The organism is Ruminococcus sp. 5_1_39BFAA, assembly GCF_964240875.1.
In the GTDB taxonomy this organism is placed as follows: Bacteria; Bacillota; Clostridia; order Lachnospirales; family Lachnospiraceae; genus Blautia_A.
In genome coordinates, this window is sequence record NZ_CAXSVO010000008.1 from 1 (window position 1) to 57,671 (window position 57,671).

A 57,671-nucleotide genomic window follows, 5' to 3' on the forward strand; every position below is an offset into this window, starting at 1 on the left:
AGAGAACGGCTGCGAGGTTATCTGCTGGTAAGTGCGAAAAAAGAAAAAAATCCTTGCATTGTGCAGGTTTCTATAGTATAATCACCAGTGTTGTAAAAAAGATGGTCCTCTGTTACCGACATGGGTATTAAGAACATCCAGTAGAATAAGGAGAGAAATAACATGAACGAAATTATCAAAAACATCGAAGCTGAGCAGTTAAAAGCAGAGGTGCCGCAGTTTAATGTAGGTGACACCGTAAGAGTACACGCTCTGATCAAAGAGGGAAACCGTGAGAGAATCCAGATCTTCGAGGGAACTGTTTTGAAGAGACAGGGCGGAAGCACAAGAGAGACTTTCACAGTAAGAAAGACCTCCAACGGCATTGGCGTTGAGAAGACCTGGCCGTTACATTCCCCACACGTAAAGACTGTTGAAGTTATCCGCCGCGGTAAAGTACGTCGTGCGAAACTGAACTATTTAAGAGACCGTGTAGGTAAATCTGCTAAGGTTAAAGAGCGCGTGAAATAATCATAATTTCATAAGTGTTACGAAGGGAAGGGACAATAGCTTTTAGGGTATTGTCCCTCTTTTTAACCGCATCAAAGCAGAAGAGGGCTTTGTGACAGGGGAGATGAAGGATGAAGGGTAAAAAGAACAAATTGAAAAAGCCGGAGCTGAACTGGATGGACAGCAGTGCTATTCTGGATGCGAAGGACAAGCTGGAGAATAAAAAAGTCAGAGGTGTGGTAAGGTGGGTATTTGAGATTGCTGTGACTCTGGCTTTTGCGGCATTGGTGGCGATCATGCTGTTTCAATCCGTGACCATGCAGGAGAGCTCCATGGAACCGACTCTTGCCGTAGGGGACCGTTTTTTCGTAAATCGTATTGTATATAAGGTTTCTTCTCCGAAACGAGGGGATATTATCGTATTCCGGACAAATGCCAGCGATGATGCGGCACTGCATATCAGGCGAGTGATCGGACTGCCGGGAGAAACCATTCAGATCGTGGATGGGCAGATCCTGATCAACGGGGAAACCTATAAGGAGGGAAAAGATTTCCCCACGATCAGCAATCCCGGAATGGCGGCAAATGCCATTACCCTGAATTCGGGGGAGTATTTTGTGCTGGGTGACAACAGAAACAACAGTGAGGACAGCCGTTACGGGGATATCGGCAAGGTAAGCAAGAAATATATTACAGGAAAACTGTGGTTCAGGATTTCCCCGGTGAAGGAAATCGGGCCGTTGAAAGGTTAGGTTAAAATATGAATGTACAATGGTACCCTGGTCATATGACCAAGGCAAAGAGACAGATGCAGGAGGATATAAAGCTCATCGACCTGATCATAGAGCTGGTGGATGCCCGTGTCCCGTTATCCAGCCGGAACCCGGATATTGATGAGCTGGGAAAAAACAAGGCAAGGCTGATCCTTTTGAATAAAGCGGATCTGGCGGATGAGAGCCAGAATGAAGCATGGAAAAAATATTTTCAGGAAAAAGGAATTTTTGTGGTAAAGGTTGACTCCCGAAGCGGTGCCGGAATGAAGACGATCCAGAATACCATTCAGGAGGCCTGCCGGGAAAAGACAGAGCGGGACAGAAAAAGGGGAATTAAGAACCGCCCCATACGTGCTATGGTAGTAGGAATACCAAACGTGGGAAAATCTACTTTTATCAATACTTTTGCAGGGAAAGCCTGTGCAAAAACCGGAAACAGGCCCGGTGTTACAAAAGGAAAGCAGTGGATCAAGCTGAATAAGAGTGTGGAGCTTCTTGATACACCAGGTATTCTGTGGCCCAAATTTGAGGATCAGGAAGTAGGGATGAAGCTCGCCTATGTGGGCTCTATCAAGGATGATATCCTGAATATGGAGGAACTATCCTTAAAACTGATCGATTACCTGCGCCAATATTATCCGGGATATTTGGAGGAACGGTACCAGATCAGGACAGAAGGAAAAGCCGTTGAGGTTTTAGAAGCCATAGCAAGAGTGCGGGGATGCCTGAAAAAAGGGGAAGAGCTGGATTATGCAAAAGCCTCAGGTATCCTTTTTGACGACTTCCGCAGCGGAAAAATAGGCCGGATCACACTGGAATGGGTTGAAAAATGAAAACAATCGGAGAAATCAAGGCAGAAATCGCAGAGACAGATTTAAAGGATTATCCTGCCTTATATGAAAAGTACAGCAAAGATTCCAGAAGCGGAGTGATAAAGCTTTTGGAACAGTGCAGAAAAAAAGAGGCTGCCCTGATGCGGGAGATCGCAAGGACAGAGGAAATGAAGGCTTACGAGCACAAGTATGAGCATTTGGGCTATCTGTGCGGAATCGATGAGGTAGGCAGAGGACCGCTTGCAGGTCCGGTGGTTGCCTGCGCTGTGATTCTGCCCAGAGACTGTGATATTTTATATCTCAATGATTCCAAGCAGCTCAGCGCAAAAAAGCGCGAGGAGCTTTATGATGTGATCATGGAAAAAGCAGTGTCCGTAGGCCTTGGAATGGTGGGCCCGGCGAGGATTGACGAAATTAACATCCTTCAGGCTACTTATGAGGCCATGCGTCAGGCAATCAGCAACCTGAGCGTGACGCCTCAGGTACTTCTGAATGATGCCGTTACCATTCCGGAGGTGACGATTCCTCAGGTACCCATTATAAAGGGCGATGCAAAAAGCGTATCCATTGCCGCAGCAAGCATCGTGGCTAAGGTAACCAGGGACCGCATGATGGAGGAATATGATAAGGTGATGCCGCAATATGGTTTTTCCTCCAATAAAGGATACGGCGCGGCGGCACATATAGAGGCTTTGAAAAAATATGGCCCTACACCGATTCACCGGGCTACCTTTATTAAAAATTTTATCTGACAAAAGATACCGACACGGAAATAAAAAAGAGGAAGCTTTGAATAGCTATAGGAGAAATAATCGGCGCATCGGCAGCTTTTATGAAGAGAAGGCGGCAGAATACCTTGAGCGCCATGGAATGCATATCGTGGAGCGCAATTACCGCTGCAGGGCAGGGGAGATCGATTTGATCGCAAAGGATGGAGCATATGTGGTGTTTGTGGAGGTTAAGTACAGAAGCACAGAAGGCTCAGGAAATCCCCTGGATGCAGTAGATATAGGAAAGCAGCGGACGATCAGTAAGGTGGCAAAAAGATATCTGCTGAGCCGGTATCATTCTCTGGATATTCCCTGTCGTTTCGATGTGGTGGGATTTGAGGGAAATGACATTTGCTGGATCAAGGATGCGTTTGACGACAGATAGAGCCGCAGAGACGGCGGATTGGAGTGTTTGCATGGAGATTAAATGGCATAACAGTGCCCTTAAGGGGATGAATGTAAAAGAAAGAGAGGGCGTTACATACCTTACATATCCTGCCTTTGAAGCGCTTCCCGGGATCGTGCACGGATTCAGCACAAGGCTTGGAGGGGTGAGCAGCGGGATTTATTCTTCCATGAATCTGAGCTTTACAAGAGGAGATGAGGAGGAAGCGGTGCGGGAAAACTACCGCAGGCTTGCCGCAGCCATGGGCTTTGCCCCGGAGGATATCGTGACCTCCGATCAGACCCATACTACAAATGTCCGTGTTGTGACAGAAGAGGACAGGGGGAACGGGATTACCCGTCCAAGGCCCTATACGGATGTGGACGGCATGATCACAAATGTTCCGGGGCTTGTTCTTGCTACTTTTTACGCGGACTGCGTACCCCTTTATTTTGTGGATCCTGTCCATAGGGCTGTTGGTCTGTCCCATTCCGGATGGAGAGGGACTGTCGGAAAAATAGGGGAGGTGACAATCCGGAAAATGGAGGCGGAATTCGGCTCCTGTCCGGAGGATATTTATGCTGCTGTTGGCCCATCCATATGTCAGGATTGTTATGAAGTGAGTGAGGATGTGATCGACCAGTTTCGGGCTGCATTTGATAAAAAACACTGGAATTCCCTGTTTTATGCCAAGCCTGACGGAAAATACCAGCTAAACCTTTGGGAGGCAAACCGCAGGATTCTTATAGACTCCGGAATCCGAGAGGAACACATTTCCATGCCGAATCTGTGTACCTGCTGCAATCCGGAATTTCTCTTTTCCCACCGGGCGTCAAAGGGAAAACGGGGAAATCTGGGAGCCTTTCTGGGTCTTCTGGATGTATAGATATAACATAGCAAAACAGCCGCGTGAACATCAGATGTCCGCGCGGCTGTTTTGCTATCTTGAATTTACTTTTTTCATCAGTTCCATGATCTTGTCATTGCTGGAACGAACCTTTTCCACAGAGACATCATGGTTGATGATATCCATAATGCTTGCCAGATACTTACTCATGTTGGCTTCTACATAGTAAGGTCTGTCGAGAAGCTCCGGGATTCTGTAATTCAGGTTGGTAGTGATAACCTTATCAATCCATCCTTTTTCATAATAAGCATCAAATTTTGCCATGCCATCTGTGAAAAGGCCATAGGTGGTACAGATGAATACACGGTTCGCATGACGCTCTTTGATCTGTTTGGCAACATCCAGCATACTCTCGCCAGAGGAAATCATATCGTCAATGATCACAACGTCCTTGCCTTCTACGGAGTCGCCCAGGAATTCGTGGGCAACAATAGGATTCTTTCCGTTTACAATGGTGGAATAATCTCTTCTCTTGTAGAACATACCCATGTCAACACCCAGAATATTAGAGAAATATACAGCTCTGGACATAGCGCCTTCATCCGGGCTGATGATCATCAGATGGTCATTATCAACCTTGAAATCCGGAACATTTTTCACAAGGGCTTTCAAAAACTGATAGGTAGGGAAAAAGTTATCAAAGCCATTGAGCGGAATGGAATTCTGTACACGGGGATCGTGTGCGTCAAAAGTAATAATATTGGAAACGCCCATCTCGCTTAATTCGCGAAGCGCCAGTGCACAGTCAAGGGACTCGCGCTTTGAACGTCTGTGCTGGCGGCCTTCGTAAAGGAAGGGCATGATAACATTGATTCTATGGGCTTTTCCGGTAGCGGCAGAAATAATTCTTTTTAAATCCTGATAGTGATTATCGGGAGACATATGGTTCTCATGACCGCATACCGTATAAGTAAGACTGTAGTTGGTGATATCCACCATGATAAAAAGGTCAGTTCCACGAACGGATTCCTTGATATAGCCCTTTCCTTCGCCTGTTCCGAAACGCGGGCACTCACAGTCTACAAGAAATGACTTTTCGCTGTATCCCTGAGGGATAACCGCGATTTTCTTTTTTTCAACCAGTTCCTTACGGAATCTCACCAGTTTTCTGTCCACCTCTTCAGCCAGCTCGCGGCATCCTTCCAGTGCGGCGATCCGAATCGGTGCAACAGGCATAGATTTTTCAAGTAATTCTATGTTCGGCATAATATTCCTCCTGAGTATTCATGATAAAAAGCTCACTACTTCTTTATTTATAACATTTGCCCTAAATGCAGTCAAGGAATTTATTGATTTTTACTTCGGAAATTGGTATGATAGTAACCATAATCATGGGTCTTAAGGCCCATTTGAAAACAAATGGAGCTAAAAAGAATGAAAAAAAAGAAAAAACATGTGATTTCAAAGGTTCTTCCCGGGAGCATAGCCGAGGAGCTTGAACTTGAGCCGGGGGACGTGCTGATCTCCGTAAACGGTCAGCCTGTGGAGGATGTTTTTGATTACCGTTATCTGATGAATGAAGAATATGTGACCCTTCTGATAGAAAAAACCGGCGGAGAAATGTGGGAGCTGGAGGTGGAAAAGGAGTTTGAAGAAGACCTGGGCGTTGAATTTGAAAACGGGGGTCTGATGGATGACTACCGTTCCTGCTCCAACAAATGTATTTTCTGCTTTATTGACCAGATGCCGCCGGGAATGCGGGAAACCCTGTACTTTAAGGACGATGATTCCAGGCTTTCCTTTTTGCAGGGGAATTACGTCACCCTTACCAATATGAGCGACCACGATATCGACAGGATCATCCGGTATCGCCTGGAGCCTATTAATATTTCCTTTCAAACCATGAATCCGGAGCTGCGCTGCAGAATGCTTCATAACCGCTTTGCGGGGAAAGCACTGGCAAAGGTGGACAGGCTTTTTGAGGCCGGTATCACCATGAATGGTCAGATCGTGCTGTGCAAAGGCGTAAACGATGGAGCGGAGCTGTCAAACAGCATCGAAAAGCTGGCTGCGTATGCGCCCGTCCTCCAGAGTGTTTCGGTGGTTCCAGTGGGATTGACAAAATTCCGCAAGGGACTTTATCCCCTGGAGCTTTTTACGAAGGAGGATGCGCTGGAGGTCCTGGAGATGATCCATGGCTGGCAGCAGAGGATGATGAAAAAACACGGCATCCATTTTATACATGCTTCCGATGAATGGTATATTCTGGCGGAAAAAGAACTTCCCAGGGAGGATCGGTATGACGGATACCTTCAACTGGAAAATGGCGTGGGAATGCTGAGGCTTCTGGATACGGAGGTCAGGGAGGCACTCGGACGGCTGGAAGGTGACAGCAGGGAGATCCGGGCTACAGCGGCTACGGGAGCGCTTGCTGCTCCTTATATCAGCCGATACATGAAATTGATCCGGGAGAAATTTCCGAATGCCCGGGTTGAGGTCCGGCAGATCACAAACCATTTTTTCGGAGAGACGATCACGGTTTCCGGTCTGATCACAGGAGAGGATCTGATCGGGCAGCTTTCCGGCACTGAGCTGGGCGAAAAGCTTCTGATTCCCTGCAGTATGCTTAGGGACCAGGAGAAAGTATTTCTTGATGATGTAACTGTGGATGAGGTACAGAATGCCCTTCACACAGAAGTTGTAATTGTAGAGGAGGGCGGAGCTGACCTGGTGTCGGCAGTGATCAATCCGCCTGCGCAGAAAAAATTGAGAAGGAGACAAATGTATGAGCAAACCAGTAGTAGCAATAGTGGGACGGCCTAATGTGGGCAAATCCACCCTGTTTAACGCACTGGCAGGAGGCAAGATTTCCATAGTAAAAGATACGCCGGGAGTGACAAGGGACCGTATTTACGCTGATGTAACCTGGCTGGACAAAACCTTTACCATGATCGATACGGGCGGTATTGAGCCGGACAGCAGCGATGTGATCCTTTCACAGATGAGAGAGCAGGCGCAGATCGCCATTGATACGGCAGATGTGATCGTGTTTATCACAGACGTTCGCCAGGGCCTTGTGGATGCAGACGCAAAGGTGGCGGATATGCTCCGCCGAAGCGGGAAGCCGGTTGTCCTTGTAGTCAACAAGGTGGACAGCGTCCAGAAGTACATGATGGATGTGTATGAGTTTTATAATCTGGGAATCGGAGATCCAATGCCGATTTCTGCCGCAAACAGACAGGGGCTGGGGGACATGCTGGATGAAGTGGTCCGCCATTTTCCAGAGGGCGCGGGAGAGGATGAAGAGTCCGATATCCCGAGAATCGCTATAGTAGGAAAACCGAATGTAGGAAAATCCTCTCTGGTGAACAAGCTTCTTGGTGAGGAGCGTGTGATCGTATCTGACATCGCAGGAACCACAAGGGATGCGGTAGATACAAGGGTGACATGGGAAGGGCGGGATTACATTTTTATTGATACCGCCGGACTCAGGAGAAAAGGTAAGGTAAAAGAGGACATTGAGCGTTACAGCGTGATCCGCACGGTTACTGCCGTGGAGCGGGCTGATATTGTGGTGGTCATGATCGATGCTTCTGAGGGCGTTACGGAGCAGGATGCAAAGATTGCGGGAATTGCCCATGAAAATGGCAAGGGTGTGATCATTGCTGTGAATAAGTGGGATGCTATTGAGAAAAATGACAAAACCATTTACAAGCATACAAACCGCATCCGCGAGGTGCTTTCCTTTATGCCTTATGCGGAAATCGTATTTATTTCCGCAAAAACAGGACTGCGTATCGCGCGGCTTTTTGAAACGCTGGATGCAGTTATTGAAAACCAGACTATGCGGATTCAGACCGGTGTTCTCAATGAAATCCTGTCAGAGGCCGTTGCCATGCAGCAGCCTCCGTCGGACAGAGGCAAACGGCTTAAGATCTTTTATATGACACAGGTGGCTGTGAAACCGCCTACATTTGTGATCTTTGTGAATGACAAAGAGCTGATGCACTTTTCCTATACAAGATATCTGGAAAATAAAATCCGGGATGCCTTTGACTTCGGCGGAACACCGCTTAAGTTTATTGTGCGTGAGCGGGGAGAGAAGGAATAGTCATTATGGAGAGAATTATTTGTCTGGCGATCGGTTATGTGTTTGGAATGTTTCAGACATCCTACTTTATCGGAAAAATGCATCATCAGGATATCCGAAACTGTGGAAGCGGGAATGCAGGAACCACGAATGCACTTAGAACATTCGGCAAAAAGGCTGGAGCCATGACGCTGGTGTGCGATATTTTGAAATGCGTGATCGCAATTCTTATTGTGGACGCTGTTTTCAAAAAGAACTGTCAGGAAATCCTGCCTCTTCTGGGAATGTACACGGCAGCCGGCTGCGTGCTGGGACACAATTTTCCGTTCTATCTGAATTTCAGAGGAGGAAAAGGGATTGCTGTGTCTGTGGGAATGCTGATGGCTCTTGACTGGCGGGTTTTCCTGATCTGCGCAGCAGTATTTTTTGCGATTTTCTTTACTACGCATTATGTGTCGCTGTGCTCCGTAACAGCTTATGTGACAGCACTTGTGGCTTTTGTCGCATTTGGGGCTGCGGGCAGCTATGGGATGAGCCGGGCGCTGACCATTGAAATGGATGTGGTTATGGTGTGTTTGACCGGACTTGCGGTTTATCGGCACAGGTCTAATATTTCCCGTCTGATAAAGGGAACTGAGAACAAAACTTACCTGGGAAAATCCAGGAAAAAGAAAGGATAAAAGGTGAACGGTATGGCAAAAGTCAGTGTGATGGGAGCGGGAAGCTGGGGAACAGCTCTTGCAGTTCTTCTGCACAACAATGGGCATGAGGTGATTTTGTGGTCTGCCCTTGGAGATGAGGTGGCGCTTCTCCGGGAGAAGAGAGAGAATCCGGGAAAGCTTCCCGGAGTAAAGCTTCCTGAGGAGATCGTGATTACGGATGACGCAGAAAGCGCTATGGAGAATCCGGATGTGGCTGTGCTTGCAGTTCCGTCCCCATTTACCAGAAGTACATCCAAAAATCTTGCTCCATTTGTGAAAGAGGGGCAGATCATCGTAAATGTAGCAAAGGGTATTGAAGAAAAAACGCTTATGACCCTCAGCGAGATCATTGAGCAGGAGATCCCGCAGGCAAATGTGTGCGTTCTTTCCGGGCCGAGCCATGCAGAGGAAGTGGGAAGAGGACTTCCGACTACCTGCGTGGTCAGCTCAAAGAAAAAAGAAACAGCAGAGTATCTGCAGGAGATTTTTATGAGTCCGGTATTCCGTGTTTACACAACACCTGACATATTGGGTGTGGAACTGGGCGGCGCCCTGAAGAACGTGATCGCGCTGGCAGCAGGTACGGCTGACGGTCTGGGCTATGGGGACAATACAAAAGCCGCGCTGATCACCAGAGGAATTGCGGAGATCGCGAGACTTGGAGTGAAGATGGGCGCGAAGACAGAAACCTTTGCAGGATTGTCGGGAATCGGCGATCTGATCGTAACCTGTGCAAGCGTACACAGCCGCAATCGTAAGGCTGGTTATCTCATGGGAAAGGGCTACACCATGAAAGAAGCCATGGATGAGGTGAAAATGGTTGTGGAAGGCGTTTATTCTGCCAAGGCCGCCAAGGCACTTGCTGAGAAATATCAGGTAGAAATGCCCATCGTGGATGAGGTGAACAAACTGTTGTTTGAGGATAAGCCGGCATCTGAGGCGGTGACGGATCTGATGCAGAGGGATAGGAAAGGGGAGATTTCGGAGATTCCATGGTAAGGATGCGAGGGGGAAAGCTCAGAGAGCGAAGGCCGCATTCCCCCTCGCGCTCCCCCTTTTGGCCCGCTTTGCACACGGGTGGCGTGTGAGATATTCTTGAGGGATTTCACACGGGAGGTATGAGTGATAAAAGAACCTGCGTTCCGGGGAGGAGGGCAGGTTCTAATGATTCTTATAGGATTACGTCTCTCAGGTCTTCGGGGACGTGGGAGCTGTGGTAGTCTTGGTTTTGGGTTTCAATGATGTCCATGTCTTCTTCATCGATGTTGAAACTGAAGATGTCAGCGTTTGCGGCGATGCGGTCGGGATGGACAGATTTTGGGATTACGGAAATGCCTTTCTGGATGGCCCAGCGGAGACCTACCTGGGCGGGGGTGCGGGCGTATTTTGTGCCCAGGACGCACATGACGTCATTGTCGAAATAGGCGCCTCTTGCCAGGGGAGCATATGCCTGAACCTGGATGCCTTCGGTTTGGCAGTATTCGATAAGGTCCTTGGGGTAGCATAGTGGATGGCATTCGATCTGGTTGACTGCGGGGACGATGCCGGAAATTTTTTTCAGTTCTTCCAGGTGATGGATCTGGAAATTACTTACCCCGATGGAGAGGGCGCGGCCGGAATCCAGGATCTTTTCAAGACCCTTCCAGGTGCTGAGATAGCAGCCGGGTACAGGCCAGTGGATGAGATACAGATCCACATAATCCAGCTTCAGGCGGTCAAGGCTCCTGTAAAATGCCCCTTCAATGTCGCCCATACGCTGGGCTGTGTTCCAGATCTTGCTGGTGATGAACAAATCCTTGCGGGGAACGCCGCATTTCGCAATGGCCTTGCCAATGCTTTCTTCGTTTTTGTAAACGGAGGCAGTGTCGATCATGCGGTAGCCGGAATTAACGGCTGCTGTGACTGCAGTTTCCGCTTCACTGTCCGCTGTCTTATATACGCCGAGCCCCAATAGAGGCATTTCTCTGTCGTTGTTCAGGAAAACGGTTTTTCTCAAAGCTCATTCCTCCTCGAATTATGTTTCGAAACTAAAATCACATTCAGTATACCATAAAAATGTGAAAGAGTCACATCATTTGTGTTACAAATTTTATACATAAGAGATTGTTAAAAACAAAACAATTCCGTTAAGCGGATGACATAAATGTTAATAATTGGATGGAGATTTTCACAAAAAAGTTATGGATTTTGGCGGATTTTTATAAGAATATTCTTGCGAAACGAAAGGATTGGTTGTATAATAAAAGAAATTGACAAATTCTTGTCATAAGTCTGCCCTTTTGAGGGTAACAGCAGAAAGGAGTATTTTTCCATGCATTTGATTAAAGACGAAAATGGTAATCTTGTTCAGCATGGTCATGAGCATGTACATGAGCACACTCATTCAGACGGAATGACACATAGCCATGCTCATACCCATGAGAATAACGAGGGCCATGAACATACACACACAGACGGTACAGCCTGCGGGACAACTCACTGCGGCTCCTGTCAGGGCGGCGACTGTAAAAATGAGACAGTTGCACTTCTGACTTATATGCTGCAGCATAATGAGCACCATGCAGCAGAACTCGACCAGATGGCAGATAATCTGGCGAAGATGGGAATGGATGCCGCTGCAAAGACCATTAAGGAGAGCGTTGCAGACTTCCAGAAGGGCAATATGCGTCTTGGTCTTGCACTGACACTGGTAAAAGAAGAAATGAAATAAGTGCGGCAACCGGGATATGTGAAACACAGCTTGATTTAAGGAGGCATGACTATGTGTTTGGCAACTGTATATAAGCAGAGTGATGATTCTGTGATCTTTAGAAATGTCAGCCGTATTGATGTGGACGGAGATAAGCTGATCCTTCGTGACATTATGGGCGATGAGAGAATTGTGGAGGGCAGCATCCTTATGGTGGATCTTGCCAACAGTATTGTGAAAGTAAAGTGCGACTGAGGCTTTGGTCGGCAGAGGAGTTCGGATTGAACACGGAAATATATTACATTCTAGGAGGCGCTTTGGTTTATGGCACATGTAATTGCCGTCGCAGGTAAAGGCGGCGTTGGTAAGACTACATTATGCGGAATGCTGATCCAGTATCTTTGCGAAAAAGGCAAAGGGCCGGTTTTGGCAGTGGATGCAGATGCAAATTCAAATCTGAACGAGGTTCTGGGCGTGAAAGTGGAAACGACCCTGGGTGATGTGCGGGAAGAGATCGCCCGTGCTGAGCTTGCGAAGGATAATCCCATTCCGGCAGGCGTTTCCAAGGCTGATTATGCCGAGATGCGTTTCGAAGATGCTTTGATCGAGGACGATGATTTTGATCTTCTTGTAATGGGAAGGACGCAGGGAAAGGGCTGCTACTGTTACGTAAACGGGCTGCTGCAGAACCGTCTGGCAAAATACCAGAATAATTATCCTTATTTTGTGGTTGACAATGAAGCTGGCATGGAACACATCAGCAGAGGGGTTCTTCCATCCATGCAGACAGCGATTCTGGTAAGTGACTGTTCCAGAAGAGGTGTACAGGCAGTGGGACGTATAGCACAGCTCATAAAAGAATGTGAGATGCATCCTGATACGGTTGGACTGATCATTAACCGTGCGCCGGGCGGTCAGCTCAATGATGGCATTAAAGAGGAGATCGAAAAACAGGGACTTACCCTTTTGGGCGTAGTTCCGCAGGATGAAGCGGTATATGAGTATGACTGCGAGGGACGTCCGACGGCAGGATTGCCGGAAGATAATCCGGTCAAGGTTGCTCTGCGCTCGATCGTTGACAAGCTGAATTTATAGGAAAATACCCTTGCACGCGGGAACTTCCGGCGGCAGGGGATATTTGTTGCATAGAGGAATTTCATAAATTCCTGTTTTTTACAGGGAAAATAACCCATGGGAGGGGATGGGTTCCCAAACATGCGGGTTATTAAAATAAAAGAAAGACAAAGTACATTCAAAAATAGATGTACAATAAAAGGAGGTCTACAATGAGTGAATTCAAATTAACTACAGTGGAAGAATTTGAAGCTGCCACCAACAGACTGTTGGAGAACGGTGCTAAGGTTGGCGCAGATTCCTGGCAGATGCGTGTTAAGAATCAAACTCCACACTGTAAATTCGGTGAGACCGGCGTTTGCTGCCGTATCTGTTCCATGGGTCCGTGCCGCGTAACACCGAAAGCACCGAGAGGCATCTGCGGCTGTGATGTACACGGCATCGTAGGAAGAAACTTCCTTCGTTTCACCGCAGGCGGAGCTGCAACCCATTCTGACCACGGACGTGAGATCGCCCATACTCTTTACGAGGCATCCGCAGATGGCTGCTATCATGTAAAGGATGAGGAAAAACTTCTTCGTCTTGCAAAGGAATTCGGTGTTGAGACAGAAGGCAGAGATATCTATGATATCGCTCACGATGTCGCTGAGACAGGTCTTCTGGAGTATGGTAAGCCATTCGGACATCAGGTGTTTACAAAACGTGCTCCTGAGCATACCCAGGAAATCTGGAAGAGAGAAGAAATCCTTCCGCGTGCTATTGACCGTGAGGTTTCCTGTGCAATGCACATGACCCATATGGGATGTTCTTCCAAGGCAGAAGCACTGGTTCGCCAGTCCCTGAGAAACGGTTTGTCTGATGGATGGGGAGGTTCCATGATGGGTACTGAGTTCTCTGATGTACTTTTTGGAACTCCTAAGGAAGTGGAGACAGAGGCTAACCTTGGCGTTATGGTTGAGGAAAACGTAAACATCGTTGTTCACGGACATGATCCGTCACTTTCCGAAATGATCTGTGAGTATGCAGACAGCAAGGAAATGATCGATTACGCAAAATCCATGGGAGCAAAAGGAATCACCGTTTCCGGTGTATGCTGTACCTCCAATGAGGTTGCTATGCGCCGCGGAATCCCGATGGCAGGTAACTTCCTGCAGCAGGAAAACGTTGTACTGACAGGCGCTTGCGAGGCAATTGTTGTAGACGTACAGTGTATTTTCCCGGCATTAGGACCTTTGAGCAAATGTTTCCATACAAAATTCATCACAACTTCTCCGATTGCACAGATGCCGGATTCTGACTTCATCAGATTCAATGCTCACACAGCAGCAGAAAATGCAAAAGCAATCGTTAAAACTGCAATCGAAAACTTTAAGAACAGAAACAAAGACCTGGTATACATCCCGCAGTTGAAACAGAAGGCTGTTGTTGGTTTTTCCGTAGAGCAGATCGAGAAGAAGCTTGACGGCGTAACCAATTCCCAGGTTGACGAGACAGGAACCATGAAGCCGCTCATCGAGTGTATTACCTCCGGTGTTCTTCGCGGAGCTGTTGCAATGGTTGGATGTAACAATCCTAAGATCCGTCCTGACGCTGCTCATGTAGAGCTGATGAAGAAGCTGATCGCAAACGACATCATCCTGGTTGTTTCCGGATGCTCCGCACAGGCTGCTGCAAAAGCCGGTCTGATGGACAAGAGAGCAAAAGATCTCTGCGGCGCAGGTCTGAAACGTGTCTGTGAACTTGCTGACATTCCTCCTGTATTACATATGGGCTCCTGTGTTGATATCAGCCGTATGATGGTTCTGGCTGCAAGACTTTCTAAGGATTCCGGCCTGAATATCTCCCAGCTTCCGCTGGTTGGATGTGCTCCTGAGTGGATGTCTGAGAAGGCTGTTTCCATCGGTAACTATGTTGTTGCTACCGGTATTGATACATATCTTGGAGTTGAGCCATATGCTACCGGTTCCAGCGAAGTTGACGGTCTGTTAAAGGGCGGCATCAGAGACTGGGTTGAGGCTGCATACACAGTAGAGAAGGATATTGACAAATTAGGCGATCTGATGATTGAAAGAATCGAAGAAAAGAGAGCAGCACTTGGCATCTAAGGAGAAACGTGCAGCTTGATAAGGAAAGGCGCGATTAATTTATGAAAATAGCAGTAACCGGTAAAGGCGGCGTGGGAAAGACAACTTTTGCGGCAACACTTGCCAGATTATATGCAGACGAAGGGAAAAAGGTACTTGCAGCGGATGTGGATCCGGATGCAAACCTGGGATTGGCTCTTGGCTTTGACGAGGAGACATTAGATTCCATTATACCGATATCCCGGATGCGTAAACTGGTTGAGGAGCGTACCGGAGCCAACAGCCAGAATCAGTTTTATAAACTGAATCCCAAGGTGGACGATATTCCGGACACATATGGAAAAAGCTGCAATGGCGTAAAGCTGCTTGTCCTGGGAACCGTGGAAACAGGCGGCGGCGGATGTGTCTGCCCGGAGCATGTCATGTTGAAGCGTATCATCAATAATCTGGTCCTGCACAGGGACGATGTTGTGATCCTTGACATGGAGGCGGGGCTGGAGCACCTGGGCCGCGGCACTACGGAGAGTATGGACGAATTCATTGTTGTAATAGAACCGGGAGCAAGAAGCGTACAGACATATAAAAATGTTAAGCGTCTTGCAAAGGATCTGGGAGTTTCCCAGGTAAAGGTCGTGGCAAACAAAGTCAGAAACCAGGACGATGAGGACTTTATTCGGTCCAGAATCCCGGAGGAGGATCTACTTGGCATGATTCATTACAACACAGAAGTGATCGATGCTGACCGTCAGGGAAAATCGCCTTATGATTTCAGTGAAACCGTAACTACTGAGATAAGAAAAATCAAAGAAAAGATAGATCAAAACTAAGGTCTGTAAATATAGGAGGTATGACAGTGACTTTATTTGATAGAGTATTCAGCGGAAATGATGCTGTTTATGGATTAACAGAGGGTGCTATTGACGGTGCCATCGCACAGTATGGCGAAGACAAAGCCGTAAGCTTTCCGAACACCGCTTACAGCCTTCCATGCTACTATTCTGTAACTGGTACCAAGGTTACCACTCTGAAAGAGTTAAAAGAAGCACTTGGAGTTGTTAAGACTCTGATGACAAGAGAGAAAAGACTGAATGACGCATTTATGTCTGGTGTTGCAACCGCTCTCTGCGCTGAGTTTATCGAGGTATTAAAATATATTGACGGTGCTGCTCCGTATGAAGAGCCATGCTATGGACATCTTGCAGATGCAGTGATCCGTGAGCTTGGTGTACCGCTTGTAACCGGAGATATCCCGGGCGTAGCTGTTATTCTCGGCGCTGCTCCTTCCGTAGAGGAAGGCGTTGCTCTTGTAAAGAGCTACCAGGCACAGGGTATTCTTGTTACACTTGTTGGCGGAATCATTGACCAGGTTAAAGAAGCCGGCATGAACACCGGAGCAAACGTACGTGTTATTCCTCTGGGATACGATGTAACGGCAGTTATCCATGTTGTATCTGTTGCACTTCGTGCAGCACTGATCTTTGGTAACGTAACACCAGGTGATGCCGGAACACTGATGAAGTACACCTTTGAGCGTGTACCTGCATTCGTAAACGCATTCAAACCTCTGGATGACGTGATCGTTGCATGCGGCGCTGGTGCAATTGCACTTGGCTTCCCGGTTGTAACAAACGAGACAGAGAATATCTTCCGCGTACCGAAGAGCCTGATCGTTCAGGAGGATGTAAGCAAATTCAATGCTACTTCTCTTGAGGCACGTGACATTAAGATCAAAATCACAAATATTGATATTCCGGTTGCATTTGCATCTGCTTTTGAGGGTGAGATCATCCGCCGTAAGGACATGCGCGTAGAGTTTGACGGTTCCCGTGTGGACTGTGCAGAGCTTGTTCAGACCTGCGAGGCTTCTGAGGTTGAGGACCACAAGATCACCGTTATCGGACCGGAAGTTGACGATATGCCAGACGGCAGCAAGAACAGCATCGTTTACGTTGTTAAGGTTGCTGGTAAGAACATGCAGTCTGACTTTGAGCCGGTTATCGAGCGTAAGTTCCATAACTACATCAACTGCATCGAGGGTGTATACCACACCGGTCAGAGAGATATGCAGCGTATCCGTATCAGCCATGCAGCATATGATGCAGGCTTCCGCATCAAACACATCGGTGAGGTTCTGTACGCACAGGTTAAGAACGAGTTTGACGCCGTTGTTGATAAATGTGAGGTTGTAATTTACACAGATCCGGCTGAGTGTACAAGAATGCGTCATGAGGTTGCTATCCCGATCTTCGAAAAACGTGATGACCGTCTTGCAAACCTGACTGACGAGTCTGTAGACGTATACTATAGCTGTATTCTTTGCCAGGCATTCTCCCCGTCTCACGTATGCGTGGTAACACCTGAGAGACTTGGACTTTGCGGTGCCGTTTCATGGCTGGATGCAAAGGCTACCAACGAGCTTGATCCGAACGGAGCTTGCCAGGTTATCACAAAAGAGCGTCCGATCGATGAGAATCTTGGAGCTTACGAAGATGTTGATGAGGCTGTACAGAAATACTCCCAGGGTGCTCTGGAGCATGTAACTCTGTACTCCATCATGCAGGATCCGATGACCTCCTGTGGATGCTTTGAGTGTATCTGCGGTATTGAGCCGTTCTCCAACGGTGTTGTTATTGCAAACCGTGAGTATGCAGGCATGACACCTCTTGGAATGACCTTCCCGGAGATGGCTTCCATGACAGGCGGCGGTGTTCAGACACCTGGCTTTATGGGACATGGTAAACACTTTATCGCTTCCAAGAAGTTCATGAAGGCAGAGGGCGGTATTGAGCGTATCGTTTGGATGCCGAAGGAACTGAAGGAATTTATTGCAGATAAGCTGAATGCTTCTGCAAAAGATCTGTACGGAATCGAAAACTTTACCGATATGATCGGTGATGAGACTGTTGCTACCGATCCGGAGGCACTGGTTGAGTTCCTGACAGAAAAAGGACATCCGGCTCTTGGACTGGATCCGATGATGTAATACATTAAAATAATGCCAGGGCAGCAGAAATCTGCCCTGGCTTGTAGTACATATATTTGTTTTATGTACATTGCCGTCTGGTGAGTTGGAGTGTGGAATTTGACGGTTCCCGTGAAATTGGACAGGATGGAGATATCACCGAATATGAAAGGATGCATATCTGGTTTATGAGGTAGATGTAGCAGATAAAAGCTGCAGCCTGACTAAGATCGGTTATCCAGCGCAAATTCCACAATTATATTATCTGCATCAGGGGCAGGTGGCATGCAGGATATCAATATGCTGCCGGATACGAGATGGTTGCGGAACATCCGGGCAACTTCAGGAAGCTCTGCAGGCACAGGTCTCAATATCCAAGTCGGGAGATCAAAAAATGGCTGCAGTTCCGGAAGCTTTCGCGTTGCTGGTTACAGTAATAGAGGAGTTGCATTTTTGGCAGAACATATTTATCCAGCCTTGTCAATAAACCTAATGATGTAGTATAATAACCATGAATATTGTGGGCGTATCAGGCATGATGCGTCTGCGGAAATTAATATTTAAGGAGGCTAACGAGAAATGCCGTTTAATCAGAAACCACAAAAGTTCAATGCAAAGATTAACACCGTCACAATCGGAAGCGGAGATAAAACAATTGAGATAGGAGGAAATTCCACATTCCCTTTCTATACTTTTGATGCTCCCACTGTGACTACACCGAAGATTGGTGTGGAAATCACCGATATGGGCCTGGAAGAGTTTGCACCTGGAATCCGTGCATACTACGAAGGTGCTACAACCATGGCTGAGATTGCAAAGAAAGCTGCAGCTATGGAAGGTGCAGATTTTGTTGCCCTCATTCTGGATGGCGGAGATCCGAATGGTGAAAACAAATCTGTTGACGAGTTGATCGCTGTTGTAAAAGAGGTTGCAGATGCAATTGATTGTCCGTTAGTTGTAGAAGGCTGCAAGAACGTTGAGAAGGATGCGGAACTTCTTCCGAAGGTTGCAGAGGCTCTTCAGGGCAGAAACGTAGTTATCATGTCTGAGAAAGAGGAAAACTACAAAGCAATCGGTGCTGCAGCAGGACTTGCTTATAATCAGATCGTAGGTGCAGAGTCTGCTGACGATATCAACCTTGCAAAACAGTTGAACGTTGTGACAACACAGTTAGGTGTTGACCCGAAAAAGATCGTAATGAACATTGGTACCGCATCTGTTGGATACGGATATGAGTACGTTGTATCCACTATGGACCGTATCAGAGGAGCAGCTTTATCCCAGAACGATAACATGCTGCAGATGCCTATTATTACACCGGTTTCCTCCGAGACATGGGGCGTTAAGGAGTCTGTTGCTTCAGAGGCTGACATGCCTGAGTGGGGACCAGAAGATGAGCGTGGAATTGACATGGAAGTTATGACTGCAGCAGCAGACCTGGTATCCGGTTCTGACGCTGTTATCTTAAGACATCCTCAGTCTGTTGCAGCTATCGCCAGAATGATCAAAGCACTTGTGTAATAAGTTTAGGAGGAAGAAGATATGGCACTGAATGGTATTCAGATCTTTAAATTAACACCAAAGAAAAACTGTAAGGAATGTGGATGCCCGACATGTATGGCTTTCTCTATGAAAGTTGCACAGGGCGCATTAAAAATTGAGCAATGTCCTCATATGTCTGAAGAAGCATTAGCTTCTCTTTCCGAGGCAACTGCTCCGCCAATGAAGACGATCAAAGTCGGAACCGGTGCAGAGGAATTAACTCTGGGCGGTGAGACTGTATTGTTCAGACATGAGAAGACATTTGTAAACAAGACCAGATATGCGGTAGAGCTGTGCACCTGCATGGACGATGCAACTGTAGAGGCAAAGCTGGCTGAAATCCCGAAGGTTGATTATGAGCGTATCGGTGAGAGAATGTATGCTGAGCTGGTATATGTAAACTGTGCAGAAGGCGCTGACGCTGCAAAATTCACAGAACTGGTTCAGAAAGCTGCTGGTCTTGGAAGAACTCTGATCTTAGGATGTACAGATCCGGAGATCGCAAAAGCTGCTCTTGAAGTCTGCAAAGACAGCAAACCGGTATTAAACGGAGCAAACGCTTCCAACTACGAGGCAATGAACGCTGTTGCTACAGCGGCTGGCGTTGTTCTGGGCGTATCCGGTAAAGACTTAAATGAGTTGTATGACACAACTGCAGCTCTTGAAAAGCTTGGCAACAAAAACCTTGTATTAGATGTGACAGGTGCTGATGTAAAAGAAACCTTCGGCAACGCCGTTCAGGTTCGTCGTGCAGCTCTGAAGGATCAGGACAGAACCTTCGGATATCCATCCATCGTAAATCTTGTAAAAGTTGCAAAAGGTGATCTTCACCTCCAGGCAGCTCTTGCAGCAGTATTCACTATGAAATATGGTTCCATCGTTGTTATGGAGCGTATGACATATGCTGAAGCACTTCCGTTATACGGACTGCGTCAGAATGTATTTACCGATCCTCAGAAGCCAATGAGAGTGGAGCCGGGTATCTACCCGATGAACGGTGCAGACGAGAATTCTCCAGTTGTAACAACCGTAGACTTCGCCCTTACATACTTCCTGGTAACAGGAGAGCTGGAACGTTCCGGCGTTCCGCTGAACCTTGTTATCAATGATGCTGGCGGACTTTCCGTTTTGACTTCCTGGGCTGCTGGTAAATTCTCCGGCAATACCATTTCCGCATTCTTCAAAGAAAATGTTGAGCCGAAGGTAAAGAGCAGAAAGCTGATCATTCCTGGTAAAGTTGCAGTTCTCAAGGGCGACCTGGAAGCAAAACTTCCCGGATGGGAAATTATCGTAGGACCAAGAGAAGCAGTACAGCTTGTGAAATTCTTGAAAGATCTTGAGGCATAAGCTTACATTTTAAAACGACGATGGACGAAAAGGTTCATAAAGTTGTCAGGAATCCCTGAGGGAAGTCTTGTTCGGGACTTCCCCGGGGTACACAATTTATACATGTAAAGGAGAACACGAGCATGGCAAAATTTATAACTATTGGGGAAAGACTTTCCACCACAGCACCCACAGTAAACAAAGCTTTTACTGAGAGAGATCCTGAGCCGATTTTAAAAAGAGCAAAACAGCAGTTGGATGCAGGTGCTGTATATCTTGATGTAAACATCGGACCGGCTGAGAACGATGGTGAAGATTTAATGAAATGGGCTGTAAAGCTTCTTCAGGAAAACTTTGACAATGTTCCGCTGGCACTGGATACCGCTAACAAAAAAGCAATCGAGGCTGGTATTTCCGTATACAACAGAAGCAAAGGAAAACCAATCGTAAACTCCGCAGACGCAGGCGGAAGAATCGAAAATATTGACCTTGCAGCAGCTAACGATGCAATCGTTATCGCTCTTTGCTCTGCTGACGGTATCGCAGCAGACAATGACGAGCGTATGATGCACTGCCAGAACATGCTGGAAAGAGGTATGGGTCTTGGTATGGATCCGTCAGATCTTTGGTTTGACCCGTTATTCCTGGTTGTAAAGGGAATGCAGGACAAGCAGATGGAAGTTCTGGAAGCTATCAAAATGTTCTCCGATATGGGACTGAACTCCACTGGCGGTCTTTCCAATAACAGTAACGGTATGCCGAAAAACATCCGTCCGATCATGGACTCTGCACTTGTTGCAATGGCTATGATGAATGGTCTTACTTCTGCTATCGTTAATCCTAATGACCTTCGTCTGATGGAGACAATTAAGTCCTGTGATGTATTCAAGGGCAACACCCTGTACGCAGATTCCTATCTGGAGCTTTAATCCTTTACCGCAGGGTATGAGAGTTAAGTGACGAGACACAAGGGGCTGGGGCTTTGGCCGCAGCCCTTTTGTTAAATATTGGGTTTTACAATATGAGAAGGCTAAAAGAAAGGTGGTTGCCGGATGTTTAAGGTAACATTTGCATTCGAAGATGGCAGTGTGGTAGAGACATTTGCCAATGCGGGGGATAATTTACTGGAAATCGCCAGAGAGGCCAACGTGGCTATTGACGCACCCTGTTCAGGAAATGCTTCCTGCGGAAAATGCCGGGTGCAGCTAAAGGGCGGAGAACTGGAAAGCAAGAAGACCCTTCACATCAGCGAGGAGGAGTTTGCGGCAGGATGGAGACTTGCCTGTGTCAGCAAGATCTGCGCGGACGTGACGGTTCTTGTGCCGGATATTGCTTCTGCATACAAGAGCAGAATGAAGGTTGCAGACCTGAGCTCCAAAGAGGAGATAGCCATTTTTGAAAATGCCAAGAAGGAAGTGGAATTTGCAGGCATCGGACTGCGGAACAGCCTTGATGTGGTAGAGGTTACTATGGACCCGCCCAGCTTGGATGATACCATGCCTGATAATGAACGTCTTACAAGGGCTTTAAAAAAATTCATGAATCTGAAACAGGTAAGGATTCCTTATACTGTATTAAAAAAGCTTCCTGATGTAATGCGTGAAAATAATTATGCGCTAAAGTGCGTCCTTCGCACAACGCCAAACGATATGTTTGTTTATGATGTGTTTGGAAAGGACGAAAAAGCCATTATAGGAGGGCTTGCAATTGATATTGGCACCACCACTGTGTCTGCCGTGCTCATTGATATGGAGACAGGAGAGATTCAGGCAAAAGCATCCTCCGGCAACGGGCAGATTCGTTTTGGCGCGGATGTCATTAACCGAATAATTGAGCAGCAGAAGCCTGGAGGAAAGAAACGTCTTCAGGATGCTGTAATAAAAGAAACGATTAATCCGATGATTGCCCAGATGTGTAAATCAGCGGGTATCTCGGCTAACCGGATTTACAGGATGTGCGTAGCATCCAACACAACTATGAATCATCTGTTTGCAGGAATCAATGCAGATCCGGTGCGTATGGAACCATACATTCCTGCATTCTTTAAGACCAATTCCCTGTTTGCTTCCGATGTGGGAATTGCCATCAATAAAGACGCGCATATTATCATGGCGCCAAATATCGGAAGCTATGTAGGCGGTGATATCACTGCCGGTACACTGGTAAGTATGATCTGGAACAGACCGGAGTTTTCTCTGTTCATTGATCTTGGAACTAACGGAGAGCTTGTATTCGGAAACTCTGATTTTATGATGAGCTGTGCATGTTCCGCGGGACCTGCTTTTGAAGGCGGTGATATTAGCTGCGGTATGCGTGCCACAGACGGTGCGATTGAGGCCTGTACCATTGACAAGGAAACTATGGAGCCTACATATAAGGTAGTTGGAGATCCGGGTACAAAGCCGGTAGGCCTTTGCGGTTCCGGTATCATTGACGTGATCAGTGAGCTTTTTATGTGTGGTATTATTAATCCGAAGGGAAAATTTGTCCGCGAGGGCAAACGGGTGAAGCATGACCAGTACGGAATGGGCAGCTATGTGATCGCATTTGAGGAGGAGGCTGGTTCTGTCAAGGATGTGGAGATCACCGAGGTGGATATTGATAACTTCATCCGTGCGAAGGGAGCTATTTTCTCGGCTATCCGTACCATGCTTAGTTCTCTTGATTTTGATGTGAGCATGATCGATGACGTATATGTAGCAGGTGGTATCGGAAGCGGCATTAACATGAGAAATGCTGTGAATATCGGAATGTTCCCGGATATCCCGCTGGAAAAATTCCATTACATCGGCAATTCTTCCCTGACAGGTGCATACCTGATGCTGTTATCTACACAGGCGGAGAAAAAGACCTATGAACTGGCAGCAAACATGACTTATATGGAGCTTTCTACCGTTCCTACCTATATGGATGAGTTCGTGGGTGCCTGCTTTATTCCGCATACGGACACAGGCATGTTCCCTGACGTTATGAATGATTTAGAAAACAGGAAGTAATAATATTATGCCATTTAACATCAATGACTTAAACTATGAAAAAGACAGCAAGGAGAGAATGCCGTGGGAGCATTATCTGGAACTGTACCGTGAGACGGACCCGGAAGAGATAGCAGTAAGGCTGGCTATCCCCTATGACAAGGAGAAAAAATCCTTTACCCTCAATCTTCTGGGGACTGTTTACCATATCACTTATCCGGATTTCCAGGTAAGCCATGAGCCGGACGACATGGGCTTTTATCCTTTGGAGGAGATGATCTATGCCAGAATCCTGACTCTTCGTTTCCTGCTTAACGGGGCTGATTCCAAAGGCACGGGAAACTTCAAAACTTACCGTGAGATGCCCTGGGGCGAGGTCTATCTGCGTCAGTTTGACGGACGGTGTATCAAGAGGCTGGCTTTCAGCTATGGAAACCGGCTTTCGGATTTCAAAAAAATCATGGAACATATAAACGCAGTTCCGGTAGAACACGGAGATGCGGCTTATGAGATTTCCATTTACCCGGGATATCAGATCCGTATGATATTATGGGAGGGAGATGATGAATTTCCACCTTCCTCACAGATCCTGTTTTCTGATAATTTTCCGGTATCCTTCGCAGCGGAAGATATGGCTGTGATGGGAGATGTGATCATCGGTTCCCTGAAAGCGTTTTTTAAGGTTGTTCAGGCTTAGAGAACCAGGGAGAATTAGGGATGATTAAAACAGGTGGATCCTGTTTTATATAAAACAATATAAGCGGAGGTAATTTACTATGGGATTCAAAAGCGACATTGAAATTGCACAGGAATGCGAAATGCTGCCAATCACCCAGATTGCGGAAAAAGCAGGGATTGACGACAAGTATCTTGAGCAGTACGGCAAGTACAAAGCAAAAATTGACTACAACCTGTTAAAAGATTCAGACAAGGAAAACGGCAAGCTGATCCTTGTTACCGCGATCAACCCCACACCGGCAGGAGAAGGAAAGACCACTACAACCGTAGGTCTTGCTGACGGTATGCAGAAGCTTGGCAAAAACGTTATGGTTGCTCTCCGTGAGCCGTCCCTGGGACCGGTATTCGGCGTTAAGGGCGGTGCTGCAGGCGGCGGATACGCACAGGTTGTTCCGATGGAGGATATCAACCTTCACTTCACAGGTGACTTCCATGCCATCGGCGCAGCAAACAACCTGCTGGCAGCTATGATCGACAACCACATTTTCCAGGGCAACGCTCTGAACATCGACCCGCGTAAGATCACATGGAGAAGATGTGTGGATATGAACGACCGTCAGCTCCGTAACGTAGTGGACGGCCTTGGCGGAAGAACAAACGGTATGCCTCGTGAAGACGGCTATGACATCACCGTTGCATCCGAGATCATGGCAGTTCTCTGCCTTGCAAGCGACATCAAGGACCTGAAGGCAAGACTTTCCAGGATCATCATCGGATACACCTACGGAAAACCGTCAGGGCAGAAACCGGTTACCGCTGGTGACCTTCACGCAGAAGGCGCTATGACCGCTCTGTTAAAGGATGCCCTGAAACCAAACCTGGTTCAGACCTTAGAGCATGTTCCGGCTATCGTTCACGGCGGACCATTCGCAAACATCGCTCACGGATGTAACTCCGTAACCGCTACTAAGATGGCATTAAAGCTTGCTGATTACGCCATCACAGAGGCTGGATTCGGCGCTGACCTTGGTGCTGAGAAGTTCCTGGATATCAAATGCCGTATGGCAGGCCTGAAGCCAAACGCAGTTGTTATCGTAGCAACCGTTCGTGCCCTGAAATACAATGGTGGAGTTGCTAAGGCTGACCTTAACAATGAGAACCTGGAAGCTCTTGAGAAGGGTCTTCCGAACCTGTTAAAGCATGTGCATAACATCAAGGACGTTTACAAACTGCCGTGTGTTGTTGCTATCAATGCATTCCCGACCGATACTAAGGCTGAGCTTGACCTTGTTGAAGCGAAATGTAAGGAACTTGGCGTAAATGTTGCACTTTCCGAAGTATGGGCAAAGGGCGGCGAAGGCGGAATCAAGCTTGCAGAAGAGGTTATCCGTCTTGTTGAGGAGCCGAATGAGTTTACTTATTCCTATGAGCTGGAAGGAAGCATTGAGGATAAGCTGAACCAGATCGTTCAGAAGATCTATGGTGGTAAGAGGGTTGTTCTTACTGCGAATGCTCAGAAGCAGGCGAAACAGCTTGAGGATCTTGGATTTGGTAATTGCCCGATCTGTGTGGCTAAGACACAGTACAGTTTGACAGATGATCAGACTAAGCTGGGGGCTCCGACGGATTTTGAGGTTACGGTTCGTAACTTGAAGATTTCTGCGGGTGCAGGGTTCATAGTTGCTCTTACTGGAGAGATTATGACCATGCCTGGTCTGCCTAAGGTTCCGGCGGCGGAGAAGATTGATGTAGACGAGAACGGTAAGATTACTGGGCTGTTCTAAAAACTTCTTTTTGGAAAAAATGAAAACCTTGAGGGGGAGCATCTCAGAGTTGCGAAGCCCGAAGCTCCCCCTCAAACACCCCCTACTTGGGCACGCGGGTGGGACACTTTGCCACCTTTGACGTTGTTTCAGTGATAGGTAGCGTGGTAGTGTAGCCGCGTGGTGGGCGTTGGGTCTGTTGTGGAGGACGCGTTATAGCGATATGCCCCGACCAGTTCGGATTTTTTTTCGGTGACACATTGAGCGGCAGTGTAGCGATGAGGCGGGCGTTGGGTCCGTTTTGGGGGACGCCCCACCAACGTAACACGCCTACAGTGAAACATCCTGGAAAAGCATTACGCCGCAAAGCGGCCGGAAGGGGGAGCGCGAGGGGGAAGAGCGGCCTTGCCTCCGAGCGGTTCCCCCTCGCAGATTTTCTTATTTTTAAAATAAAAAGTAATAAAGTAATAAGGCAATAAGGTAATAAGGAAGCAGGCCCCCGCCTCTTCCTATTACCCACATTTTCGGAGGAAAAACAAAATGGGATTTTCAACAAGTACATGTACAGAATTCGTAGAAGTCTTAGCATCTAAAGCCCCGGTTCCGGGAGGCGGCGGTGCATCTGCTTTGGTAGGTGCTGTAGGAACCGCTCTTGGAAACATGGTAGGAAGCCTTACGGTCGGCAAAAAGAAATATGCTGATGTAGAGGAAGAAATGTGGGAGCTGAAAGGAAAATGCGATCAGCTTCAGAAGGACTTCCTCCGTCTCATCGAGAGAGACGCTGAAGTGTTCGAGCCTCTTTCCAAGGCATACGGCATGCCGAAGGAAACAGAGGAAGAAAAGGCTGAAAAGGCAAGAGTTATGGCAATTGTATTAAAAGATGCCTGCTCCGTTCCTATGGAGATCATGGAGAAATGCTGTGAAGCTCTGGAACTGATCAAGGAATTTGCAGCAAAAGGCTCCAAACTGGCAATCAGCGATGCCGGTGTAGCTGCTACCTTCTGCAAAGCAGCTTTAAAAGGTGCCAGCCTGAATGTTTATATTAACACAAAGTCCATGGCTGACAGAGAATACGCAGAAGAGCTGAACAAAAAGGCAGATGAAATGCTTGAGAAATACACAAAGCTGGCAGACGAGATCTTTGACAGCGTGCTTGCAAGACTGAAATAGTGGAAGAAAGCCGCATAAAATGCGGACCTGGAGGAGAAGTTAAAAATGGCAAAACAGTTATTAGGTAAAGAGGTAACCGCAGCATTAAACGAGAGAATCAAAGCAAATGTAGCTGCATTGCAGGAAAAGGGGGTAAACCCGACTCTTTGCATCATTCGTGTTGGAGAGAATCCAAGCGATATTTCTTATGAGAAAGGTGCAACAAAACGCTGCGAGACTTTAGGCGTTGCATGTGAGAAGATTCTTCTTCCGGCAGATGTTTCTCAGGATGAGCTGCTGGCAACCATTGACAAAGTAAACAAAGACGACAGCATTCACGGCGTACTTCTGTTCCGTCCGCTGCCGAAGCATCTGGATCAGGCTGTTATTGAAAATGCACTGGCTGCAGAAAAGGATGTTGACTGTATGACAGACCTTTCCATGTCAGGCGTATTCACTGGCAAAAAGATTGGTTTCCCGCCTTGTACACCACAGGCTTGTATGGAGATTCTGGATCATTACGGAATTGACTGCACAGGTAAAAAGGCTGTTGTGATCGGCAGAAGCCTTGTAGTAGGAAAACCGGCAGCTATGATGCTGGTTAAGAAAAATGCGACTGTTACGATCTGCCATACCAGAACTGTTGATATGCCTTCCGTAGCGCGGGAAGCAGATATCATCATCGTAGCAGCAGGCCGCGCAGGTGTTGTAGGCGCTGAGTATGTAAGAGAAGGCCAGACTGTTATTGATGTAGGAATCAACGTAAATGCAGAAGGAAAACTTTGCGGCGATGTTGACTATGCAGCCGTAGAGCCGATCGTTGACGCGATCACACCTGTACCTGGCGGAGTAGGAAGCGTTACCACTTCCGTACTGGTAGGCCATGTAGTGGAAGCTGCAATGAGAAAAGCAAACGCATAAAACAAGCAAACAAAAGTCATGAGGCTGCTGCTGGAGTATTCTGCCCCGCAGCAGCCTTTTTGTATCAAAGGAAAGTGGTTGCCGGCGCACATTTTTGGGGTTGTAAAAAAAAGTAAAAGAGCTATAATAAAAATATAAACTGGCGAGTGATGGGGACAGAAGTCAGGGCAGTCATTGAAAGGCAGCAGAGAATGAAGGGGAAGACAATGGCAAAAAGGATTGTGAAAGGAATACTGAGATATCAGAGATGTCTTGCGTTGATGATCAGCTTTATACTGGTATTTGGGAGTACAGCGCAGGCGGGAGCGGCTGTCGGTAAGGTGGGCGGCAGTGCAGAAAGTGCGTCAACCATTAATATCCTGCTGATTGGAAACAGCTATACAAAATACAACAACATGCCGGGCATGCTCCGCAAGATTTGTACCAGCAAGGGACAGAAGGTAAAAGTAACCTCTGTTGCAAAAAGCATGGCGAGTCTCAGTGATTTTGCAAGCAGATCCACCAGCCTTGGAAAAAAGGTCCGTAGGCTTTTAAAAGCACAGAAGTGGGACTATGTAGTTTTGCAGGAACGGCATTATTATCCTCTGACTGACATTTCAGAGATGTTGAAATCTGTTCGTGCCCTTCAGTCATATATCGAGGCTGCGGGAGCGAAAACGGCTCTGTATATGACTTGGGCGCCGGAAAAAGGTCATTCCGATTACCAAAAGTATAAGAAGCTGGTATCCAGCAGAACAGAATATCAGAAGAAGATTACCCGTGCCTATGAATACGTTGCGGACAAAACAGACGCCATAGTGATTCCTGTGGGGCTTGCCTTTGAGAATGCACAGAAGCAGAGCAAGAGTTTAAGTCTTATCGCGAAAGATAAAAGTCATCCTACAAAATGTGGAAGCTATCTGGCAGCATGTACCATATATGCAGCCTTATTTGACCAGTCACCGGTAGGTGCCTCCACAGCAGGTGTGAAAAAAAACAGCGCAAAGCAGCTTCAGCAGATAAGCTGGAAAGTGTGCAAACGCTATATAGGAGAAGCGAGTGGGATTTCGCAGTTTTATTAAAGCATAACCAAGAGCCTCCCTGCATATATTTTTATAACAATACATGGATTGTGTGAAAAATATGCAAGGGGGCTTTTAGTATGGAAAATTTTCAGGTTTACCGGGATATCCAGGCGCGAACCGGCGGTGATATATACATAGGTGTTGTAGGTCCTGTCCGTACCGGGAAATCTACCTTTATCCGAAGATTTATGGAGCTGATCGCTCTGCCGGGGATGAGTGAACAGAGACAGGCAGAGGTCAGGGATCAATTGCCTTTAAGCGGCTCAGGGAAAATGATCACCACCGTAGAACCGAAGTTTATTCCAAAGGAGGCAGTTCCTGTAAAACTGGGAGATGACCAGAAGGTGAAGGTGCGGCTTATTGATTGTGTGGGATTTCTGGTAAAGGATGCTGCAGGAAATATCGAGGACGGCAGGGAGCGGATGGTAAAGACTCCATGGTTTGACAAGGCAATACCCTTTCATGAAGCTGCCCGCACAGGAACAAGAAAAGTGATTGAGGAGCATTCCACCATAGGGCTTGTGATCACAACAGACGGAAGCTTTGGGGAAATACCAAGGGAGAATTTTCTGGAGGCAGAGGAACAGACCATTACGGAATTAAAGAAGCAGGGCAAGCCTTTTCTGGTACTTGTGAATTCTCAGATGCCTTATAAAGAGGAAACCCTTGCCATAGCAAAAGGCATTCAGGAAAAATATCAGGTGACTGCGGTGACGGCAAACTGTGAGCAACTGAAAAAAGAAGACATTACGCGTATTTTGGAAAAGATCCTTTATGAATTCCCCATAAGTGAGGTGCAGTTTTTTATCCCCAAATGGGTGGAGATGCTGCCTCTGGACCATGAGCTGAAGGCACAGATCCTTGGACAGATCAAAGAAATCATGAAAAAGCTTTTGCATATCCGGGATGTTACCAGGGAGAACATAAAGCTTGAAGGGCCTTATGTGCAGGATACACTTCTTGACAGTGTCAGTCTTTCCGACGGTAGCGTGCAGGTAAGGATCCAAGTGAATGATTCCTATTATTACAGGATGTTAAGTGAGCTCAGCGGAATTCCCATGGAGAGTGAGTATGAGCTGATTCATACGATGAAGGAATTGTCTGCTATGAAAGAACAATACGTAAAGGTACAGTCGGCTTTGGAATCTGTGAGAGGAAGCGGTTACGGGGTGGTAGTTCCGGAACTCTCCGAAATCCAGTTGGAGGAGCCCACGGTAATCAAGCAGGGAAATAAGTTTGGTGTAAAGATTAAATCAAAGAGTCCGTCCATCCATATGATCAAAGCAAATATTGAAACAGAGATTGCGCCTATTGTGGGAACCGAGCAGCAGGCGAAGGACCTGATCGCCTATATCGGAGAAAGCGAAGCCCGTGGAGAGAGCGTGTGGGAAACAAACATTTTTGGAAAATCCATTGAGCAGCTTGTTCAGGATGGAATCCGAAGTAAGATCACAGCTATTAGCGAGGAAAGCCAGGTTAAGCTTCAGGACACCATGAAAAAGATCGTAAATGACAGCAAAGGCGGGCTTGTCTGCATTATCATCTGAAGTTATGGTAAACGACAAATAAATTTGACATTTTCTAAATTTATTTGAAAAAAAATGTGATTTTCCGTGATTTGCCCCGTATTACATATAGAGGAATTTTGTCTCTCTATATTGTAGGAAACGAGGTACATATGATGGTTGAAAAGAAGGTACTTACGGAACGAATCAGGGAGCTTTGTGAAAGGAAACACTTTTCCTATTATAATCTGGCAGCAAAATCAAGTGTTCCGCTTACAACAGTTATGAATATCGTGAATGGTGTTACAAGAAATCCGGGAATTTATACCATATTCAAGCTGTGTGACGGATTGGATATCAGTGTAAAGGAGTTTTTTGGGACAGATGAATTCGGTGAAATGCCGGATGAGAAAAAGTAAATATGATAAAAGGGCGGTGAACCATCCGGTTTGCCGCCCTTTTTCCTATTTACGTTTGTGATTTTTTTCCCAGGCGGCAAGAAACTCCATCTGTTCCTGGTCGGAGATCGCCTGTGAAAGAGGATCATTGCCTGCTGCCAGGCAACTGAAAAGTACAAGAGTCTGGAGTGCAAAGAATATAATCAGAATAAGTAAAATCACAGCAAATCCTCCTTTTCATAATGGTGATAAAGAAAGTATTTACTATTTTTCAATTTTAATACATTTTATGAAACAATAGTGGCAATTTTTACTTTTTTTTGCTATACTATACTTTAGTCATTACAGAATAACGGAGGAAATAATGAGGACAACAGAATTCAAAGTACATACAGTCTACTCAAAGGAAGATATCCTTCAGATGGAAAAGGTCTCCACTCGGAAGCTGCGGCTGAGAAGCCTTGTGATCACCGTTGCAGTATTTGTTTTGTATCTTGCCATAATATTATGGGGAGTAGTGAAGGGAACAGGACATGTCTCTCTGTTTCCGGAAGGCACATCCAGAGTGCTGGATATCATCCTGCTGGCAGCGCTGGCGGTCTGTATCGTGGTGATGATCGGTCTTCCTTACTGGAAACGTAATAAGATTCTGAAGAGTGTTCCGGGCGGGATTCTGAAGGCCAACTACTATTTTTACGAAAAGACATTCCAGTATGGATGGGGAAACACGTATTCTTCCATAGCTTATGTGGATATCGAGGTATTTAAGGATTTGCCCAATAGCTTTTTTATTGAGGCGAAGGGGCTTACCTACTGGGTGAAAAAAAGTGATTTCCAGGTGGGCAAACCGGAAGCCTTTCTGGAATTTATGAAGGGAAAGGTCAGATGTAAGATTTCCTGACCGGAGTATGAAAAATGAGAAATAAGATACTGACATTATTGTCAATGATAATTCTCTGTGCATTTCTTTTTATTCCGGTTTCCGCGGAGGAAATACAGAGCGTACAGACTGCAGGTACGGAAAACATTTCCGCAGGAGGCTGGGTAAAAAATAAAAAAGGCGCTTACCAATGGCGCTATGCAGACGGCACATATCTGAAAAAAGCCGGATGGGTGACGCTGGATGGAAAAAGATATTATCTCAATGCGGACGGAACCCGTAAAAAAGGTCTTGTGACGATCAAGAAAAAGCTTTATTATCTTCATCCTTGTGTTACATATGGTGTTGTCACGGTAAAAGGAAAAACCTATTATTTTGATGAAAAGACAGGAGCAGCGCGAAAAGGCTGGCAGGTCATTAACGGCAAGAAATGCTATATGAAGAAAGACGGCTCCATGGCAAAGAATCAGTGGGTAAAGGATAAATACTACTATTACCTGGACAAGGACGGCGCACTGGTTACAGGACCGAAGTGGTTAAAGGTAAACGGGAGCAAATACTACATTGGAAAAACAGGGAGACGTCTCACCGGAATCAGGACCATTAAAGGTAAGAAATATTATTTTGACAAGAATGGTAAGCTGGTAACAAATAAAACGGCTATTAAAATTGGGGGAAAATACTACAGGATCAGTGCAAAGGGCGTGCTAAAAGTCACCGATGACATAAAAACAAAATGCTCTATAGCCACCCAGCAGTTTATCCAGCAGCATACCAGTTCACAGATGACAAACAGCCAAAAATTCAGAACCTGTTTTAATTACATAATCGGATATACGCATTTTCAGCCATGGAAAAATCCTGCTTCCGAGGATTTCAAAAATGGTACATGGCCTTATAAGATGGCAATCGATATGCTGGAGAATAATGTAAGCGGAAGCTGTTACGGCATCGCCAGTCTCATTGCTTCCTGCGCAAAGGAACTGGGCTATGAGCCGTATGTCATTGCCGCTGCGGAGGATCATGCGTTTGTCATGATCAATGGACTTTATTATGATAATATGGGGCCGTTGTTTGGGGCTTCCAGTCATTCAGCCTATCATTTGGCTTATAAAGTGAAGTTTTAGAAACTTAAATAAACAAAATCAATAAGAAGGAGTAAAAACATGAAGAAATGGAAAAAGCTGTTAATTTTTGTGCTCTGTCTCATGCTGGTACAGGTTCCGGTGATGACAGTCTCATCCCCTAAGACCGTTCAGGCGGCAACCGTGAAAAAGGGATTGAAAAAAGAAAAGGGCAAATATTACTATTACGTAAACGGCAAAAAAGTTAAAAACACATGGAAAACCGTAAAGGTCAAAGAAAAAGGGAAAACCGTTTCCTACCGTTACTATTTCGGTAAAAACGGCGCTGCCTACACAGCAGCAAAAAGCTTTGGAAGCTATAATAATGTTGTTGTGAAAACGATTAAAGGAAAGAAATACGGTTTTAATGCCAGAGGCCGTATGGCAAAGGGAGTGTATGTAAACGGCAGTAATATGAAGTTTTATGCCTTTACTAAAAGAGGACTGTATGATGCGAAAACCACCAGCGCACTTAGAAAAGCTTCAAAGGAAGGCACTGATGCAAGTAAACTGCGTAAGCTGCTTGGAAAGCCCTTGAAGGAAGAAGTAACAGATAGCTGCTATACAGACCCGCTTGTAGTAAATGATGTAATCCTAACATACAGCTACGTTACGGTGACCCTCGGCAGATATGCTGATGGCAGAGAAATCGTATATGGTGCATATCCAAACTAAAATCTATTGAATATACAGGAGGAAAAGAAACATGAAAAAGAGAAAAACATTAGCTGCACTTATTTTGGCAGTGCTTATGGCATTTTGTTCTGTTGCGCCTGCTTACGCTGCCACAACCAGCACAACCAGCACCACTGCTGCGAAGAAAACAGGCTGGGTGAAAAGCGGCGGAAAGAAATATTACTACAAAAACGGCAAGCGTATCAAAAATAAGCTTGGCTACAAGATTGGAAAAAAATACTATAAATTTGACAAAAAGGGCGTTGCGACCAGAGTATCCGAAGCGGAAGGACTTGCAGGCATCAGACTTGAAAAAATCGGCAAAAAGCTGACCAGAGCCTTCAAGTATTCATCCACACAGATCAAGTATAAGGCAAATTGCGGAAAACCTGCAAAGGAACAGGCAGAAGCTGATTATTATGCGATCTATGGTTTTAAATACGGATACGGCGACTGCTATGTAATGTCAGCGACCTTCTACCAGATGGCGAAGGTTCTGGGCTACGACGCGCACTACATGAAGGGCGGCTTTAAGAGAGAGAATAGCGTGGGAGAGCATAGCTGGGTTGAGATCGTGCGCAAAGGAAAAACCGGCGTATATGATCCGAACTTTGCTTATTCCTACCGGAACGTCAGCGGCGCTCACAGTGGTTATAATTTTAAGTACGGCGCAAAGGGAACACTTAAGTATGTAAATAAAAAACGCGTAAACTAATAGGAAAGGCATAAGGACAAGAAAGATGAAAAAGAGAATTATCGCAGCATTATTGATCGGAGCATTAAGTACATCTTTACCGCTCACCTGTTTGGCAGAGGCGGAGACAGAAGCGGTTGACACTGCAGAAGAGGCGGTGGATGAAAGCGCAGAGGAAGAGGAAGCCGGAGAACTGAAAACCATCGGTGAGGAAGCGGAAGGCTGCCTGACCTTCACGGTAAAGAATTCTTCAAAGAGAGTCATCGCCGGAATCTCCGTAAAAGCTGAGGAGGACGGTGACTATCCGGAAAACCTTAAAATGGAAGAGAACGGAGTCTTTGAGAAAGGTGAAAGACGCACTCTGTATTACACAGCTCCTGTATCAGAAGATGGGGAGGAAAACGCAGAACTGAAAAAATATGATATCCGTCTGACATTTGATGACCAGTCCACAGCGACACTTCATCAGGTAGCCCTTGAGGATATTGACGGCGGAAAGCTTGTGATCCGTGTGAAGGATGGCGTTTATTACGTAACATATACCAGTATAGAAACAAAAGAAAAAGCAGATACCTACGAGGCTGAGAAGGCAATTGCTGACGAGGCAGCAGCACAGGCGGCAGCAGAAGCGCAGGCAGCGGCAGAGGCACAGGCGGCAGCAGAAGCGCAGGCGGCAGCAGAAGCGCAGGCAGCAGCAGAGGCACAGGCGGCAGCGGCAGCGCAGGCAGCAGCAGAGGCACAGGCAGCGGCAGCAGCGCAGGCGGCAGCAGAAGCAGCGGCGGCAGCTGCAGCAGCACAGCCCGCTGAAGGCGGCGGAGATGGCTGTCTGGAAGGCGGACTCTTAAATTAAATACTAAAAAAGCGGGCGCCTGGGTTGGTTTGTCCATACGACAAATGGTAACTCATGGCGCACGTTTGGCTTTTAGGAGAAAACAACAATGTCGTTAGTGTCGAATACATTTATTATTTTTGCCGCAGTGAGCGTGCTGATCTATTATCTGGCGCCTGCAAAAGTAAAATGGGTGGTATTGCTGCTTTTCAGCTATCTCTACTACATTGCGGGCGGCGTCCGCTATGCAGCATTTCTGGTGTTTTCCACAGTTATTACATATGGGGCAGCCCTGCTGGTTGAACGTGCCGCAGAACAGGACAAGCCCCAAAGGAAGGCAAGGCGGATTCTGATCGCAGGGCTTCTTTTAAATTTCGGTATGCTGGGCGTGCTGAAGTATACGAATTTTGCCGTGGAGAATATAAACGCCCTGTTTCACACAAATCTGCGGGGAATGGAGCTTCTTCTTCCTCTTGGAATTTCTTTTTATACCTTCCAGTCATCCGGATATCTTCTGGATGTATACTGGAAAAGGTGCAGCGCTGAGAAAAATATATTCAGATATGCGCTGTTTGTATCTTTCTTTCCACAGCTTCTTCAGGGACCGATCGGGCGTTACAGCCGGCTGGCAGAGCAGCTTTACGAACCGCACAGTTTTGACGGAACAAACATTACCAGAGGTTTTGAGAGGATCCTGTGGGGCTTTTTCAAAAAAATGGTATTGGCGGACTGGGCGGCTGTCTTTGTAGATGCAATTTTTGACACCGGAGAGTATGGCGGGCTGGCTGTTTTTGGAGTGCTTTTTTATACCATTCAGCTTTATGCGGACTTTTCTGGCGGAATGGATGTTGTCATTGGACTTGCATCCATGTTTGGTATAACCCTGGATGAGAACTTCAAGCGTCCGTTTTTCGCCACATCCATTACAGATTTCTGGCACCGTTGGCATATCACTCTTGGTACCTGGATGAAGGATTATGTCTTTTATCCTATTTCCCTGTCAAAATGGATGGGAAAATTCGGAAAATGGGGAAAGAAAGTTTTCGGAAAAAAGACAGGAAGGACTCTGCCGATCTGTCTGGCGAACCTTATTGTTTTCTTTGTAGTGGGCGTATGGCACGGAGCTGCCTGGAAGTTTATCGCCTATGGTGTGTATAATGGCATTATCATCGCATTCAGCGGTTTGATGGCAAACAATTACAGAGTATGGAAAAAAGCTCTTCATATTACAGGAAAAGAGAACTGGTATCAGGTGTTTATGATTCTACGCACCTTTGTCCTGGTGAACATAAGCTGGTTTTTTGACCGGGCTGATACAGTGGGACAGGCGCTTTCTATGATGAAGCAGGCTGTGACGCAGTTTCAGCCTTCCCAGCTTCTTCTGATCCCGGCTGGCAGGGAGGGGACTGCGTTTACGCCATATGCGCTGATCATTCTGGCAGCGGGCTGTATCCTTCTCTTTATTGTGGGAGTTTTGCAGGAGCGCGGCGTGAAGATCCGGGAGTCATTGGCAAAGCTGCCGCTGCCTGTAACAGTGCTGGTTTATTTCTGTCTGTTACTGTCCATTGGATTCTTCGGCTCAACAGCCGCAGCGAGAGGGTTTATCTATGCACAATTTTAAGAAAGTCCTGAAACCGATCCTGGTAATCCTGATTTGCGCAATTTTGATCCATGGACTGGATTTGCTTCTGTATCCCTGCACCTTTATGCGCAATGACATTCATTCGGTTTGTACCAGGGAGTATGATGATATTATTGTGGGAACCTCCCACGGAAAAATGAATATTGACCCGGAGGCCATGGAGCCTGTGACCGGGCGCAGTGCCCACAACATCTGTGTGGGCGGTGAGTATGGAGTGGATGTGTATTATCTTATCCGCCTTATCACGGAAAAACAGAATCCTACCAGGATTATTTATGAGATAGATCCGGGGTATTTTGTGACAGAAAAGGAAGAGGGAAATAACTATCTGCTGTTTTACCATGAATTCCCCGCTTCCCGGGCAAAATGGGAGTATTTCTGGGCCTCCATAGCAAAATGCAATTTCAGGACCATTCTTTTCCCATGGTATGAGTATTCTCTGAAATATGAGCTTGGCAAGGCGAAGGAGACGATCTCCCAGAAGCTAAATCATAACTATGATATTTCCTCCTTAAAGAGCGATTCCCAGGAATACCACGACAATGGGTTTATCAATCGCTACGCAGTGGATACCTCCCAGCTAAAGCTGACGACACCGAAGCTTTATGAGGAGGGAAAGGTCAATGCCCAGAATATGGAATACCTGGAAAAGACCATTGATTACTGCAAGGAAAATAATATTGAATTTGTGGCAGTAACCACACCCATTCCGGCAGTTACCCTGACGGCCTTCAGTGAAAACTATCAGGCAGCCTGGACATACTTCGGGAATTTTTTCAAGGAAAAGGGAGTGGAATACTTAAACTTTAATGTTCAGTATTATCAGGATTTTTCTCATGGTATTGAATGCTACACAGATTACGATGGACATATGAACGGTGAGGCTGCAGGAGAGTATTCAAAGATCCTGGCACAGCTTCTGCCGGATATGGAAGATTAGAAGGATTCCTGATTCATCAGGTACCTGAAAGGGGGTTCATTATGAAAACAAGTATTTTAGAGTATTTGGAGGAATCTGCTGCAAATTATGGGGATAAGACTGCGTTTGCGGATCAGGACAGCTCCTGTACTTTTGGAGAATTAAGGGAACGTGCAAGAAGGACGGGAACCGCCCTTGCAAAGCATTTTACTCCGAGAAATCCGATTCCGGTGTTTATGGAAAAAAGCGTGGAAACCATCAGCGTTTTCATGGGGGCTGTCTATGCAGGGTGCTTTTACGTGCTGCTTGATACAAAGCAGCCTGCCATGCGCCTGCAGCAGATCATGGAAATTCTGGACAGCGATGCAATCGTCACCTCGGAAAAATATTTGAAAGATCTGGAAAAACTGGATTTTAAAGGCACTGTGCTGATGGCAAATGATCTGGCGGAAGCAGAAGAGGATGAAAAGGTATTGTCCGCCATCCGGGAGCAGGCGCTTGATGTGGATCCGCTGTATGGAATTTTTACCTCCGGTTCCACTGGAGTTCCAAAGGGAGTCGTGGTGGGACACCGTTCCGTGCTGGATTTTATCGACTGCTTTACAGAGCTTTTCCATATTACTTCAGAGGATGTACTGGGTAATCAGGCGCCCTGGGATTTTGATGTGTCCGTAAAGGATATTTATTCCGGTCTGAAAACAGGAGCGACGGTGCAGATCATTCCGAAACAGTATTTTTCCTTCCCTATGAAGCTTATCGATTATCTGATCGATAGGGAAGTGACCACGCTTGTATGGGCAGTATCGGCTCTTTGCATCATTAGTACGCTGAATGGTTTTGAATATAAGATACCGGATAAGATCAATAAGATACTCTTTTCCGGGGAAGCCATGCCGGTGAAGCATCTGAATATCTGGAGGAAATATCTGCCGGATACTATGTTTGTAAACATTTACGGTCCAACGGAGATCACCTGCAACTGCACCTATTATATTGTGGACAGGGATTTTGAGCCGGGAGATGTGCTGCCTATGGGCAAAGCGTTCCCAAATGAAAAGGTCTTTCTTCTGGACGATCAGGATCATCTTATCACGGAGCCGGGAATCAACGGGGAAATCTGTGTATCAGGAAGTGCCCTGGCCCTCGGCTACTATAAAAATCCGGAACAGACACAGAAAGCCTTTGTACAGAATCCTCTGAATAGCCGGTACCTGGAGCCAATCTACCGCACAGGCGATCTGGCAAATTATAATGAACGGGGAGAGCTGTGCTTTGCATCAAGAAAGGATTTCCAGATCAAGCATATGGGACACCGTATTGAGCTTGGGGAGATCGAGACGGCTATGGAGAGAGTTGCAGAGGTAAAAAGAAGCTGTTGCATTTTCGATAATGTAAAAAACAAGATTGTGGCCTTTTATGAAGGAGATATTGAAAAGAAGCCCCTTGCGAAAAATCTTGGTCAGTATCTTCCGGCATTTATGGTTCCCAATGTTTTCATGCAGGTGGATTCCATGCCTCTGACAAAGAACGGCAAGATCGACAGAAAGGCTCTGACAGCAATGTATCAGGAGGGTTAAAAGTGGGAGAATATAAGTTTTTGCAGGAATTCCTGGAAAAGGAACAGGCACCCACTCCGGCATATGTTTTTGACCTTGACGCCATGTCGGCCTATGTGGAGCAGGTAAAAAAATGCTTGGAGGGAAAAGCTGAGGTCTGCTATGCTATGAAGGCAAATCCTTTCCTTACAGGTCCTATGATGAAGCATGTATCCGCTTTTGAGGTTTGCTCTCCGGGAGAATTCCGTATCTGTGAGAGGCTTGGCGTTCCCATGGAAAGGATCGTGCTCTCTGGGGTGTATAAAAATCCTGAGGATATCCGGTACGTGTTGGAAACCTATAAGGGAAAAGGTGTGTATACCGTTGAATCCTGGGAGCATCTGCGTCATTTGAATCAGGAAGCGCAAAAAGAAAATCTTATGATTTCAGTTCTGCTTCGTGTAACAAGCGGAAACCAGTTTGGTATGGACGAGCAGGACATCCGAAAGATCATTGAGGACAGGGAAGCGTATCCGGCTTTGAAAATCCTGGGATTGCAGTATTATTCAGGAACCCAGAAGAAGAATCTTTCTCAGATGGAGGAAGAGCTGAGTCACCTCGACGGATTTCTGGAGGAGCTGAAAAAGACATACGGGTTTGAAGCAGAAGAGCTTGAGTATGGTCCGGGGTTTTTTGCTCCCTATTTTAAGAAGGATCAGGAAACGGATAAGGAAGAGCTTCTGGATGCTTTTGGGAAGTTGTTGGAGGGTCTACGCTTTTCCGGCAGGATCATTTTGGAAATGGGAAGATTTCTGGCTTATTCCTGCGGTTTTTATCTGACTTCTATCGTAGATAAAAAGGTAAATCAGGAGCAGTCTTATGTGATCCTGGACGGCGGCATCCATCATCTGAATTATTATGGACAGACCATGGCAATGAAGCAGCCATGGTGCACGCAGATTACCAGGAAGGGAAAGCCCTGTACGGATGGGGAAGAGGAGCCCTGGAATCTCTGCGGTTCACTCTGTACGGTAAGTGATGTGATCGTAAAACGTTTCCCATTGAAAAAGCCGGAGATTCATGATATTCTAATATTTGAACGTGTAGGTGCATATTCTGTGACGGAGGGAATCTATCTGTTCCTAAGCAGGCCGCTGCCAAGGATTTATTTTTGGTCAGAAAAAGAGGGGCTGCGGCTGATTCGTGACGGAATACAGATCGACACACTAAACTCAGAAAGATAGGAGAATGAATAATGGACAAATTAATTGAAATTCTGGAAGAGATCCAGCCGGATGCGGACTACGAAACCTGTGATACTCTGATTGACGATGGAATCCTGGATTCCTTTGCCATTCTTTCGATTGTCAGCGAGCTTCAGGATGAATATGATATTACCATTACGCCGGCAGATATTATTCCGGAGAACTTCAATTCTGCGGAAGCACTGTGGAATATGGTGTGCAGACTGAAGGACTGATGTAAAGCAAATGATCATTATATAAAACATGCAAAAGAGAAGGGATTGGAAGTATGAAAAAGGTAAAATCTTTATTTGTCATGACAATGCTTTTTCTTATGGTGACGGTATGTGTTCCCGTTCACGGAGCCACAGATACCGCGGCACAGACGACAAAAAAAGTAGGGCTTGTTAAAGTCGGTTCAAAGTACTGCTATTTTGACAAAAATGGCAACAAAAGAAAAAACTGCTGGAAATCCGTGAACGGTTCCAAGTATTACTTTAATGCAAAAGGCTATGCGGCTACCGGCGGCACAAAAATCGGCAATTATGTGTATGTTTTCAGACCGGACGGAAGTCTGGTCCGTCCATCGAAGAAATCTCTTCAGAATGTGGGAAAATATACATATTACGTAGACAAAAAGGGCCGTGCCACAATCGGATGGTTTACGATAGGCTCAAAGCTTTACCGGGCTGATGCTAAGGGACGGCTCACCAAAAGCAAGACCATTGAAGGAATCGTGCTCACAAAGAAGGGATATGCCAAGACCAATACGGCATCCAGACTAAAAAAGGTAACCATGAGCATTGTTTCCCAGATTACCAGACCCACCATGTCTAAATCGGAAAAGCTCCGGGCGTGCTGGAATTATGTTACAAACAGGGGGAGATTCCGTTATGTGACGATCAATCCCAATTTTAATAAAAAAGGCTGGCAGAGAGAGCTTGCCTATACTTTGCTGAATTCCGGAATTGGTGACTGCTATGGCTTTGCCTGTGGGTTTGCTGCTCTTGCAAGAGAGGTTGGATATAACCCTGTTGTAGTGATGGGCCGTGTGTCCGGAACCCGTGACGGCGCTGCAGACGGCCTGACCCGCCATGGTTGGGTGGAAATAAACGGCTTGACCTATGATCCGGAAGCACAGTGGATGGGATGGTTCCCGGGCGTATACGGAAGCGGCTCCTACAATATCAGTCATACCATCCAAAATAGAGTAAAATTTGCATCCGACACAGTGATAGGATAATGAATCTGTTTGGATAACGAAAAGACCGAGAGAAGTGAAATTTCTTTCGGTCTTTTTTGGCGCGCGCTCCAGCGGTGGCGAATCGGAGGGAACCGGAATAAATTAATACAGATACCTGGATTAAGGAGAATATTATGGAGCAATCTTTTTATACAGGCAAAGGTATTGGCGTAGCGATTCTGGATACTGGGATATACCCTCATATAGATTTTGGAAACCGTATCAGAGCTTTTTATGATTTTTTGTCCTACAAGCCCCGCCCCTATGATGACAACGGTCACGGCACCCATGTCGCCGGGCTTGTGGCAGGGGATGGCCGCGCATCCGGGGGAAAATACAGGGGTGCAGCCCCGGGCTGCAGCATCATTTCGCTGAAGGTTCTGGACCGCTTTGGAAATGGAAGCAAGGAGGATGTCCTTCGGGCATTCCGGTGGCTTTCAGACTACCGTATCCAGTATGGCATCCGGATCGTGAATATCTCAGTGGGAACAACCTGCCGTACGAGGCAGGACCATGATTCCCTGTTGGAGGGAGTGGAACGTCTGTGGGATGAAGGCTTTGTGGTGGTAGCTGCGGCGGGAAACCAGGGACCGCGCCCGGGCAGCATTACAGCTCCCGGAAGCAGCAAAAAGGTGATCACAGTTGGCTCCTGTGACATGCTGGAGGGAAAGGGAGCCGTTTCGGGCAGAGGACCTACGGAGGAGTGCGTGTGTAAGCCGGATATTGTGGCGCCGGGAAATCGGATGATATCCTGTATACCGGGAACGGACTATCCCTATGGCATCAAAAGCGGCACCTCTATGTCCACGCCTCTCATATCCGGAGCCATTGCCTGTGCCCTGGAGAAAACGCCTTCTCTGACAAACGGGGACATTAAAATGATGCTCCGGGAGTGCGCAGATGATATGGGACTTCCAAGAAACCAGCAGGGATGGGGTAAATTTAACCGGAAAAAGTTCCTTTCACTATAATATTTTTGTGAGATTGATAAGAAATTATCATGGTAACGTACAAAAGCGTTGACGGCGGTAGGGTTTTTGAGTACAATGGGAGTTATGAACAAATGAGGAGGGTAAAAATTATGGAAAATAGACGTGTAACAATGGACCGGCATACAAATCTTCTTCAATTGGAGGAGCATATGTATCCGTTGGTGGATGTACAGACACCAAATGTATTCCGAAATCTTTTCCCATATTCCGAAGTACCGAAAATCGCATTTAACGACAGAGTTGTTCCACACCATATGCCGGACGACATCTGGATTACTGATACAACATTCCGGGATGGACAGCAGTCCAGAGCACCTTATACCACAGAGCAGATCGTAAGGATATATGACTATCTGCACAAGCTGGGCGGCCCGGAGGGAAGAGTACGTGCATCTGAGTTCTTTCTCTACAGCAAAAAGGACAGGGATGCTGTTGAAAAGTGTATGGAGCGGGGCTATGAGTTTCCGGAGGTTACAAGCTGGATACGTGCCAGCAAAAAGGATTTCCAACTTGTAAAGGATATGGGAATGAAAGAGACGGGAATCCTGGTAAGCTGTTCGGATTACCACATTTTTTATAAGATGAAAATGACTCGTAAGCAGGCAATGGAACATTACCTGAGCATTGTGAAGGAGTGTCTTGAAATCGGTGTGTCTGTACGCTGCCATTTGGAGGACATTACAAGGGCTGATATTTACGGCTATGTGATTCCCTTCTGTCTGGAGCTGATGAAGCTGCGGCAGCAGTACGGCATCCCGGTAAAGGTGCGTTGCTGTGATACCATGGGTTATGGAGTAAACTATCCGGGAGCCGTTATCCCACGTTCCGTACCTGGCATTATTTATGGTATCATGGTTCATGCAGGTGTTCCTTCCGAGCTGATCGAGTGGCACGGACATAACGATTTCTACAAAGCAGTAAGCAATTCCACTACAGCATGGCTTTACGGCGCCTGCGGTGTAAATACTTCTTTGTTCGGTATCGGAGAGCGTACCGGAAACACGCCGCTGGAGGCTATGGTATTTGAATACGCACAGCTTCGTGGAAACCTTGGTGGAATGGATACCGGAGTTATTACCGAGCTTGCCGAGTATTATGAAAAGGAAATCGGCTATCACATTCCTGAGCGAACCCCATTTGTGGGAAAAAATTTCAATGTGACGAGGGCTGGCATCCATGCAGATGGCCTGCTGAAAAATGAGGAGATTTATAACATTTTTGATACGGAGAAATTCCTGAACAGGCCTGTTGAAGTAGCTGTTTCCAATACATCGGGAGCAGCAGGGATCGCCCACTGGATCGATGCCCATTATCGTCTCAGCGCTGACAAAAAGATTGACAAAAACAGCGAACTTGTTACAATGATAAAGGTATGGGTAGATAAGCAGTATGAGGAAGGCCGTGTGACCGTTCTTTCCGACCCGGAGCTGGAGGAGGTCGTAGCAGATGCCTGCAGCCGTCTGGGAATTACCCTTTCGTAAAAACTTAAATATTTGGAGGAGATTATGAAGAAAATTCAGATGCAGACGCCTCTTGTGGAGATGGACGGAGATGAGATGACCAGAATTCTCTGGAAAATGATCAAGGACGAGCTTCTTGTTCCTTATATTGATTTGAATACAGAGTATTATGACCTTGGTCTGGAATACCGCAATGAGACAGATGACCAGGTAACGATCGATGCAGCCGAGGCGACTAAGAAATACGGCGTGGCTGTAAAATGCGCTACCATCACCCCGAATAAGGCGAGAATGTCAGAGTATAATCTGAAAAAAATGTATAAAAGCCCTAACGGAACTATCCGTGCCATTCTGGACGGAACTGTTTTCCGTGCGCCCATTGTGGTAAAAGGAATCGAGCCATGTGTAAAGAATTGGAAAAAGCCAATCACTCTGGCACGTCACGCATACGGTGATGTATACAAAAATTCAGAAATGTACATTGACAAGCCGGGAGATGCCATGCTGGTATTCAAGGGTGAGGACGGAGAAGAGCGCTGTGAGCTGATCCAGCATTTTGACGGACCGGGTGTTCTCCAGGGCGTACATAACCTGGATGATTCCATTGTAAGTTTTGCAAGATGCTGCTTTAATTATGCTCTTGATACAAAGCAGGATTTATGGTTTGGAAGCAAGGATACCATTTCCAAAACATATGACGGAAGATTTAAAGAGATCTTTAACCAGATTTACGAGAACGAGTTTAAGGATAAATTTGAGGCAGCAGGACTGACGTATTTCTACAGCCTGATCGATGACATTGTTGCACGTGTGATGAAGGCTGAGGGCGGCTTTATCTGGGCTTGTAAAAATTATGACGGCGATGTGATGAGCGATATGGTTTCCTCAGCATTCGGTTCCCTTGCCATGATGACCTCTGTTCTGGTGTCACCTCACGGCTACTATGAGTATGAGGCGGCTCACGGTACTGTACAGAGACATTATTACCGTCATTTAGAGGGCGGCGAGACATCCACCAACTCTGTGGCTACAATTTTTGCATGGACAGGTGCGCTGAGAAAGCGCGGTGAGCTTGATGAAAATAAAGAGCTGGCAGAATTTGCAGATAAGCTGGAGAAAGCAACTCTTTCTACCATTGAGAGCGGCAAAATGACAAAGGATCTGGCTCTGATCACCAGCCTGAAGGATGTGACAGTCCTCAACAGTAAAGATTTTATTCTGGCAATAAAAGAAAATCTGGATAAGATGATGTAAAACGAAATCATGATGCGCATCTTTGCAGCCTTGCGGATGAATTTGAAATCCTCCGCAAGGCTTTTTTGGGGCTTTTTTGCCCTTATTCTATTGCTGTTTAGCACGTTAACGTTGAAAAATCAAGCGTTTTATGATAAAATAAATTATTAGGGCAATCGGGAATTTTCAGGAGGAGTTTAGCTAATGAAAAAGAAAATTAAGAATGAGTCCATACGCTTTCTAATGTGCAGCCTTATTCTGATTTCGGTTTTGTGCGTTGGTATTTTTTCTTTTCTGGCAGTTTATATGAACAAGAAAAGCACGCAAACGCTGTACGAAGTGGCTATGATTTATATGTCCGGCCTGAATAAGCAGATTTCCCTGCACTTTGAAACAACACTTGACCTGCGTCTGGATCAGGTGGCTGCTTTTACCGAAAGGATCCCATCCGGAACTGTTTCAGACAGAGAGACTGTGCAGGAGACTTTAGCTCATGATGCCCGTGCCCGTGGATTTGACTATCTGGGACTTTGTGCTGCAGACGGAACCATGGATATGATCTATGGTGAAGTGGTAGAATCGCTGAATCCGGAATTATTTCTGGAATCATTAAATGCGGGGGAGAGAAAGGTGTCTGCAGGCCTGGATGAGAAGGGAAACAGTGTTGTCCTGATGGGGATTCCGGCGTCTTATTACATGGAAGATGGCAGAGAATGTGCTGCTTTGGTGGCAGCCTTTCCTGTGGAGTATATTAGTGAGGCACTTTCTTTGGACGCAGATGATGATATGGTGTATTCCTATGTGATACGTCGGGACGGAAGTTTCGTGATTCGTAATTTTGATGCGTACCGCAACAACTATTTTGACCGGGTACGCGCCGTTTACAAGGACGTGAACGGAATGGATACGGAGCAGTATATTCAAGAACTCCAGGAAGCTATGACGGAAGGAGAGGATTATTCCAGTGAATTTGAAATCTACGGGGAGAAGCGGTATCTGTACTGCAGTGCTTTGCCTTATTCGGAATGGCATCTGCTCACTTTCATAACCGGTGATCAGCTGGACAGTATTATTAGCCGTTTCAGCAGTCAGTGGGTTTTTATATCTCTTTGCTGCTGCTTCTTGATTTTAGGTCTGCTGCTATTTGTCTTTTCTATGTATCTAAAAATGACACAGAAACAGGTACAGGAACTGCACAAGGCACAGATGGAGGCGGAACAGGCCAACAAGGCAAAGAGTGAATTCCTGTCTAACATGAGCCACGATATCCGAACACCTATGAATGCAATTGTTGGAATGACGACCATTGCCGGCGCCAATATCGAAAATACGCAGCAGGTACAAAACTGTCTTAAGAAAATAGCTCTTTCCAGCAGGCATTTACTGGGACTTATCAATGACATACTGGATATGTCCAAGATTGAAAGCGGTAAAATGAATCTGAATATGGAACGATTCTCTTTACGGGAAGTAATGGATAATATTGTCAATATTGTCCAACCGCAGGTAAGGGGAAAAAGGCAGCAGTTCGATGTATTTATCCATGACATTTCCGTGGAAGATGTATATGGCGACAGTGTTCGTCTCAATCAGGTGCTGCTGAATCTCCTGTCTAATGCCATTAAATTTACTCCCGAAGGCGGATCTATTCAGTTGTCTATGAGTGAGAAAGAATCTCCAAAAGGAGATGATTACATCAGGATCCATCTGCAGGTGAAAGACAATGGAATCGGAATGTCAGAAGAATTCCAGACGCGGATTTTTGAGTCCTTTATCCGGGAGGATAACGCGCGCGTACATAAGACTGAAGGAAGCGGTCTGGGTATGGCCATTACCAAGTACATTATAGATGCGATGGGCGGTACGATTGAGCTTAACAGTAAACAGGGTGAGGGAACGGAGTTTGATGTCTCACTTGATTTTGAAAAGGCTGCTGATTTGGATGTTGAGATGATACTGCCGGAGTGGAACATGCTGGTAGTGGATGATGACCAGCAGTTGTGTGAAAGTACCGTTTTATCTCTTGAGTCTATCGGAATTCATGCGGAATGGACATTGAATGGTGAGTCTGCAGTCAGACTGATAGAGATGCGCCATAAAGCGCATGATGATTACCATATCATTCTTTTGGACTGGAAACTGCCGGGGATGGATGGAATTGAGACAGCTCGGGAGATACGCCGGAAATACGGGGATGATATTCCGATTCTGCTTATATCTGCCTATGACTGGAGTGAAATTGATGAAGAGGCCAAGGCTGCCGGTATCAACGGATTTATCTCCAAACCGTTGTTCCGCTCCACGCTTTTTTACGGATTAAAGCCTTATGCCGATATTTCTATGGATCTGACAGACGCTGAAGAACCCAGGATGGACTTTACCGGCAAAAGGATTCTTCTGGCGGAGGATAATGAGCTGAACTGGGAAATTGCAGAAGAACTGCTGAAGGGCTTGGGATTGGAGCTTGAATGGGCGGAAAACGGCAGAATCTGTGTGGAAAAATTTCAGCAGTCCGAACCGGGATTCTATGATGCGATTCTTATGGATCTGCGGATGCCGGAAATGACAGGTTACGAGGCGGCAGATGCAATTCGTGCTCTGGATCGGCCTGATGCGGACATTCCTATTATTGCTATGACTGCAGATGCTTTTTTGGATGATATTGAGCGCTGCATGGAACATGGCATGAATGCCCATGTGGCAAAGCCGATTGATATGAAAGTAGTGGAGCACCTGCTGGAAAAATATCTGAACAGCTAAGATCATACGTGGATGAAGAAGCAGCGGAAAAAAGTCCGTACTCTTTCGAAGTGGAAGAGTATGGACTTCTTCAATACATAAATATGCTGATTCGATTGTAGTTTAGTCTGTTCCTGCAAGCTCCTCCCATTTTTCATAAAGAGTTTCTAATTCTTCTGCAATAGCAGCCTTTTCCTTGCTCAGTCTGGTACATTCCGCCACGTTGGTGCAAACCTCCGGTAAAACCATCGTCTCATCAATCTCACTGTCACGGCTTTCCAGTTCCTCGATCCGGGCTTCCACCTTTTTCAGCTCATTTTCACGTTTTCGCTTCTGCGCCTGCTCTTCCTTTTTCTGCTGCCAGGAAAGCTTGTTTTCGGAGGTCTGGCGGACCTCTGATACAACCTGGGCAGAAGGTGCGTATTTCTGGGTCATTTCATCTTTCTTTTCCAGATAGTAATCATAATCCCCGATGTAATTAACAATGGTCTGATTTGTTAAGTCCAGGATCCTGGTGGCAGTCTGGTTGATAAAATAACGGTCATGGGAAACATAAAATACAGTTCCCGTATAGCTGTTCAGCGCTTCCTCCAGAATTTCCTTGGAGGCGATGTCGAGATGGTTGGTAGGCTCATCGAGAATGAGAAAATTCGCTTCGGAAAGCATCAGCTTTGCCAGGGAAACGCGTCCTCTTTCCCCGCCGGAGAGGGCGGAAATCTCTTTGAAAACGTCATCACCTGTAAATAAAAACGCTGCCAGCATATTGCGGATTTCTGTTTCCGTAAGAGTAGGATACGTATCAGAAATTTCCTGGAATATGGTCTTTTCCATATGAAGCACATGATGCTCCTGGTCATAATAACCAATCTGAACCTTGGAGCCAAGGGTGAATTTTCCGGCATCCGCAGCCACGATTCCATTAAGGATCTTCAGAATCGTAGTTTTTCCTGTTCCGTTATTTCCGATAAGAGCCACACGCTCGCCGCGTTTCAGCTCAAAGGAGATATCGGTAAAAAGAGTCTGTCCGGGAAAAGCCTTGGAAAGCCCTTCCACACTTAAAACATCGTTTCCGCTGATGTACCGCGGCTCCAGGGAAATACGCATCTGGTTCTGAACCTCAACCGGCTTCTCAATACGCTGTATCTTATCCAGCATTTTTTCACGGCTCTCCGCACGCCGGATGGACTTTTCGCGGTTAAAAGAACGAAGCTTTGTGATAACAGCTTCCTGGTGCTTGATCTCTCTTTGCTGGTTTAAATATGCCTTGTACTGGGCATCCCGAAGCTGTGCCTTTTTCAGGGCAAATGCGGAATAGTTTCCGCTGTACATCCTCATTTCTCCGGCTTCGATCTCCACAACCTTTGTTACCACCTTATCGAGAAAATAGCGGTCATGGGATACGATGAAGACAGCTCCCGGATAGTTCAGAAGATAGGTTTCCAGCCAGGTGATGCTCTCCATATCCAGATGGTTGGTAGGCTCATCGAGAAGCAGGATATCCGGCTTGGAAAGAAGAAGCTTTCCCAGGGCAACGCGGGTTTTCTGACCGCCGGAGAGGGTTTCAATCTGCTTTTCAAAATCCTCCTCATCAAAGCCGAGACCCTTCAGGACACCGGTGATCTCGCTTTTGTAGGCATAACCGTTTTCCAGCTCAAACTGGTGGGTGAGCCGGGTGTATGTATTCATCAGTTCTTCCAGCTTTTCACCGGATACGTATTTCATTTCCTGCTCAAGAGTGCGGATCCGGTTTTCCATATCGAGAATATATTGTTTGGTGGTCAACAGCTCTTCGTAGATAGTATGGTGTCCGTGGATATCCTGATACTGTGCCAGATAGCCGATGTTTTTATCTTTGGAAAGGACTACGTTTCCGGAATCAGCAGGAAGCTCCTGCATGATGATACGCAGAAGAGTGGTTTTTCCGGCACCGTTATTTCCGATCAGGGCCGCTTTTTCACGTTCCTCTATATGAAAAGAGGCATCTCTAAGAATCACTTTTTCTCCAAATGCCTTACAGATGCTCTGGCATGACAAAATCATAATTACCTCCTTTAGCCCAATAAACAATATCCCTATTATACCCAATTTCATGCTATTTTCAAATGATAATTGGCAAAATATCAAAAAAATAGCAAAAATTTGGTTAATCAGCACAACTTTAATTGACAATAAAATGTCAGTTCGTTATAATTAACATAGTATTGTAAGGAGGAGAACATTTGTGGAGGCTAAAGAAATTTCGAGAGCAGTGATTAAAAGGCTGCCTCGATATTATAGATATTTGGGAGAGCTGATGGAAGAAAACGTGGAGCGTATTTCCTCCAATGATCTGAGTAAAAAAATGCACGTCACAGCATCGCAGATACGGCAGGATCTTAATAATTTCGGCGGTTTTGGACAGCAGGGCTATGGTTATAATGTGAGATATCTGTACGCAGAGATCGGTAAGATCCTGGGTCTGGATACCATACATCCCATGATCATCCTGGGTGCAGGTAATCTGGGACAGGCACTTGCCAATTATGTGGATTTTGAAAAAAGAGGTTTTCGTCTGGTTGGCATTTTCGATGTGAATCCTGTGCTGGAAGGGATTGCAGTGCGGGGCATTGAGATTCAGATGGTAAGTGAGCTGCCATTGTTTCTTAAAGAAAATCCGGTGGAGATCGCCATTCTCACGCTGCCGAAGAATAAGGCGAAGGACATGGCAAATGTGCTGATCGACAATGGAATCAAAGCAATCTGGAACTTTGCACACATTGACCTTGACGCACCGGAGGATGTGATCGTGGAGAACGTACATCTTTCGGAAAGTCTGATGGCATTATCCTATAATCTGAGCCAGTATCGAAAAGAACATGTTGATAAATAAACAAATTCATGCAAACAAAAAGGGCTGACGCCGTTCTCTGGTTTCAAGTAAGAGAGACGTGCGGCAGCCTTTCATACTTTATGCAAAGAAAGTCGGGTGATCAATATGAAAGAAGTGGTAACCTGCAGGCAAATGAAGGCTCTGGATGAGAAAACGATACGTGGAAAAGGAATTCCCTCTCTTGTGCTGATGGAGCGTGCTGCCTTAAAGGTCGCGGAGGAGCTGGAAGACCTCTGTACCCAACAGGAGAAAATCCTGGTAGTGTGCGGCAGCGGCAATAACGGCGGAGACGGGATCGCCATAGCCAGGATACTTTTTCTGAAGGGATATGAATGTGAAATTTATTTTATTGGAAATCAAGAGAAAATGACAGCAGAAACGGCTGCTCAGTGGGAGGTTGCATGCAATTATCATGTACCTGTTACGAATAACCCCAAATGGGATGAATATACTACTATAATAGATGCCGTCTTTGGCGTTGGACTTTCCAGGCCCATTCAGGGCAGGTACGGGGAAATCATTGAAGAGATGAATAAGGTCCATGCCAGAAAAGTGGCGGTAGATATCCCCTCCGGTATAAACGGAGACACGGGGGAGGTGCTGGGATGCGCCTTTCATGCAGACCTGACCGTGACCTTTGCCTTTTTGAAGAGAGGGCTGCTCTTTTTCCCTGGACGGATGTATGCGGGAAAAACTGTTGTGGCGGATATCGGCATCTACCGATCACCGGAGGTACCCGTGGAGGCTTGGTACGTGGAAACAAAAGATTTAGCTCTTTTGCCGAAGCGGGTTCCCTGGGGAAACAAAGGAACCTTCGGGAAGGTTTTACTGGTGACCGGGAGTAAGGGAATGTGCGGAGCCGCTTACTTAAGCGCAGCCGCAGCCCTGAAAACGGGCGCAGGCATGGTAAAGATTCAGACTGTGGAGGAGAACCGCCAGCCCCTGCAGACCATGCTCCCGGAGGCAATGGTAACATGCAGCTTTGAAGAAGAGGAAAATAAAAAAAATCTGGACTGGTGCGATGTGGTTGTGATCGGACCTGGACTTGGAACCGGAGCGGAGAGCAGAAAGCGTGCACATTATTTTCTGTCCAAAGCCTGTGAAACGGGAAAACCTGTCATCCTGGATGCGGACGGTCTGAATCTTTTGGCAATGAATCCCCAGTGGCGGGTATTTTTGAATGAAAATACAGTGGTTACGCCTCATTTGGGGGAGATGAGCCGTCTCTGCTGCCATCCGGTGGAGGAGATCAAAAGAAATATTGCGGAAACCGCCAATGCTTTTGCCGGGGAGACGAAAGCGGTCTGTGTGCTGAAGGATGCCTGTACGGTAATCGCGGATGGAAAGGGAAAGCTGTATCTGAACCGCTCAGGCAATGCAGGTCTTGCCACAGCAGGAAGCGGAGATGTACTCTCTGGTATTCTTGCCGGCGTGTTCTGTATGTATCTGGCGGCAGAGGAGCCTGTTGACAATGGAATGAAGGCAGCTCTTTCTGTGTACCTTCACGGAAAATGCGCAGACTGGTATGGAGAGAAGAACGGCATCAGAGGCATGACAGCGGGAGATTTGACAGGGATTTTGCCCCAAGTGCTCCGGGAAAACGAAAAATAGAGAGCAGCACAAAGAGATACGGGAGGATGAGATTATGGAAAAGTATAGCAGAGTAAAGGCAGTGATATCACTGGATGCCATTACACAGAATTTTGAGGAAATGAGGAAAAATATTAAGGAGGATAGCCAGATCATTGCTGTGATCAAGGCGGATGCCTACGGCCATGGTGCTGTGCAGGTGGCACATCTGATGGAGCCTTATGAATATATCTGGGGCTTTGCAACTGCTACTGCAGAGGAGGCGCTGGAACTTCGGGAAGCAGGAATTAAAAAGCCCATCCTGATCCTGGGAATTGTTTTTGAGGAACATTTGGAAGCACTTGCCAGAGAGGAAATCAGGATCGCAGTCTGTACTCTGGAATTGGCAGTAAAGTTTGCCGAGGCAGGAAAAAAGCTTGGAAAAACCGTACATATTCATCTGGCAGTTGACACTGGAATGACGAGAATCGGTTTTAAAGACGGGCGGGAGAGCCTGGGAGAGATCAAGGCAATTTCTGAACTGGAGAACCTGGAGATTGAGGGGCTTTTTACCCATTTTGCCAGGGCAGACGAGTACGACAGAGCACCTGCTATGGTGCAGCTTGAGCGGTATCTGCGGTTTGCAGATATGCTGGAAGGAGAGGGTGTTTCGATTCCCATCCGCCATTGCTCCAACAGTGCGGGAATCATCCGGATCCCGGAGGCAAACTTAAATGTTGTGCGCGCGGGAATCACCATTTATGGCATTTATCCTTCCGATGAGGTGGAGCGGGATATTGTAAAGCTTGCCCCTGTCATGGAATTAAAGAGCCGTGTTTCTTATGTGAAGGATGTGGAAAAGGGCTGCGAGATCAGTTATGGCGGCACTTATGTAACAGATAGGCTGACAAGACTGGCTACTATTCCGGTAGGGTATGCGGACGGATATCCAAGGCTTCTTTCCAATAAGGGATGGGTTCTGATCCACGGAAAAAAGGCACCAATCTGCGGTCGTGTCTGTATGGACCAGTTTATGGTCGATGTGACAGACATTCCGGATGTAAAGTCGGGCGATGAGGTGACATTGATGGGACGCGACGGAGAAGAATTTATCAGTGTGGAGACACTTGGCGAATTGTCCGGGCGATTCCCCTATGAATTTGTCTGCGATGTGAGCAAGAGGGTGCCGAGGGTGTATAAGTAGACACTTAGTGAATGGAACTTCCTTTTAAGTAACTTACCACGCATGTATACACAAGAAAAAAGTGGAAATACTATTTTTTAGAACAGGCGAAAGCCAGTTAAAATAGAAATCGGAGTGTGAATTGTGTGGTTATAAAAAGAGGGGATATTTTTTATGCGGATCTTCGTCCTGTTGTGGGCAGCGAGCAGGGAGGAATCCGTCCGGTATTGATCATTCAGAATGACGTTGGAAACAGGCACAGCCCTACCGTCATCTGCGCTGCCATTACATCAAAAATGAATAAGGCAAAGCTGCCCACACATATTGAGATAGATGCCTCTGCCTATGGTATTGAAAAGGATTCCGTAATCTTGTTGGAGCAGCTACGCACTATAGATAAACGGAGACTGAAGGATAAGGTCTGCCACCTGGATGGGGCAATGCTGGACAAAGTGAACCATGCACTTGAAATCAGCCTGGAGCTGACCTTTTAGACTTGACGAAAATCTGTTTAGGTGGTATATTTTATCAGTAACTATGCGTATTTACGTAGTTTTACAAATGGAGGAACTGATTTTTAAACTATGGAAGACGGCAGTAGTCTGCCCCTTTGGGGCGTATTGATATTACTTTTATTACTGTGGCTGAACGGTATCTTTTACGGCTTTGCGGCAGCAGTTCATAATTTAAGTGAAAATGAGGTGGAGAAGCGTGCGCAGGAAGGGGACAAAAAATCAGTCCGCCTTCTGGAGCTGATGAACCGCCCGGCTTTATATGTCAATGCCATTCCGCTTATTGTAATGGCATCAGGAGTATGCTTCGGTGCTTTTCTGGTACCTTGGGCAGCCAATGCGTTTCATCCCTACATAAAGCACGTACCTGCATTGATCCTGGTGCTGGCGCTGGGTGTGGTGCTTCTGGCTGCACTTGGAATCCTCACGTTCCGGCGGATCGGTACTTATCATTCTGAAAAATATGCTTACCGTTATCTGGGAGCAGTGAGCTTTTTCACCAATATCCTGTACCCCCTTACCGTATTTATTACCTTGATCGCAAAGCTGGCGGCACGGCCTTTTGGGGTTGATCTGAATCAGACGGAGGATGCCGTGACAGAGGAGGAGATCATTTCCATTGTAGGTGAGGCGCATGAGCAGGGTGTCATTGAGGAGAATGAAGCGGAGATGATCCAGAACATCATTTCCTTTAATGAAACGGAAGCAAAGGATGTTATGACCCATCGGAAAAACGTGGTGGCGTTTGACCAGGAGGATATGCTACAGGAAGTGATCGATGTAATGCTGGAGGAGGGAAACTCCCGTTATCCTGTTTATATAGAAAAGCTTGATAACATTGTGGGAGTCATCCATTATAAGGATGCCCTGAAATTTATTACAAAGAATTCCTGGGCAAAATTCAAGCCTCTCAGGGAATTACCGGGATTGATCAGGGATGCCGCCTTTATTCCCGAAACCAGAGGAATCGGAGATCTGTTCCGCAGTATGCAGGCGAAAAAGCTGCATATGGCGATCGTGGTGGATGAGTACGGACAGACTGCGGGAATCGTGTCTCTGGAGGATATCCTGGAGGAGATCGTAGGGGATATCCTGGATGAGTATGATGAGGATGAGATCACCTTCCGTACTCAGATCGATAACAGTGTGATCATAGACGGGCTTGCATATCTGGAGGATGTGGCAGAGGAGCTTGAAGTTGATTTCGGAAAGGTGGAATTTGAAACACTAAACGGCTATCTGACCTCATGCTTAGGACATATTCCTACGGAAAAGGATATGGACAAAGAAATTGTTGCAAACGGCTATCGTTTTAAAATCCTGTCCCTTGGCAATAAGACCATCGGAAAGGTGCGGGCCGAAAAAATAAAGAAAGAAACAAAAGGAGAAGAGAAATGTCAGGACATTCAAAATTCGCAAACATAAAGCATAAGAAAGAAAAAAATGATGCTAAGAAGGGTAAGATTTTTACCATTATCGGCCGTGAGATCGTAATGGCTGTAAAAGCAGGCGGACCTGACCCGAACAATAACAGCAAGCTTCGTGATGTCATTGCAAAAGCAAAGGCAAACAATATGCCAAACGATACCATTGACCGCGGTATCAAAAAGGCAGCAGGAGCAGATTCTGCTGACAGCTATGAAAAAGCAGTTTACGAAGGCTATGGACCAAATGGCGTTGCCATTATCGTGGAGACACTGACTGACAACAAAAACCGTACGGCCAGCAATGTCCGCAACGCATTCTCAAAAGGAAACGGAAGCATCGGAACACAGGGTTGTGTATCCTTCATGTTTGACCAGAAGGGTCAGATCATCATTGACAAGGAAGAATGTGAGATGGATGCTGACGAGCTGATGATGGTAGCTCTTGATGCAGGTGCAGAGGATTTCAGCGAGGAAGAGGACAGCTACGAGGTTCTTACCGCTCCCGATGATTTCAGCGCAGTCAGAGAGGCGCTGGAGGCAGCAGGCGTACCGCTTCTGGAGGCACAGGTTGCTATGATCCCGCAGACCTATGTGGAGCTGGAAGATGAAAAAGCAGTAAAGGATCTGCAGCGTACACTGGATCTTCTCGACGACGATGATGATGTAACAGACGTATGGCATAACTGGGATGAGTGAAAAAATCCAATCTGTCTGTTGACTTTCTGCCGCAGATTTGATATATTATTTCTATGTAGCGGAGACAAAGGCGTTTTGCGTAAGCAAAGCGCCTTTTTTGTCGTAAATTCGCTTCGCTGGCTGATATTTATATGGAGGGAGGAAATCCTATTGTACGATATGGATTTATATGATCGGACCGATACGATCAACGAATTGCTGGCCAGATACGGGGTCAAATTCGGAATTTACAAAAACAATGTATTCAAAGAGCAGCTTTTTCCGTTTGATGTAATTCCGCGTATCATTAAAAAGGATGAATTTGATGTGCTGGAACGGGGACTGAAGCAGAGAGTGGATGCGCTGAATCTCTTTCTGAAGGACCTTTACACGGATAAGAAAATCGTGAAGGATAAGGTGATCCCGGAGGACTTTATCTATTCTTCAAGCGGCTATCTGGCCCAATGTGAAGGCTTTGTACCGCCCAAGGGAGTCTTTTCCCATATTTCCGGCATTGACCTGGTAAAGGGCAAAAATGGGGAGTGGTATATCCTGGAAGACAATCTCCGTGTGCCGTCCGGAGCATCCTATCCCATGATCGCCAGAAATCTTTGCAGGCGCTGCTCTCCAAAGGCATATCAGCAGAATCATCTTGAGGATAACCGAAACTATGCGGATATGCTGAAAGAAACCATGGATGCTGTAAATACAGGGGGAATCAATGTCATTCTCACACCTGGCCGTTACAATGCCGCTTACTTTGAGCATTCTTATCTGGCAGAAAAGACAGGCGCCCATCTTGTAAACGGAAGCGAGCTGATGGTAGAAAATGACCGCCTGTACTTTGTAGACTATTCCGGAAAGAAGGAGCAGGTGGGAGCTGTGTACAGGCGTATTTCCGATGAGTATCTGGATCCAATGAATTTCAATCCGGAATCTGTCATTGGAATCCCTCATATTTTTGACGTTTACCGGAAAGGAAATGTGGCGCTTCTCAATACACCTGGAAATGGCATTGCAGACGATAAGGGCATTTACTGTTTTGTGCCGAAGATGATCAAATATTACCTGGATCAGGAGCCGATCCTGCAGAATGCACCAACTTATCTGCCGTTCTACGAGGATGACAGGAAATTTGTTCTTGATAATTTTGACAGGCTTGTTTTGAAGGATGTGGCAGAGGCTGGCGGCTATGGCGTTGTCTTTGCG

Annotated in this window: 53 protein-coding genes (1 of these 53 running past the window's edge); 49 read left to right on the forward strand and 4 right to left on the reverse strand. The window is 46.4% G+C overall.

Annotated features, from left to right (window positions below; all coding sequences use genetic code 11):
• Positions 1-162 precede the first annotated feature (162 nt).
• The 6 genes from rplS (at position 163) to pgeF (ending at position 4,136) form a co-directional block, all read left to right on the forward strand.
• The gene (gene rplS, locus ACESZH_RS10425; RefSeq protein WP_373214783.1) at positions 163-510 is read left to right on the forward strand and encodes a 50S ribosomal protein L19; all 348 of its coding nucleotides are present in this window, start codon (positions 163-165) and stop codon (positions 508-510) included.
• Positions 511-620: 110 nt separating this feature from the next.
• The gene (gene lepB / locus ACESZH_RS10430) at positions 621-1,241 is read left to right on the forward strand and encodes a signal peptidase I (RefSeq protein WP_373214785.1); all 621 of its coding nucleotides are present in this window, start codon (positions 621-623) and stop codon (positions 1,239-1,241) included.
• Between the two features lie 8 nt (positions 1,242-1,249).
• Complete coding sequence (gene ylqF, locus ACESZH_RS10435; protein ID WP_373214788.1) at positions 1,250-2,095, forward strand: ribosome biogenesis GTPase YlqF; 846 nt, start codon at positions 1,250-1,252, stop codon at positions 2,093-2,095.
• The gene (locus ACESZH_RS10440; protein ID WP_373214789.1) at positions 2,092-2,847 is read left to right on the forward strand and encodes a ribonuclease HII; all 756 of its coding nucleotides are present in this window, start codon (positions 2,092-2,094) and stop codon (positions 2,845-2,847) included. The genes ylqF and ACESZH_RS10440 overlap by 4 nt, the downstream gene beginning before the upstream one ends.
• A gap of 37 nt (positions 2,848-2,884) precedes the next feature.
• Positions 2,885-3,250 (forward strand): YraN family protein, encoded by a 366-nt coding sequence (locus ACESZH_RS10445; protein ID WP_373214791.1) that lies wholly within the window; start codon positions 2,885-2,887, stop codon positions 3,248-3,250.
• A 31-nt stretch (positions 3,251-3,281) separates the two neighbouring features.
• The gene (gene pgeF / locus ACESZH_RS10450; protein WP_373214793.1) at positions 3,282-4,136 is read left to right on the forward strand and encodes a peptidoglycan editing factor PgeF; all 855 of its coding nucleotides are present in this window, start codon (positions 3,282-3,284) and stop codon (positions 4,134-4,136) included.
• A 54-nt stretch (positions 4,137-4,190) separates the two neighbouring features.
• Here the strand turns inward: pgeF and ACESZH_RS10455 are convergent, their stop codons facing one another.
• Positions 4,191-5,363 (reverse strand): ribose-phosphate pyrophosphokinase, encoded by a 1,173-nt coding sequence (locus ACESZH_RS10455; RefSeq protein WP_373214794.1) that lies wholly within the window; start codon positions 5,361-5,363, stop codon positions 4,191-4,193.
• 168 nt (positions 5,364-5,531) lie between these two features.
• Here ACESZH_RS10455 and ACESZH_RS10460 point away from each other — a divergent pair, with 168 nt between their 5' ends.
• The 4 genes from ACESZH_RS10460 to ACESZH_RS10475 are packed head-to-tail and all read left to right on the forward strand — an operon-like array spanning position 5,532 to position 9,887.
• Positions 5,532-6,920, forward strand: a complete 1,389-nt coding sequence (locus ACESZH_RS10460) for a DUF512 domain-containing protein (RefSeq protein WP_373214796.1) — start codon at positions 5,532-5,534, stop codon at positions 6,918-6,920.
• On the forward strand, positions 6,883-8,208 hold the full coding sequence (der, locus tag ACESZH_RS10465) for a ribosome biogenesis GTPase Der (protein WP_373214799.1): 1,326 nt from the start codon (positions 6,883-6,885) through the stop codon (positions 8,206-8,208). Before ACESZH_RS10460 ends, der begins: the two co-directional genes overlap by 38 nt.
• A 5-nt stretch (positions 8,209-8,213) precedes the next feature.
• Positions 8,214-8,867 (forward strand): glycerol-3-phosphate 1-O-acyltransferase PlsY, encoded by a 654-nt coding sequence (gene plsY, locus ACESZH_RS10470; protein WP_373214801.1) that lies wholly within the window; start codon positions 8,214-8,216, stop codon positions 8,865-8,867.
• Between the two features lie 12 nt (positions 8,868-8,879).
• Positions 8,880-9,887 (forward strand): NAD(P)H-dependent glycerol-3-phosphate dehydrogenase, encoded by a 1,008-nt coding sequence (locus tag ACESZH_RS10475; protein WP_373214803.1) that lies wholly within the window; start codon positions 8,880-8,882, stop codon positions 9,885-9,887.
• 172 nt (positions 9,888-10,059) lie between these two features.
• On the opposite strand, the gene ACESZH_RS10480 is transcribed toward ACESZH_RS10475, so the two are convergent.
• Positions 10,060-10,884 (reverse strand): aldo/keto reductase, encoded by an 825-nt coding sequence (locus tag ACESZH_RS10480; RefSeq protein ID WP_373214805.1) that lies wholly within the window; start codon positions 10,882-10,884, stop codon positions 10,060-10,062.
• A 315-nt stretch (positions 10,885-11,199) separates the two neighbouring features.
• Here ACESZH_RS10480 and ACESZH_RS10485 point away from each other — a divergent pair, with 315 nt between their 5' ends.
• The 17 genes from ACESZH_RS10485 (at position 11,200) to ACESZH_RS10565 (ending at position 31,039) form a co-directional block, all read left to right on the forward strand.
• Positions 11,200-11,598, forward strand: a complete 399-nt coding sequence (locus tag ACESZH_RS10485) for a cobalt transporter (protein WP_373214807.1) — start codon at positions 11,200-11,202, stop codon at positions 11,596-11,598.
• Positions 11,599-11,649: 51 nt separating this feature from the next.
• Positions 11,650-11,832: a CooT family nickel-binding protein gene (locus ACESZH_RS10490; RefSeq protein ID WP_373214809.1), complete on the forward strand. Its 183-nt coding sequence runs from the start codon at positions 11,650-11,652 to the stop codon at positions 11,830-11,832.
• A gap of 69 nt (positions 11,833-11,901) precedes the next feature.
• Complete coding sequence (locus ACESZH_RS10495) at positions 11,902-12,672, forward strand: AAA family ATPase (protein ID WP_373214811.1); 771 nt, start codon at positions 11,902-11,904, stop codon at positions 12,670-12,672.
• 191 nt (positions 12,673-12,863) lie between these two features.
• The gene (gene cooS, locus ACESZH_RS10500) at positions 12,864-14,756 is read left to right on the forward strand and encodes an anaerobic carbon-monoxide dehydrogenase catalytic subunit (RefSeq protein ID WP_373214813.1); all 1,893 of its coding nucleotides are present in this window, start codon (positions 12,864-12,866) and stop codon (positions 14,754-14,756) included.
• A 41-nt stretch (positions 14,757-14,797) separates the two neighbouring features.
• Positions 14,798-15,562, forward strand: coding sequence for an AAA family ATPase (locus tag ACESZH_RS10505; RefSeq protein ID WP_373214815.1), 765 nt, complete (start codon positions 14,798-14,800; stop codon positions 15,560-15,562).
• A gap of 26 nt (positions 15,563-15,588) precedes the next feature.
• Positions 15,589-17,718 carry an acetyl-CoA decarbonylase/synthase complex subunit alpha/beta gene (gene acsB, locus ACESZH_RS10510; RefSeq protein ID WP_373214816.1) on the forward strand — a complete coding sequence of 710 codons (2,130 nt, stop codon included), beginning with the start codon at positions 15,589-15,591 and terminating at the stop codon, positions 17,716-17,718.
• Between the two features lie 558 nt (positions 17,719-18,276).
• Positions 18,277-19,218: an acetyl-CoA decarbonylase/synthase complex subunit delta gene (gene acsD / locus ACESZH_RS10515; protein WP_373214818.1), complete on the forward strand. Its 942-nt coding sequence runs from the start codon at positions 18,277-18,279 to the stop codon at positions 19,216-19,218.
• Positions 19,219-19,239: 21 nt separating this feature from the next.
• Complete coding sequence (gene acsC / locus ACESZH_RS10520) at positions 19,240-20,586, forward strand: acetyl-CoA decarbonylase/synthase complex subunit gamma (protein ID WP_373214820.1); 1,347 nt, start codon at positions 19,240-19,242, stop codon at positions 20,584-20,586.
• Between the two features lie 122 nt (positions 20,587-20,708).
• Positions 20,709-21,494: a carbon monoxide dehydrogenase/acetyl-CoA synthase methytransferase subunit gene (gene acsE / locus ACESZH_RS10525; protein ID WP_373214822.1), complete on the forward strand. Its 786-nt coding sequence runs from the start codon at positions 20,709-20,711 to the stop codon at positions 21,492-21,494.
• Between the two features lie 123 nt (positions 21,495-21,617).
• On the forward strand, positions 21,618-23,561 hold the full coding sequence (gene acsV, locus ACESZH_RS10530) for a corrinoid activation/regeneration protein AcsV (protein ID WP_373214824.1): 1,944 nt from the start codon (positions 21,618-21,620) through the stop codon (positions 23,559-23,561).
• A gap of 7 nt (positions 23,562-23,568) precedes the next feature.
• Positions 23,569-24,237 (forward strand): DUF3786 domain-containing protein, encoded by a 669-nt coding sequence (locus ACESZH_RS10535; RefSeq protein ID WP_373214826.1) that lies wholly within the window; start codon positions 23,569-23,571, stop codon positions 24,235-24,237.
• A 79-nt stretch (positions 24,238-24,316) separates the two neighbouring features.
• Positions 24,317-26,002, forward strand: coding sequence for a formate--tetrahydrofolate ligase (locus ACESZH_RS10540; RefSeq protein ID WP_373214828.1), 1,686 nt, complete (start codon positions 24,317-24,319; stop codon positions 26,000-26,002).
• A 519-nt stretch (positions 26,003-26,521) separates the two neighbouring features.
• Positions 26,522-27,151 (forward strand): cyclodeaminase/cyclohydrolase family protein, encoded by a 630-nt coding sequence (locus ACESZH_RS10545; RefSeq protein ID WP_373214830.1) that lies wholly within the window; start codon positions 26,522-26,524, stop codon positions 27,149-27,151.
• 45 nt (positions 27,152-27,196) lie between these two features.
• Positions 27,197-28,051, forward strand: a complete 855-nt coding sequence (locus tag ACESZH_RS10550; protein WP_373214832.1) for a bifunctional 5,10-methylenetetrahydrofolate dehydrogenase/5,10-methenyltetrahydrofolate cyclohydrolase — start codon at positions 27,197-27,199, stop codon at positions 28,049-28,051.
• A gap of 206 nt (positions 28,052-28,257) precedes the next feature.
• A complete protein-coding gene (locus tag ACESZH_RS10555) occupies positions 28,258-29,112 on the forward strand; it encodes a DUF4886 domain-containing protein (protein ID WP_373214834.1) in 855 nt (284 codons plus the stop codon).
• 80 nt (positions 29,113-29,192) lie between these two features.
• Entirely contained in the window at positions 29,193-30,662 is a 1,470-nt protein-coding gene (gene spoIVA / locus ACESZH_RS10560) for a stage IV sporulation protein A (protein WP_373214835.1), read from the forward strand.
• Between the two features lie 131 nt (positions 30,663-30,793).
• Positions 30,794-31,039, forward strand: a complete 246-nt coding sequence (locus ACESZH_RS10565) for a helix-turn-helix domain-containing protein (protein WP_373214837.1) — start codon at positions 30,794-30,796, stop codon at positions 31,037-31,039.
• Positions 31,040-31,084: 45 nt separating this feature from the next.
• Here the strand turns inward: ACESZH_RS10565 and ACESZH_RS10570 are convergent, their stop codons facing one another.
• Positions 31,085-31,240, reverse strand: coding sequence for a hypothetical protein (locus tag ACESZH_RS10570; RefSeq protein ID WP_373214839.1), 156 nt, complete (start codon positions 31,238-31,240; stop codon positions 31,085-31,087).
• A gap of 142 nt (positions 31,241-31,382) precedes the next feature.
• On the opposite strand from ACESZH_RS10570, the gene ACESZH_RS10575 reads away from it, so the two are divergent.
• From ACESZH_RS10575 to ACESZH_RS10645, 15 genes are all read left to right on the forward strand, one after another.
• Positions 31,383-31,919: a YcxB family protein gene (locus ACESZH_RS10575; protein ID WP_373214841.1), complete on the forward strand. Its 537-nt coding sequence runs from the start codon at positions 31,383-31,385 to the stop codon at positions 31,917-31,919.
• A gap of 14 nt (positions 31,920-31,933) precedes the next feature.
• Positions 31,934-33,025 (forward strand): N-acetylmuramoyl-L-alanine amidase family protein, encoded by a 1,092-nt coding sequence (locus ACESZH_RS10580; protein ID WP_373214843.1) that lies wholly within the window; start codon positions 31,934-31,936, stop codon positions 33,023-33,025.
• Between the two features lie 39 nt (positions 33,026-33,064).
• Positions 33,065-33,697 (forward strand): hypothetical protein, encoded by a 633-nt coding sequence (locus tag ACESZH_RS10585; RefSeq protein WP_373214845.1) that lies wholly within the window; start codon positions 33,065-33,067, stop codon positions 33,695-33,697.
• Positions 33,698-33,728: 31 nt separating this feature from the next.
• Positions 33,729-34,412 carry a transglutaminase domain-containing protein gene (locus ACESZH_RS10590; protein ID WP_373214847.1) on the forward strand — a complete coding sequence of 228 codons (684 nt, stop codon included), beginning with the start codon at positions 33,729-33,731 and terminating at the stop codon, positions 34,410-34,412.
• Positions 34,413-34,437: 25 nt separating this feature from the next.
• Positions 34,438-35,241 (forward strand): hypothetical protein, encoded by an 804-nt coding sequence (locus ACESZH_RS10595; RefSeq protein ID WP_373214849.1) that lies wholly within the window; start codon positions 34,438-34,440, stop codon positions 35,239-35,241.
• Positions 35,242-35,329: 88 nt separating this feature from the next.
• A complete protein-coding gene (locus ACESZH_RS10600) occupies positions 35,330-36,841 on the forward strand; it encodes an MBOAT family protein (protein ID WP_373214851.1) in 1,512 nt (503 codons plus the stop codon).
• Positions 36,828-37,802 (forward strand): hypothetical protein, encoded by a 975-nt coding sequence (locus ACESZH_RS10605; RefSeq protein WP_373214853.1) that lies wholly within the window; start codon positions 36,828-36,830, stop codon positions 37,800-37,802. Before ACESZH_RS10600 ends, ACESZH_RS10605 begins: the two co-directional genes overlap by 14 nt.
• Before the next feature lie 41 nt (positions 37,803-37,843).
• Complete coding sequence (locus tag ACESZH_RS10610) at positions 37,844-39,358, forward strand: amino acid adenylation domain-containing protein (RefSeq protein WP_373214856.1); 1,515 nt, start codon at positions 37,844-37,846, stop codon at positions 39,356-39,358.
• Positions 39,359-39,360: 2 nt separating this feature from the next.
• Complete coding sequence (locus ACESZH_RS10615) at positions 39,361-40,560, forward strand: alanine racemase (protein ID WP_373214859.1); 1,200 nt, start codon at positions 39,361-39,363, stop codon at positions 40,558-40,560.
• A gap of 11 nt (positions 40,561-40,571) precedes the next feature.
• Complete coding sequence (locus ACESZH_RS10620) at positions 40,572-40,796, forward strand: acyl carrier protein (protein ID WP_373214862.1); 225 nt, start codon at positions 40,572-40,574, stop codon at positions 40,794-40,796.
• Between the two features lie 53 nt (positions 40,797-40,849).
• Positions 40,850-41,803 carry a transglutaminase domain-containing protein gene (locus ACESZH_RS10625; RefSeq protein WP_373214864.1) on the forward strand — a complete coding sequence of 318 codons (954 nt, stop codon included), beginning with the start codon at positions 40,850-40,852 and terminating at the stop codon, positions 41,801-41,803.
• 134 nt (positions 41,804-41,937) lie between these two features.
• The gene (locus tag ACESZH_RS10630) at positions 41,938-42,774 is read left to right on the forward strand and encodes a S8 family peptidase (protein WP_373214867.1); all 837 of its coding nucleotides are present in this window, start codon (positions 41,938-41,940) and stop codon (positions 42,772-42,774) included.
• 131 nt (positions 42,775-42,905) lie between these two features.
• On the forward strand, positions 42,906-44,276 hold the full coding sequence (locus ACESZH_RS10635) for a 2-isopropylmalate synthase (RefSeq protein ID WP_373215077.1): 1,371 nt from the start codon (positions 42,906-42,908) through the stop codon (positions 44,274-44,276).
• A 24-nt stretch (positions 44,277-44,300) separates the two neighbouring features.
• Positions 44,301-45,509 carry an NADP-dependent isocitrate dehydrogenase gene (locus tag ACESZH_RS10640; protein ID WP_373214869.1) on the forward strand — a complete coding sequence of 403 codons (1,209 nt, stop codon included), beginning with the start codon at positions 44,301-44,303 and terminating at the stop codon, positions 45,507-45,509.
• A 183-nt stretch (positions 45,510-45,692) separates the two neighbouring features.
• Positions 45,693-48,248: a response regulator gene (locus ACESZH_RS10645; protein ID WP_373214871.1), complete on the forward strand. Its 2,556-nt coding sequence runs from the start codon at positions 45,693-45,695 to the stop codon at positions 48,246-48,248.
• A gap of 102 nt (positions 48,249-48,350) precedes the next feature.
• On the opposite strand, the gene abc-f is transcribed toward ACESZH_RS10645, so the two are convergent.
• Positions 48,351-50,267: a ribosomal protection-like ABC-F family protein gene (gene abc-f / locus ACESZH_RS10650; protein ID WP_373214873.1), complete on the reverse strand. Its 1,917-nt coding sequence runs from the start codon at positions 50,265-50,267 to the stop codon at positions 48,351-48,353.
• 181 nt (positions 50,268-50,448) lie between these two features.
• Here abc-f and ACESZH_RS10655 point away from each other — a divergent pair, with 181 nt between their 5' ends.
• The 7 genes from ACESZH_RS10655 to ACESZH_RS10685 form a co-directional block, all read left to right on the forward strand.
• On the forward strand, positions 50,449-51,096 hold the full coding sequence (locus tag ACESZH_RS10655; RefSeq protein ID WP_373214876.1) for a redox-sensing transcriptional repressor Rex: 648 nt from the start codon (positions 50,449-50,451) through the stop codon (positions 51,094-51,096).
• Positions 51,097-51,201: 105 nt separating this feature from the next.
• Complete coding sequence (locus ACESZH_RS10660) at positions 51,202-52,707, forward strand: NAD(P)H-hydrate dehydratase (protein WP_373214878.1); 1,506 nt, start codon at positions 51,202-51,204, stop codon at positions 52,705-52,707.
• Positions 52,708-52,741: 34 nt separating this feature from the next.
• Positions 52,742-53,869: an alanine racemase gene (gene alr / locus ACESZH_RS10665; protein WP_373214880.1), complete on the forward strand. Its 1,128-nt coding sequence runs from the start codon at positions 52,742-52,744 to the stop codon at positions 53,867-53,869.
• 125 nt (positions 53,870-53,994) lie between these two features.
• Positions 53,995-54,342, forward strand: coding sequence for a type II toxin-antitoxin system PemK/MazF family toxin (locus ACESZH_RS10670; protein ID WP_092069144.1), 348 nt, complete (start codon positions 53,995-53,997; stop codon positions 54,340-54,342).
• A gap of 90 nt (positions 54,343-54,432) precedes the next feature.
• On the forward strand, positions 54,433-55,785 hold the full coding sequence (locus ACESZH_RS10675) for a hemolysin family protein (protein WP_373214882.1): 1,353 nt from the start codon (positions 54,433-54,435) through the stop codon (positions 55,783-55,785).
• Positions 55,755-56,483 carry a YebC/PmpR family DNA-binding transcriptional regulator gene (locus ACESZH_RS10680; RefSeq protein WP_373214884.1) on the forward strand — a complete coding sequence of 243 codons (729 nt, stop codon included), beginning with the start codon at positions 55,755-55,757 and terminating at the stop codon, positions 56,481-56,483. The genes ACESZH_RS10675 and ACESZH_RS10680 overlap by 31 nt, the downstream gene beginning before the upstream one ends.
• 159 nt (positions 56,484-56,642) lie before the next feature.
• Positions 56,643-57,671: the 5' portion of a circularly permuted type 2 ATP-grasp protein gene (locus ACESZH_RS10685; RefSeq protein WP_373215080.1), read on the forward strand. It continues 282 nt past the right edge of the window; only the first 1,029 of its 1,311 coding nucleotides appear in the window; the start codon lies at positions 56,643-56,645; its stop codon lies beyond the right edge, outside the window.

Bases quoted from the DNA above. Each gene is read 5' to 3' on its own strand.
- rplS (WP_373214783.1), top strand. From the start codon at position 163: ATGAACGAAATTATCAAAAACATCGAAGCTGAGCAGTTAAAAGCAGAG.
- lepB (WP_373214785.1), top strand. From the start codon at position 621: ATGAAGGGTAAAAAGAACAAATTGAAAAAGCCGGAGCTGAACTGGATG.
- ylqF (WP_373214788.1), top strand. From the start codon at position 1,250: ATGAATGTACAATGGTACCCTGGTCATATGACCAAGGCAAAGAGACAG.
- ACESZH_RS10440 (WP_373214789.1), top strand. From the start codon at position 2,092: ATGAAAACAATCGGAGAAATCAAGGCAGAAATCGCAGAGACAGATTTA.
- pgeF (WP_373214793.1), top strand. From the start codon at position 3,282: ATGGAGATTAAATGGCATAACAGTGCCCTTAAGGGGATGAATGTAAAA.
- ACESZH_RS10455 (WP_373214794.1), bottom strand. From the start codon at position 5,363: ATGCCGAACATAGAATTACTTGAAAAATCTATGCCTGTTGCACCGATT.
- ACESZH_RS10460 (WP_373214796.1), top strand. From the start codon at position 5,532: ATGAAAAAAAAGAAAAAACATGTGATTTCAAAGGTTCTTCCCGGGAGC.
- der (WP_373214799.1), top strand. From the start codon at position 6,883: ATGAGCAAACCAGTAGTAGCAATAGTGGGACGGCCTAATGTGGGCAAA.
- plsY (WP_373214801.1), top strand. From the start codon at position 8,214: ATGGAGAGAATTATTTGTCTGGCGATCGGTTATGTGTTTGGAATGTTT.
- ACESZH_RS10475 (WP_373214803.1), top strand. From the start codon at position 8,880: ATGGCAAAAGTCAGTGTGATGGGAGCGGGAAGCTGGGGAACAGCTCTT.
- ACESZH_RS10485 (WP_373214807.1), top strand. From the start codon at position 11,200: ATGCATTTGATTAAAGACGAAAATGGTAATCTTGTTCAGCATGGTCAT.
- ACESZH_RS10490 (WP_373214809.1), top strand. From the start codon at position 11,650: ATGTGTTTGGCAACTGTATATAAGCAGAGTGATGATTCTGTGATCTTT.
- ACESZH_RS10495 (WP_373214811.1), top strand. From the start codon at position 11,902: ATGGCACATGTAATTGCCGTCGCAGGTAAAGGCGGCGTTGGTAAGACT.
- cooS (WP_373214813.1), top strand. From the start codon at position 12,864: ATGAGTGAATTCAAATTAACTACAGTGGAAGAATTTGAAGCTGCCACC.
- ACESZH_RS10505 (WP_373214815.1), top strand. From the start codon at position 14,798: ATGAAAATAGCAGTAACCGGTAAAGGCGGCGTGGGAAAGACAACTTTT.
- acsD (WP_373214818.1), top strand. From the start codon at position 18,277: ATGCCGTTTAATCAGAAACCACAAAAGTTCAATGCAAAGATTAACACC.
- acsC (WP_373214820.1), top strand. From the start codon at position 19,240: ATGGCACTGAATGGTATTCAGATCTTTAAATTAACACCAAAGAAAAAC.
- acsE (WP_373214822.1), top strand. From the start codon at position 20,709: ATGGCAAAATTTATAACTATTGGGGAAAGACTTTCCACCACAGCACCC.
- acsV (WP_373214824.1), top strand. From the start codon at position 21,618: ATGTTTAAGGTAACATTTGCATTCGAAGATGGCAGTGTGGTAGAGACA.
- ACESZH_RS10535 (WP_373214826.1), top strand. From the start codon at position 23,569: ATGCCATTTAACATCAATGACTTAAACTATGAAAAAGACAGCAAGGAG.
- ACESZH_RS10540 (WP_373214828.1), top strand. From the start codon at position 24,317: ATGGGATTCAAAAGCGACATTGAAATTGCACAGGAATGCGAAATGCTG.
- ACESZH_RS10545 (WP_373214830.1), top strand. From the start codon at position 26,522: ATGGGATTTTCAACAAGTACATGTACAGAATTCGTAGAAGTCTTAGCA.
- ACESZH_RS10550 (WP_373214832.1), top strand. From the start codon at position 27,197: ATGGCAAAACAGTTATTAGGTAAAGAGGTAACCGCAGCATTAAACGAG.
- ACESZH_RS10555 (WP_373214834.1), top strand. From the start codon at position 28,258: ATGGCAAAAAGGATTGTGAAAGGAATACTGAGATATCAGAGATGTCTT.
- spoIVA (WP_373214835.1), top strand. From the start codon at position 29,193: ATGGAAAATTTTCAGGTTTACCGGGATATCCAGGCGCGAACCGGCGGT.
- ACESZH_RS10565 (WP_373214837.1), top strand. From the start codon at position 30,794: ATGATGGTTGAAAAGAAGGTACTTACGGAACGAATCAGGGAGCTTTGT.
- ACESZH_RS10575 (WP_373214841.1), top strand. From the start codon at position 31,383: ATGAGGACAACAGAATTCAAAGTACATACAGTCTACTCAAAGGAAGAT.
- ACESZH_RS10580 (WP_373214843.1), top strand. From the start codon at position 31,934: ATGAGAAATAAGATACTGACATTATTGTCAATGATAATTCTCTGTGCA.
- ACESZH_RS10585 (WP_373214845.1), top strand. From the start codon at position 33,065: ATGAAGAAATGGAAAAAGCTGTTAATTTTTGTGCTCTGTCTCATGCTG.
- ACESZH_RS10590 (WP_373214847.1), top strand. From the start codon at position 33,729: ATGAAAAAGAGAAAAACATTAGCTGCACTTATTTTGGCAGTGCTTATG.
- ACESZH_RS10595 (WP_373214849.1), top strand. From the start codon at position 34,438: ATGAAAAAGAGAATTATCGCAGCATTATTGATCGGAGCATTAAGTACA.
- ACESZH_RS10600 (WP_373214851.1), top strand. From the start codon at position 35,330: ATGTCGTTAGTGTCGAATACATTTATTATTTTTGCCGCAGTGAGCGTG.
- ACESZH_RS10605 (WP_373214853.1), top strand. From the start codon at position 36,828: ATGCACAATTTTAAGAAAGTCCTGAAACCGATCCTGGTAATCCTGATT.
- ACESZH_RS10610 (WP_373214856.1), top strand. From the start codon at position 37,844: ATGAAAACAAGTATTTTAGAGTATTTGGAGGAATCTGCTGCAAATTAT.
- ACESZH_RS10620 (WP_373214862.1), top strand. From the start codon at position 40,572: ATGGACAAATTAATTGAAATTCTGGAAGAGATCCAGCCGGATGCGGAC.
- ACESZH_RS10625 (WP_373214864.1), top strand. From the start codon at position 40,850: ATGAAAAAGGTAAAATCTTTATTTGTCATGACAATGCTTTTTCTTATG.
- ACESZH_RS10630 (WP_373214867.1), top strand. From the start codon at position 41,938: ATGGAGCAATCTTTTTATACAGGCAAAGGTATTGGCGTAGCGATTCTG.
- ACESZH_RS10635 (WP_373215077.1), top strand. From the start codon at position 42,906: ATGGACCGGCATACAAATCTTCTTCAATTGGAGGAGCATATGTATCCG.
- ACESZH_RS10640 (WP_373214869.1), top strand. From the start codon at position 44,301: ATGAAGAAAATTCAGATGCAGACGCCTCTTGTGGAGATGGACGGAGAT.
- ACESZH_RS10645 (WP_373214871.1), top strand. From the start codon at position 45,693: ATGAAAAAGAAAATTAAGAATGAGTCCATACGCTTTCTAATGTGCAGC.
- abc-f (WP_373214873.1), bottom strand. From the start codon at position 50,267: ATGATTTTGTCATGCCAGAGCATCTGTAAGGCATTTGGAGAAAAAGTG.
- ACESZH_RS10660 (WP_373214878.1), top strand. From the start codon at position 51,202: ATGAAAGAAGTGGTAACCTGCAGGCAAATGAAGGCTCTGGATGAGAAA.
- alr (WP_373214880.1), top strand. From the start codon at position 52,742: ATGGAAAAGTATAGCAGAGTAAAGGCAGTGATATCACTGGATGCCATT.
- ACESZH_RS10675 (WP_373214882.1), top strand. From the start codon at position 54,433: ATGGAAGACGGCAGTAGTCTGCCCCTTTGGGGCGTATTGATATTACTT.
- ACESZH_RS10680 (WP_373214884.1), top strand. From the start codon at position 55,755: ATGTCAGGACATTCAAAATTCGCAAACATAAAGCATAAGAAAGAAAAA.